A 57,671-nucleotide genomic window follows, 5' to 3' on the forward strand; every position below is an offset into this window, starting at 1 on the left:
GGCGACATGCGGAGCTGAGAGATACTAATCGATCGAGGGCTTAACCAATGGTACTTTTAAGATACGATTCATTCATTCAAGCGTTATCCAGTTTTGAGAGGTCAACGACCTGTCAATTTCATATGTCTAGTGACGATCGCGGAGAGGTCACACCCGTTCCCATGCCGAACACGGAAGTTAAGCTCTCCAGCGCCGATGATAGTTGGGGGATCTCCCCCTGTGAAAGTAGGACGTCGCTGGGCAATCAAAAGAGGTATTCTCATTCGAGAGTATCTCTTTTTTGGTGTTGAATAAAGAAAACGGATTGTAATAGAAGGGAAGTCAGATTGTATGGTACTGCTCGAATTCAATTGGAACAACGGTTGCAGGTGCATGAGAGTGAGTGTGCGGAAAAATGAGAATCGGTCCACTCTAGAGTTAGACACGCCGTCGGGAGTTATGAAACAAATGAGATCGTAACACTCCTCACACTATTAGAGAGTTGAACGTCACGAATCGCAGGTCGAGACGAAGAAAGATATAGAAAATCAAATTGTTCTTTGAAAATTAGACCACTTTTTGAATAGAAAGTGAAAATATGTTTATAAACAAGAGTTATCGGGAAAAAATTGTTGAAAACATCTTAGAAAGGGTGATCGAATGGATCAGTGGTTATCTACAGACACGTGGTTCGGAGATATAATTGCATTAGGTAACGATCTTCTCTGGACATATATTTTAATCGGATTTTTGCTATTATTAGGTTTTTATTTAACATTTAGAACGAAGTTTGTGCAATTCCGTATGTTGCCAGAAATGGTAAGAGAGCTTATAAGTGGCACAGATCGCACGGCTTTTAAGGAAAGAAAAGGTACGTCGCCATTTCAGGCCTTTGCTATTAGTACAGCTGCAAGAGTTGGAACGGGGAATCTTGCCGGAGTGGCATTAGCCATTTCAGTAGGGGGGCCAGGTGCGATTTTCTGGATGTGGATTGTTGCACTTATAGGTGCTGCAACTGGCTTTATTGAGAGCACACTTGCCCAAATATACAAAGTAAAAGATAAAGACGGATTTAGAGGTGGACCTGCTTACTATATGGAGAAGGGTCTAGGGAAACGTTGGATGGGCCTAATCTTTGCGGTTTTGATCGTGCTTTGTTTCGGATTGATTTTTAATGGTGTGCAAACACATACGATTTCAGATGCTTTTGTTGGTGCCTATGATGTAAATCCTGCGCTTGTTGGAGCGATTATTGCAGCGATGATGGCAGTCATTATTTTTGGGGGTATTCGTCGCATTGCCGTCGTTGCAGAAGTCATCGTGCCCATTTTTGCGATTACATATATTGTTGTAGCACTTATTATTATGGTAATAAATATTACAGAAGTACCAGCAGTATTTGCGCTAATATTTAATAATGCTTTTGGTATTCAGGAAATGGTCGGTGGAGGGATTGGAGCAGCGATCATGAACGGGGTTCAACGTGGACTCTTTTCAAATGAAGCAGGGATGGGGAGTGCACCGAACGTTGCTGCTACTGTTTATGTCAATCACCCCGTTAAGCAAGGATTGATACAATCCCTGAGTGTATTAATTGATACACTAATTATTTGTAGTGCAACAGCTTTTATTATCTTGTTAACTGATGTTTACACTGTAGGAGATATGGAAGGGATTCAGTTAACCCAGTCAGCCCTATCTGCACATATGGGCGAGTGGGCGACGATATTTATAACCGTTGCGATCTTCTTCTTCGCATTCAGTTCATTACTTGGAAATTACTATTATGGTCAAGCAAATGTTGAATTCATCTCCGAGAATCCAATATATCTTACCATCTTTAGAGTTGCTTTTCTGATTATGATCATGGTCGGAGCGACAAGTGACCTAGATATTATTTGGGAAATGGCCGATTTGTTTATGGGGTCTATGGCAGTAGTGAACTTAATTGCTGTTGCTTTATTATCGAAAATAGCTTTTAGTGCTTTGAAAGATTATCAGGATCAAGTTAGAAATGGGATCGATCCGGTTTTTTATCGTGATAGTATAAAAGGATTGAAAAATATTGAAAGCTGGAAATCGCGAGATAACAAAGACAACTAATGTGAATTAAAAAACCAAGGAGCTAAGTGATTGCTCCTTGGTTTTTCAAAAGAAAAAATTAGAACCCTTTGGATCAAACCTTTTTTGCTAGCTATTCATCTCGTGATTTTCAAGTTACTTTAAACTTCTCATTTTAGCCAATCCTATTATCGTTAGTTTTTATTATTATCTTTGTCCATTACATTATTAGGTGAAAGTATATTAAAAATCTCTATCCTTAAGTAGGTGGTGAGAGATAATTAGTAAAAGGAGTACGACTTCAGAAGTCACACCTGTCCCTATGGTAAAACTAAGTAAATGAAGACAAGAAAAACTGCTTAGAACGAACACTCATCTTCAATTAAATGAATGAGGAAATGCATTTATATAATTAATAAGACCAAGTTGACGCTAAATATGATAATATTTAGGAGAAATAGGGTGAAAGATAGAGATATTGATCACTAATGTCACCGGAGGGGTTCTATGTCTTTTTTTGAGAACAAGGAAACGATCTCAGTACTGAATGCCATTGGCGAAAATATATTTGTGGCTGATACGAATTTCGATATTATATGGATTAATGATTATACAGAAAAGATGATCGGAAATTTGAGCGAATTTATTCCTGTTCAGTCAAAGGACGATCTCATCGGAAAAAATATGCGTATGTTCCATGAGAATAATGGGGAAAAACAAGCAAGGATATTAACTGAGGGACCCTTTCCCTATGAATCTAAGATTAATTTGTTCGGATGTTATACAGCTAATATTGTTGTGAACCAACTAATCATTGATGAAAAGCTCAAAGGTTATGTTGTCACTTGGAAAGATGTGACTAATTACGAAAAAAGATTGACGACAATTAAAGATGCTTTAGATCAGAGCATGTATGTCACCGTGGTGGATAAAGCGGGGAACATCACATTTGTAAATGATAAATTTTGTGATCTGTCTAAATATAATAAGGATGAATTGATAGGGCAAAGTCATTGTCTTTTGCATCCCGATGCCTATTATCCTGAGAGCTTCTATGAAGACATCATAGAAACGATTAAGAAAGATAGTATGTGGCAAGGAGAAGTGAAGCAAAAAGCAAAGGACGGCACGGAATTTTGGGTAGATATGACGATCATTCCATTTGTAGAAAAAAGCAGCCCTGATTTTTATGCCACGATCCAACAAGACATTACGTATAGAAAAGAGGCAGAAGAATTGCTGCGAAGATCAGAGCAACTTTCTGTATTAGGGGAATTAGCGGCAGGAGTGGCCCACGAAATCCGTAATCCATTGACAGCGATCAAAGGATTTACCCAATTAAGTTCTTCGTCAGACCCTTACAAAAAAATCATGCTTGATGAAATTGAACGAATTAACATGATCGTCAATGAGTTTATGATGTTAGCAAAACCACATGAAGTTGAATATGCACCTAAAAATATAGTCCTAATCATAAAACATGTAATCAGATTTTTAGAGTCAGAATCCAACTTGAAAAATGTATTTTTCCGCTTATTTTCTTCAGAAGAAGTCTTCGTAAATTGTGAAGAGAATCAATTGAAACAAGTTTTTATAAACATTATGAAAAATGCGATCGAGGCTATGCCTAATGGAGGATATGTGGATATTTGCGTAGCTAAGGAAAATGAACAAGTACAAATTTCAATTAAAGATGAAGGAGTCGGATTAGCGGGTTCAGAAATAAAAAAATTAGGTGAACCCTTCTATTCGTTGAAAAAAGATGGAAATGGATTAGGGTTAATGATGAGTTTCAGAATCATTGAGAATCATTATGGTAAATACCAAATCGAGAGTAAAGTTAATGAAGGAACGAAGATAACGATCACCTTCCCAATATATAAAGAAGATTTGTAAGGGGTAGAGCATCTGTTTTATATGCATAGACAATACCTCATAATAGAGGATTTAACATAAATAAAAATACCAGACCTTTATAGGTCTGGTACACAAATGTATGCAATGAAAAGGGGGATAATCACTACATATGAAGAAGTATGCCTGCTTGGCTTACATCTTTACTATACCCTTTAAATGTTAAGGATCTTTAATAGGAATGTTAAGATGACGTTAAAATTGATATGTTAAATGACTTTTTTTCTAATTGCAGAGGATATTTGCTCCACTATGATAACTACAACCAAGATAAGGATTACAATCATTAAGGCTTCATCATACCTTCTTAACGTGAAGGAGGTAGATAATTCCACTCCGATCCCACCGGCTCCAACTAAGCCAAGAACGACGGCTGAACGAATGGATTTCTCAACAGCAAAGAGGCTGGTTGCTACAAATGAAGGAAACCCTAATGGAATAATAGATCCGGATATAACACCGATTTTAGTAGCTCCAGTGGATTCAAGAGCTTGAGAGGGCCCTTTTTGAATTTCTTCGATTCTCTCTGAGAAGAATCTAGCGCAGAAACCAATCGTATCAACAATAATTGTTAAAATACCGGCTAAAGGTCCGAGTCCCACTGAAATGACGAAAATCAACGCCCAAATTAAGTCTGGAATGGTCCGTAATGTAGATACGATCCCTCGAGTTATCACTCTTATGGAGAAATGAGGGGACGTATTCGTTGAGGCCAATAATGCGATAGGAACACTCAATACAACCCCAATGGCTGTTCCTACAAGAGCAATTTGAAACGTTTCATACATGGCATTTGAAATAGCCGTGATTCTACTAGGATCTGGTGGAAAGGCAGAACTTAAGAATCGCAACATATTTGTAATACCTGAGAAAATTCTATCAAACGAGAGTTGGGCATGAGTAACCCCTAATATAAAAAGGGTAACAAAGGCTGTTAATCCAATAATTGTTGTAATTGATGGCCTTTGAAACCTGGCAGGCATATGTTCATAATGTTTTTTCTTATTCATACGATACCACCATGTTTCTCATCGACATTAAAATAAAGCATGTTCAAATCATCTTTGGAAATGTTTTTTTTCGCATCGTCTAAAACCAATTTGCCTTTGTTCAAACCAATTAATCTCTCTCCGAACTCCATGGCAATATCCGTTTGATGAAGGATGCAAAGGACAGTAAGTTTTCTCTCGTCAACAATTTCCCATAGAAGCTCCATGACTTCTCTACCGGCTTTTGGATCAAGGCTTGCAATAGGTTCATCGGCAAGAACTAATTCAGGATCTTGCATAAGCATTCGTGCAATAGCTACTCGTTGTTGCTGACCACCAGATAGTTGATCCGATCGTCGCTTTGCAAGGTGATCCAATCCTACTCGTTTCAAACAGTCCATCGCTTTTTCTCGGTCTTTTTTTGAAGCGAAAGGGGCAGAAACTTTTAAGAAGTTTCTCGATTGCCCCATTGCTCCAAATAATACATTTTGAAAAACAGATAAATTATAGATAAGATGGAAATTTTGAAACACCATGCCTACTTTTTTACGAATAGGACGATATTTACGGTCTGACAAAAAGGTGGTTTCATCCTTACCAATATAAATTTCACCGCTAGAAGTTTTTTCAAATCCTGAGATGCATTTAAACATGGTAGATTTTCCTGAACCGTTATGACCAAGAAGGACAACCCCTTCGCCGGCTTTAATATCAAAACTGACTTCAGAAAGAGCTTCTGTGCCATCTTTGAAAACTTTACTCACTTCGCGCACAGATAATGCATTCATAACAACGTTCCTCCAGTTTAATCGAAATCTAATCCTAACGTTTCATAAGCTCTTCTCATTGGATCATAATCAGAATCTTGTGCTTCTAAAAAGCGAGCTTGAATATACTTATCGTTTTCACCTGTTTCCAGGATGCTACCTAAAATTTGTTCTTGATGATCAATCATTAATGTTTTTACTTCTTCAACGAAATCCTCAGGCAGTTCTGGGCTTGCTAAGAATACATCGTTTGGCAATGGTGGCCCTTCATGGATCAATCTATAATTTCCTTCTCCATCTTCTTCGACCATCTCATGGTAGTCTTTAATTCCTGTAGCTAAAACATCAACTTCGTCGTTTTTGAACGCTTCAATTCGGATACTGTCTAGAAGCTGAATATCAAAGTCCTGGTCCAAATCGTACCCTTCTTCTATTAAAATGGAAGACGGTCCAATATGGCCGCTTGTAGAACCGGCATCTTTCATGGCGATTGACGTACCGACAATGTCATCTAGTGTTTCATACTCACTGTCTTCATGTACGATAAAGGCAGCGTGATATTCGTCGCGTTCAATTCCCACGAAAGGATAAGATTCAGGGACAGTAGAGTTTATTTGAACATATTCAGAGGGACCTGCAAGCATCATATCTACTTGGTCATATTCAAGTGCTGTTGCGCCAATAATTCGGTCAGTTACAGCAAAGAATTCAACCTCGATGTCTAACACATCTTCCAGAGCTTCTTTAAATGGACCAAATTCTCTTTGAAGTTCTTCCATTCCTTCTACACCTGTATCGGCAAAGCGTAACTTGTCAGGCCAATCGTCTCGATCACCGTCTTGTTCTTGATTATCAGAATCATTCTCATCTTCATTTTCAGGTTCCTCAGCGGAAGCCTCTTGAGTATCCTCAGTATTAGATGAGTTACCGTCATTTGTACTTTGAATGGCTTCATCTTCATTTTCTTCTCCACAAGCTGCTAATAAAGTAAAACTTAAAATGACGCCGGTGAATACTTTTTTCATGGTGTTATTCCTCCTGAAATTTTATTGTTGATTACGGTTCACATATTACTGATGAAACATTAAGTACATATAAAGTCCGGTTAAATAAAATGTAAAGGAATATGAATATCGATTAACATATGGAACAATAAGGTGATTAAAATGTAATAAAATACTTACTATGTTCATATATGTATAGATTTGTAGTGAAGGGGCTCTCATAGGAAACGTCTTCTGATAATAGAGAAGGTTTATTTTAATTAACGAACCATTTAAGGTATGATAGATAAATGAAATGTAACGAAAGGTGATGACGTGCTTTGCGATTTCAAACTAAGAATGTTCATTTTACAACTAAGATGGAAGCAGATGAGATGAGTAAAACGAAGCCTATCTATCAAACATCGGCTTTTTCATTTAATGATTTAGAAGACATGGAGAGCTTTTTCGAAGGAAAGAAATCATACTTGTATACTCGAGTAGGAAACCCCAATACAGATGATTTAGGAAAAGGCGTGGCAGATTTAGAAGGGGCTGAAATGGGGGTCGCATCCGCTTCAGGTCTTTCAGCCATCTTGGCAGGTGTGTTGGCTGTTGCGAAGTCAGGAGATCACATCATTGCCACTGAAGATTTATATGGAGGTACATACCAGCTTTTTGCGCACGAGTTAAAGGATTTCGGTATATCTGTTAGTTTCGTCGATTGCTCTAGTCGTGAAGAAATTGAAGATGCCGTTAGAGAGAATACGGTCCTTCTCTATACGGAATCTATTACCAACCCGTTGCTCCGTGTGGAAGACTTAGAAGGTATTGTCAAAATCGCTGCCACGCACGGTTTGAAAACAATGGTAGATAATACTTTTGCCACGCCTTATTTAATCCGGCCTCATGAATCAGGGGCGGATATGGTTGTTCACAGTGCGACCAAATACATCGCAGGTCATAGTGATGTATCTGCGGGAGTCGTAACGGGTAACCAGGAATTGATGATGAAAGCTAAAAGTAAAGTTGCAAATTTAGGGAGTAACCTTGGTCCTTTCGATGGCTGGTTAGGATGCCGTGGTTTGAAAACGTTAAGCTTAAGGATGGAACGGCAGTGTGCCAATGCTGAAAAATTGGCCTCAACTTTAAAAGGACATCCTCTTATTAAAGAAGTGTTTTACCCTGAGAATGCGGCACATGGAGGAAATGGTGCCATTGTCACGATTGATTTAGCAGAAGCAATGGATGTTCATGATTTTTCTCGAAAATTAGACTGGGTTAAGATCGTTCCTACATTAGCTGGAGTAGAGACATCGATTACTTATCCAGTAGGCACCTCTCACCGACCGGTCCCGAAAGAAATGCGTGAAAAATTAGGCGTAACAGATTCAATGATCCGTATTTCTGTAGGAATTGAAGACGCTGAAGATATTATTGAAGTATTCGAAAAAGCTTTAACATAGCCAACGTAAAAAAGGGGGGATTTCCCTCCTTTTTTTGTACGTTGTTTGATATAATGAAGAACGGTTAAAATGAAGAATAGACAAGTGACTCAAGTTAAGAATGAGATCATAGGAGGCAGGTGATTCTTTATGAACAATGAATTTGATTGGATTCAATCGGTCTCTCCTAAAAAACTTCATCAGCCCTCTGTTAAAGTAGGGATAGGAGATGACGCTGCGATATATTCCGTACATTCGGAATTTGATCAAGTGGTTGCAGTGGATACAATGGTAGAAGGTATTCACTTTACAAGGAAGACGATGCCAATCAAGTCCATTGGTTATAAAGCCCTGGCCGTCAATTTAAGTGATTTGGCTGCAATGGGAGCGATTCCTCTTTATTATTTAGTGTCTGTAGCCGTTCCTAAGCAGGGATGGACACAAGAGGAATTATCTAAGATGTACGAAGGAATGGACCAACTTGCGTGCAAATGGCAGGTGGATTTAATCGGTGGAGACACCGTGTCAATACGAGATACCCTTGTATTGACAGTAACAGTCATAGGCAAAGTGAAAAGGGATCGTCATCTTTTACGGTCTCAAGCTGAAGAAGGCGATGTTCTGTTTGTCACAGGAGAGGTTGGGTTGTCTGCATACGCGTTAGAGCATTTACTAAATGATGAATCTCCACGTGTGGACCAGTCTTCTTTTGCTCGTTTTTTAAAAGCACACCAAGAACCAGAACCTCAACTGGAGGCAGGGCAGTTGCTAGCGAAAGGGGACGGAAGAGTGTCATTAAATGATGTAAGCGACGGCTTGGCCCATGAGGCTAAGGAGATTGCTGAAGCAAGTGGCGTTAATATCGTCATTGATTGGGACTCGTTACTCATTCCCCAAGAGTTCAATACACACCCTATAGAAAAACAAGAAGATTGGATGCTGTATGGAGGCGAAGACTTTCAGCTTGTAGGTACAGTGTCCGCTCATTACTGGAATGAACTCGTTCTAAGATTTAAAGAGCACCATCTCCTTTTACATAAAATAGGGAGAGTTGAAAAAGGAGAAGGCACTGTTTTTATGAAACGGCACGGCACTCGATCGATTATTGAGAAGTCGGGGTACCATCATTTTTAATCCAACGAAAGAAAATCTAAGAACTCCGTGAGCGTATGGAGGTCTAAATAATCAGGAGTGGCTTTGTATGAATCAGGAATGGACATTCACTTCACATTCTCCAGACGATACAGCTAACCTTGCTGAAAGGTTAGGAAGACTTGTTAAGCGAGGGAATGTGATTACTCTTGCAGGTGATTTAGGTGCAGGAAAAACAACATTTACAAAAGCGCTAGCCAAATCGGTTGGTGTGACTAGAAACGTAAACAGTCCCACTTTTACGATTATGAAAGAATACGAAGGTTTTTTACCGTTTTATCATATGGATGCGTACCGGATTGAGGATGAGATGGAAGACCTTGGACTTGAAGAGTATTTCGAAGGTAGCGGTGTGACGGTGGTAGAATGGCCGGCGATGATCTTAGACCAGCTCCCTAAAGACCGTCTTGACATTACAATTCAATATACGGGAGAGGAAGAAAGAGTGTTTCTCTTTCACGCCTATGGTGATCATTATCTAAGTTTATGTAAGGAGCTATTTGAAGCATGAATATATTAGCAATTGATACGTCTACGTATGTGATGGGGGTTGCTCTTTTGAAAGAGGGAGTACCTGTTGGAGAGATCGTCACCCATGAAAAAAAGAATCACTCTGTGAGATTAATGGCGGGTATTCGTTCGTTATTTAATGAAGTAGATTTAGAGCCAAAAGATTTGGATCGCATCGTTGTTTCGGAAGGCCCAGGGTCTTACACCGGTGTGCGGATAGGCGTGACAACGGCAAAGACAATGGCGTGGGGCTTAGGGATTCCTGTAGTTGGTGTCTCGAGCATGGAACAGCTTGCTCAAAATGGCCGTCATTTTCCAGGGCTGATCTCCCCATTTTTTGATGCAAGAAGAGGTCAAGTGTTTACAGGTTTATATGAAGACCAGCATGGAACAGTTAGGGAATTGAAAGAGAACCGGATGGCCATCCATACAAATTGGATTGAGGCCTTAAAGGAATTCAGTCAGCCCATCTTGTTCTTAAGTCCCGATATGGAAAAACATGAGCAACTGATTCAGGATGAGTTAGGTGAATTGGCGGTGATCGGTTCACCCATGGAGTGTTTACCTCGACCGACGGAACTTGCTCTGATTGGAATGCAAAAGCCAGTTCAAGGAGATACTCATACATTTTCTCCGAACTACCTACGTTTAGCTGAAGCAGAAGCGAAATGGCTTGAAGCGAACGGTAAAAGGAAAGAGAATGGATAGGTCATATGCGAATGACGAGACAGTATCTAATAGGAGAAGGATGTTGATGGAAGAAGCAGTTGTGAAAATACGACTAATGGAAGTGGACGATCTGGACTCTGTCATAGAGGTTGAACAGGAATGTTTCCCCTCTCCATGGAGTCACTCTGTCTTCTTTAATGAAATAACGAAAAACCAATTTGCTTATTACCTGGTGGCTGAATTAGAAGGAAAGGTCATTGGGTATTGTGGATTATGGGTCATTGTTGATGAAGCTCATATTACGAATATCGCGATCCTTCCTTCCATGCGTCGAAAAGGAATTGGTGATTACTTGTTCCGTGGCGCGATAGATATGTCGAGAACGTTGGGGGCTGTAAAGATGAGTCTTGAAGTGAGGGTGTCCAATACGCCTGCCCAAGCCCTCTATCGAAAGTATGGATTTGAAGATGGTGGCATTCGAAAAAATTATTATACAGACAACCAGGAAGATGCCCTGGTCATGTGGGTGGGATTATCATGAATCAGCAAAATCTAGCAACAATATTAGCGATTGAAACGAGTTGCGACGAGACGTCAGTCTCTGTCGTCAAGAATGGAAGAGAAGTTCTTAGTAACATCGTGTCATCTCAAATTGAGAGCCACAAAAGATTTGGTGGAGTCGTGCCAGAAATTGCTTCCCGCCATCATGTAGAACAAATTACATTCATTATCGAAGAAGCGATGAACGAAGCGAACGTGACGAAAGAAGAAATTGATGCAATTGCAGTAACGGAAGGACCCGGTCTAGTTGGCGCATTGTTAGTCGGAGTGAACGCAGCGAAGGCCCTCGCTTTTGCATGGGATAAGCCTGTAATTGGTGTTCACCATATTGCGGGTCATATATATGCTAATCATATTGTAGATGAATTAACGTTTCCACTATTAACTCTCGTCGTTTCCGGCGGTCATACAGAACTTATATATATGAAGGAACACGGTTCATTTGAAGTCATCGGAGAAACGCGGGACGATGCTGTCGGTGAAGCGTATGATAAAGTAGCGAGAACATTAGGACTTCCATATCCAGGAGGACCAAGAATGGATCTTCTCGCTCAACAAGGAGATCCGGTAATCGATTTTCCACGGGCATGGCTTGAAGCAGACTCTTATGACTTTAGCTTTAGCGGATTAAAATCTTCTGTTATTAACACGTTGCATAACGCGAAACAGCGAGGTGATGAATGGACCAATGAAGAGATTGCAGCTAGTTTTCAAGCTAGTGTCATTGATGTTCTCGTAACGAAAACGATGAAAGCAGCAAAGGACAAAGGAGTGAACCGGCTTTTATTAGCGGGAGGAGTCGCAGCGAACAAAGGATTGCGGCAAGCACTCACAGAGGCAAGCGAAAAAGAGGGGTTGAAGTTAACAATTCCCCCGTTGAAGTTATGCACAGACAATGCGGCTATGATTGGCGCAGCGGGAACATTTTTGTATTGGAGCGGGAAGTATGCTGACGATCGTCTGAATGGTCAAGCAGGATTAATGTTAGATTGAATAATTTATGTATATTACACCGTACCTCTAGTTCAAGGGGACGGTGTTTTATTTAAGTAATCGAGTAATCAGTCCACGAGACATCGACAATAAAGAATAAAATGTGCGCGTTATAACAAATACGAAAGTATGATCGTGTTAATAACACATTATCCACAACCTGTGGATAATGTGGAAAACCTCTATAAACATTGTTAAATATATAAATGAATTGTTAACAATTGATTTGTGGATAAGTGAGAGTGTTTGTTAATAAATAAATGAAACACTGGATTAGCAAGGTTTTACCTGTGGATATACCTGTGGATTGTGTGGATATGTCAGAAAATATGCACGGTTTTGTTAATTGCATACGTTTCCTAAACTTAGTTAGTCACATATTTATGTGAAGAATGTGGATAGTTATTGTTAACTGAAGTGGAAATACTAAGGAATTAGATATATGTATGTAATAACAACTGGTCTATTCGAATAAGCCTATCTGTTATTGGGTGAGCAAGAAGTTATCCACAAATTAATGTAGGAGGTAAAAAGGCTGTCACCAATAGTTTCTCATTTGGTGACAGCCTTTGTCCTACATAAGTGTAATTTGATCTCTTATTTTCTTCCGTTCTCTCGCGTTTTTGTCCTGATCCTGGGGGCGTGCTACGCAGATGCTGGGCGGTTAGCTGCTACCTGTCATGACTCGTCGTGCCCCTCTCATATTTTGATAAAGCATTTTATTAATTGAAGTTTCAGTAGTGAATTGTGGATAACGTTTATTCTTCACCTAACTGTAATTCTTCCCACTCTTCCATTAGGGCGTCCATTTTTGATTTCGTCTTCTCTAAGCGTTCGTTCAGTTCCAAAGACTTCTCGTGATCCTGAAATATTTCTGGATCACATAATTGCTCTTCAATCTCTGTAATCACTGATTCTTCCGTTTCTACCTGCTTTTCTAACTCATCAATGCGACGCTGTCTCTGGCGTTGCTTTTTTTGTTGTTCTTTATTTTGTTGATAATTAGATTTCGTTGTTTTTTCCGTTGAATCAATAGAAGAGCTACCCGTAGCAGCAGCTTTCTCGTCTTCTAATCGCTTGAACTCTGCTTGTTCCTCTTTCTTAGCCACATAATAATCGTAGTCGCCAAGAAAACTTGTCATTGAAGTCGATGACAATTCCACAACTCTAGTAGCCATTCTGTTCACAAAGTAACGGTCATGTGAAACGAACAGAAGTGTACCTGGGTATTCGATGAGCGCGTTTTCTAAAACTTCTTTGCTGTCTAAATCCAAATGGTTTGTCGGCTCATCCAAGATGAGCAAGTTCGCTTTTTGCATCATGAGTTTTGCTAGCGAAAGGCGAGCTTTTTCTCCTCCGCTTAAATCATAAACAGTCTTTAACACATCTTCACCACTAAAGAGGAAGTTACCTAAAACGGTCCGAATGTCTTTTTCGTTTGTTTGCGGATATTCATCCCATAGTTCCTGAAGCACAGTTTTGTTTGATGTAAGCTCTGTTTGCTCTTGATCATAGTAACCGATAGAAACATTGCTACCATATCGAATGTCACCAGCCATCAACTTGATTTTTCCGGCAATTGCTTTGATTAACGTGGATTTACCAATCCCATTAGGACCAATGAGGGCGACGCTTTCTCCTCGAGTCATCTTGAGATCAATGTTCTCAAACAGTTTCTTCTCGCTATATCCGACAGATAGGTCGTTGATCATAAGAACGTCGTTTCCGCTTTGACGATTAATATTGAAGCGGAAATTTGCCGATTGATCTTCAGACTTAGGGCGATCCATAACCGTCATTCGTTCCAGTTGTTTTCTACGGCTTTTCGCTCGATTGCTTGTGGACGCTCTAGCTAAGTTTTTTTGGACGAATTCTTCCAATTTCTTGATTTCTCCTTGCTGTTTCTCGAATTGTTTCATTTCTTGTTCATATCGACGAGCTTTTTCCTCTAAATATTTCGAGTAGTTGCCTGTGAATTTTTCTGTACGGTGAAACGTTAGTTCATAAACATAGTCAACAACGCGATCAAGGAAATACCGGTCATGGGATACAATCAGAATGGCTCCGTCGTAACCTGATAAATACTGCTCTAGCCATGTGAGTGTTTGAATATCCAAGTGGTTTGTCGGTTCGTCTAACACTAATAAATCAGGCTTGGATAACAAGAGTTTTCCTAAAGCCAGTCTTGTTTTTTGTCCACCGCTTAAAGAATGAATGGACGTATTGTAATCGAAATTTGAAAAATTAAGGCCGGATAAAATACTGCGAATATCAGCTTCATATTGGAAGCCGCCTCTGTCTTTGAAGTCTTGCTGAAGCTGATCATATTCCTGCATCACTTTTTCATAATCAGCACGGTCGGGATCACTCATTTTTTCTTCTAGTGAACGAAGGTTCTGTTCCATTTTTCTTAAAGCAGCAAATACAGTCAACATTTCTTCCCAAATGGAGCGACCTGATTCAAGGCCGCTGTTCTGTGCAAGATAGCCGATATTCACATCTTTAGGAATCATTAAATTTCCAGAATCATACGGAAGTTCTCCAGTGATGATTTTAAGAAGGGTTGATTTCCCAGCACCGTTTCGCCCAACTAGCGCAATCCGTTCATTGCTTTTAATTTCCAACTTTACATTTGATAGAATTTCATCTGTTCCGAAAGATTTACATATTTGTCCACACTGTAGTAAGATCATTTTTGGTCATCCTCACAATTAAATTCCGAGCTTTTTCTCAAGGTAAGTGTACATGAGTTGGATCGACCATGGCAACTTAAAAAGACAGCCTGTGAAAAAGTTGATTTAGCGATTGTGAAAATGCATAATGCTGTGGCTGAATATGATTATTAATCACAAGATTGTGCAGATTGTGAAAGAATAGTGTACAATGATAGGAGAAAAAGAGGGGGATGTACATGGATTCATTCACACATTTTAATGAACAAGGCCGGGCGAAAATGGTCGATATTTCACAAAAGGAAGAGACCGTAAGAACGGCAATAGCTAGATCGAGTATTTTTGTGAATAAAGAAATTTATGAAGGCATTCAACAAGGAACGATGAAAAAAGGAGATGTATTAGCTGTTGCCCAAGTTGCTGGAGTGATGGCAGCAAAAAATACCTCACAATGGATTCCCATGTGTCACCCACTATCATTATCAGGTGTGGATATTCACTTTGACTGGAATGTGAAAGAGGATACATATCAATTGAACATCCAAGTAAGCGTCAAAACAAAAGGAAGTACAGGTGTTGAAATGGAAGCGCTCACATCTGCGTCGGCAACAGCGTTAACCATATATGATATGTGTAAAGCTGTCGACAAAGGCATGGTTTTAGGAGAAACGTACTTATATGAGAAGACTGGTGGAAAAAGCGGAGATTATCATAGGTAAGAATGAGGGTAGCCCGAGCATAGATAAATAAAATAAACGTTCGTTTAATAACGATAGGAATGAGATTGGAGGCGAAAGATTCATGGATATTGATCAAACAAAAATCCCGCAAGCAACAGCGAAACGATTGCCATTATATTACCGCTTTTTAGAAGGATTGCAGGCTTCAGGGAAACACCGGGTTTCTTCTTCAGAATTAAGTGAAGCAGTGAAAGTAGATTCTGCCACCATCCGAAGAGATTTTTCGTATTTTGGAGCTCTCGGCAAAAAGGGATATGGCTATAATGTGAACTACTTACTATCCTTTTTCAGAAAAACCTTGGATCAAGATGAGCTGACGAAAGTGACGCTCGTTGGGGTGGGGAATTTAGGAACCGCTTTTTTAAACTATAATTTCAGTAAAAGCAACAACACACGAATTGAAATGGCTTTCGATGTGGACGACAGTAAGGTAGGGAAAGAAATCGGTGATGTACCTATCTATCACTTAAATGATTTCAAAGAAATGATTACTGAGAGTAACGTAGAAGTTGTGATCTTAACGGTTCCCTCTCATGTTGCACAATCCATAGCGGACGATCTGGTTGAAGCGGGAATTAAAGGGATTTTGAATTTCACCCCTGCAAGACTATCCGTGCCAGACGATGTAAGAGTTCATCATATAGATTTATCTGTTGAACTTCAATCATTGATCTATTTCTTGAAACATTATCCGTTGTAAACATTCAATCAGTATATGAGGCAGTCTTTTCGTTTATCGAAAAGGCTGTTTTTTGCGGTCGTTCACTCAGGACTCGTGGTATAGTAGATACATAGAAATCTTTCGGAGAACGAAGAAAAGAGTGCAGGTGAGTCCAATGGCAAAAATCCCTCAAAAATGGCTTGTCGTCATTACCGTGTTGTTAGGGACGTTTACAATTATATTAAATAACAGTATGTTGAATCCCGCCGTCCCTCATCTTATGAATGTATTTGAAGCTGATGCGGTCGCTACAGGCTGGGTGATTACGATCTTCATGGTAACAATGGGGATGATCATGCCGTTGACCGGTTTTTTAGGTGATAAATTTGGCAAGAAGCAATTATACATAGCTGGATTAACATTATTTATTTTGGGATCCATCTTAGGATCGCTTTCTTGGGATTTGTCGTCATTGATCTTTTTCCGTGGCTTACAAGGTGTTGGGGGTGGCGTCATGATGCCGCTCTCGTTAGCCCTTATTTTTGAAGCATTCCCGAAAAAAGAACGAGGACTTGCGACAGGTGTGTGGGGAATTGCAGCGATGATGGCACCTACGATTGGACCGACTCTAGGCGGTGTCATTATTGAGATGGGATCTTGGGAATGGTTGTTTTTATTTAATATTCCTACCGGTGTCCTTGGCCTAGTATTTTCAATAATTTATTTAAAACAAACGGAGAAAGTGCCGAACATCCGGTTTGATCGCTGGGGATTTCTTACGGTTACATTAGGTGTAGGATCCATGTTATATGCTCTAGGGCGTGTATCGGAGCTGGATCATTTGCGTGACTGGACGAACATAAGTTTACTGCTTCTTGGCCTTGTCTCTTTGTTTCTTTTCGTAAGGATCGAGAATCAGGTGTCGCAACCATTATTAGACTTATCCATTTTCAAAATTCCAGCTTATACTTACAGTGTGTGGGTGGCGATGATTAGCTCCATTTCTTTATTTGGCGGGATCTTTCTTCTCCCGTTGTTGATTCAACAAGTCTATGGCTTAGGTGCAATCATGACTGGGCTTACTTTCCTTCCAGCCGCCTTATTAACGGGAATATTTATGACAATCGGTGGGAAACTTCTTGATCGTCAAGGACCAGCTGCGATTGTCACGACGGGGTTGACGATCGTGGCTGTGGGGACCCTATTGCTTGGATTTATCGGGATGGATACAGCCATTTGGGTCATCTTCCTCTTAAATGCCGTTCGGGGGATTGGGATGGGGCTGAGTACCATGCCTGCAACGACGGCCGGCATGAATTCCATTCCAGAAAAATTTGTCTCCAGAGGATCGGCCATGAATAACGTGTTGCGCCAGATGAGTTCGGCGTTAGGAATTGTCTTCGTATCAATCTATTTTGAAGTTCGTCGGGCTCAAGTAATGGCATCAAACGGTCAGTCCATTGAAGAAGCTAGTTTAACGGCGATAACGGAAGGATTTATGATTATTGCCGTGTTAGCCTTTTTGTCGATACCGGCGGGGATTTTACTCGGGAGAGAATATAAAAAGCAAAACGAACGGGAGGCGACGATTGGAGGGGATCAGGACGAAAACGAGAGCAATAAAGAGGGCAAGCAAAGGGACATGAGGGGTCATGCTAGGTAGGTGCTACCGGCGTAGCACCTACGCAGCACGACCCGATGGATCAGGACGAAAACGTGAGAAATCAAGAGAATACATGAGGCCAAAATGGGCCTATACGAATTAAAAGAGCTGTCATCAAAATTTTTGATGACAGCTCTTTTACTTACTTAATATCTTTGTTATTTTTCTTGGCTCTAGCTCTAGCTGCGGTGCCTAAGTGACGAAAGGCGATGAAGTAGTCGATCGCTGCAAAAATCATTAGCACGATCGTGAAGACATCCCAGCCTTCTGACTGTCGGGCAGACTGAATAGCGAAAAACAAAAACAGTGTTCCTAGAAAAAAGTATAAATAACCTGCTACTCGAGGGGATTTAATCATAAGAACAAGCCTCCAATAAATGCTTGAACCGTTTGTTCAAGTTCCTCCATTTGTTCAATAAACTCTTGCAACCGCTCGCCGTAAATTACTTGGACAAGCATAACAAAAGAGTTAATCCCAACATGGGCGATAATCGGTACGATAATTCGTTTCGTTTTCACATAGAGAAAAGCGAAAACAATTCCCATGGCAAGGTATACGAGTAAATGTTCGAAATCCCAGTGGACAATAGCGAAAATCAATCCACTAACAATCGCGGCAATCCAAAAGCCAAAGCGTTTATACAAGCTGCCGAAAATAACCATTCGGAATACAAGCTCTTCCATGATTGGCACGAATACAGCAACGACAATGATCATATAAGGAACCGCTGTGGCCATATCTACGATCACTTCCGTATTCTCTGATCCTGGTTCAATGCCAAGTAAGTAGACTTCGATAATAGAAGCGGCATATTGGGCAGCGAACGCCATGAAGATACCTAATATAGACCAGAGTACCGTTTTTCCTACATCTGCTCTGTCTTCTATAAATTCTCGATCAGGCTTGGTGCGAAGAGCGATCCAAGAGATGATCAAGAAACCTAGCGTAAATGCGATGAAAATCGCCATGCCTTGCAACTCTGCCTCGGTACCGGAAAATCCTGTTTGAAGAAGAATCAGAATAACCGCAAGAGGAGAAACCTGCATGAGAATGAAGGTAATTAATATAAGCCAATATTTTTTAGTCAACGTCATTTCTCCTTCGTACTTGATAATTATATTTGTTCGAGTTGCATGATTCAACTTAGTTATTGTACCATATCTAATCAGGAAAATAGAATGAAGAGCCCTTAGGAAACGTATATTCAAATACTTGATTGACCATGCTAGTGGAGGTGCTCAGCGACACGTTTTAGAATAGGTTGAAATGGGCATCAGGAGGAAGGGAGGGCAAGAAAATCATCGAAATTTGCGATAAAAAAATAGATGAAAATACTTGCATAATTTTTCTCAGTTGATTATTATAGGAATTGTGTTAGCACTCAATGAGTTCGAGTGCTAATAAAACAAAAAATTAAAACATGCACGTCTTTATCGTGCGCAAATATTAAAGGAGGGTGTTTTCTTTGTTAAAACCATTAGGTGATCGCATTGTGATTGAGTTAGTTGAGCAAGAGGAAAAAACAGCGAGTGGAATTGTTCTTCCGGACTCTGCTAAAGAGAAACCTCAAGAAGGTAAAATTATTGCCGTAGGAACTGGACGTGTAACTGATAACGGTGAACGCGTGGCAATGGAAGTGAAAGAAGGAGACTCTGTTATCTTCTCTAAATATTCTGGTACAGAAGTTAAGTATGAAGGCAACGAATATTTAATTTTGCGTGAAAGTGATGTTCTAGCAGTCATTGGCTAGTCCCACATGATTTAATCAATTAAAAAACTGACCGGACGTCCGGTCATTCTTTTTCAACAATACAACGAACTACATATAAATATAGGAGGTTGAAGTTAACATGGCAAAAGATATTAAATTTAGTGAAGATGCTCGTCGTTCAATGATGCGTGGTGTGGATCGTTTAGCTGATACAGTAAAAGTAACACTAGGACCTAAAGGACGAAACGTGGTTCTTGAAAAGAAATTTGGTTCTCCGTTAATTACAAATGACGGTGTAACGATCGCTAAAGAAATTGAATTAGAAGATAACTTCGAAAACATGGGTGCTCAGCTCGTATCTGAAGTTGCGAGCAAAACAAATGACATCGCTGGTGACGGAACAACAACGGCAACTGTTCTAGCTCAAGCGATGATCGCTGAAGGTTTAAAGAACGTGACATCAGGGGCTAACCCAATGGTTATCCGTAAAGGGATTGAAAAAGCGACTCGCGCAGCTGTCGATGAGTTGAAGAAAATTTCTAATCCGATTGAAAGCAAAGAGTCGATCTCACAAGTTGCAGCTATTTCTGCAGCAGACGATGAAGTAGGACAATTGATTGCTGAAGCGATGGAGCGCGTTGGAAACGACGGCGTTATCACTGTTGAAGAATCTAAAGGTTTCGCTACGGAACTTGAAGTAGTAGAAGGTATGCAATTCGATCGCGGATATGCGTCTCCATACATGGTAACGGATTCTGACAAGATGGAAGCAGTTCTTGAAGATCCATATATCTTAATTACAGATAAAAAGATTGGAAACATTCAAGAAGTTCTTCCTGTTCTAGAGCAAGTTGTTCAGCAAAGCCGACCAATCTTGATCATCGCAGAAGATGTTGAAGGTGAAGCTCTTGCAACACTAGTTGTGAACAAACTTCGTGGTACATTTAATGCAGTTGCAGTAAAAGCACCTGGATTTGGTGACCGTCGTAAAGCAATGCTTGAAGACGTAGCTACATTAACTGGCGGTGAAGTCATTACGGAAGACCTTGGTCTAGATCTTAAATCAGCCAACATCACTCAATTAGGCCGCGCGTCTAAAGTAGTCGTGACTAAAGACAACACGACGATCGTTGATGGAAACGGAGATGCAGCTGAAATCTCTAACCGTGTAAACCAAATCAAAGCACAAGTGGAAGAAACAACTTCCGATTTCGATAAAGAAAAGCTTCAAGAGCGTCTTGCTAAATTAGCTGGCGGTGTCGCTGTAGTGAAAGTTGGAGCGGCTACTGAAACAGAAATGAAAGAGCGTAAATTACGAATTGAAGATGCGCTAAACTCCACTCGTGCAGCAGTAGAAGAAGGTATTGTAGCAGGTGGTGGTACAGCATTAATCAACGTATTAAATGCCGTTCGCAACATTGATGTTGTAGGTGATGAAGCGACAGGCGTAAACATCGTTCTTCGTGCCCTCGAAGAGCCAGTTCGTCAAATCGCTCAAAACGCTGGTCTTGAAGGATCTATCATCGTTGAGCGTCTCAAAGGTGAAGAAGTCGGCATTGGTTTCAATGCAGCCACTGGCGAGTATGTCAACATGGTTGAAGCGGGAATCGTTGACCCAACGAAAGTAACTCGTTCAGCCCTTCAAAATGCAGCATCTGTATCTGCTATGTTCTTAACAACAGAAGCAGTCATCGCAGATCACCCAGAACCAGAAGGCGGCTCAGGTGGCGGAATGCCAGACATGGGCGGCATGGGTGGAATGGGTGGAATGGGCGGCATGATGTAATAGCTGCTCAACCCCTTGTTCTATAAGCATTTCTAAGTTAATGGCTTACAGCATGCTAACAGAACGTATATAAAAGAAGCTTCTCATTAGTTTACTAAAACTTTTGAGAGGCTTCTTTTTTTATTTCTTGTGTTACATGGAGGTACATACTTTTGGTAATTTGATCATCCGTATCCTGTCACAAACGTTTTACTTGTATTATAGAAAAATTTAAAAATAAAGGAATTCTCTATATAGATTCAGGTGTCAAATGGCATGGAAAAAGACAAAATTTTTTCTTTGATGAATTCCCCCAGTTTGGGCTGATTGGCAAGTTGCGAAAACGATCTTCAGGCAATAAGTTATTTGTATAGGTTGAAGGGGGTGAGAAGATGGGTAGGAGAATAAAGCATACTTCCCGTGACGTAGAGTGGTTAGCGAAGCTCATGTTGGCGGAAGCGGTTGGTGAAGGAGCTCTAGGAATGAGCATGGTAGGGACGGTTGCAGCCAATCGGGTGGAGGCAGACTGTGCTCCTGACTTCGAAAATTTACGCAATATCAGGCATGTGATTTATCAAACTATCCCTGGTACTGGAATCCCTCAATTCGAGCCCGTATTAAACGGAGCTTTGTATACACAGCGTCCCGACGAAGGTGACCTCCAGAGGGCCAGGGATTTGCTGCAAGGTTATAGGGAGCCTCGGTCCAGAATGAGCTTGTGGTTTTTTAACCCCAGTCCGGGGCAACAATTCCGAGATCCTTGTACTCCTACGATGCCAAGATCCCCCATGACGCAGTTCGAATTTGCACATAGAAATCATTGCTACTATGTCGGTGTACCGGGCTATTGCCCAGAGTTTTATCGCTAAATAAAGATAGGAGCTGATCTTCACGTGACATTTGTAAACTCTAATTATTATCCAGGTTACTATCCCGCTCCCAATATACAGGGTGGGACCGCACAACAAGGTGGCTTTCCAATGAATATGCATTCTGGACCGGCATATTCTACCCCGGTTGTTCCAATAGGGGCGGGGCAGCAATTCACGGGAGGCGTAATGGAAGAATCATTTATCGAAAATATCCTTCGCTTCAACAAAGGTAAGGTTGGTACTTTCTATTTTACTTACCAAGGGAACAGCAGATGGAATGCAATGGTTTACCAGGGGCGCGTGGAAACGGCAGGCCGTGACCATATCATCATCAGCGACCCGGACAGCGGGAAACGTTATCTGCTTATGATGGCAAATCTCGATTGGGTAGAATTCGCGGAACGAATCAACTATCCTCACACTGAAATTAGCCAGGCTGTTCAAGACTCGATGGAGATATCGGATTGAATGATAAGAATGCTAAAAACATGAGGTAATAGATACTCACCCCCTTATTTTCTATAAGCATTTCCAAGTTGTTTACGACAGCCAAAAAAGTACGTATATAAAAGAAGTTTCTCATTAGTTCACCAAATTTTTGAGAAGCTTCTTTTTTAAATTTTTTAATTACATAACGATAGAGGACTCATTTGAAGACGTCATCGGTGCTGTGCCTCCTAAGCGTTCCAGAGCATTAACCTTCTTTCAAGCTAGTAATAAATTTTAGTTCCTTCCGCATCGACGTCGGTTTACAAAAAATAGACACTATGTTAGATTTAAATTATTAAATATATTAAATAAAAATTTAACAAAGTGAATTTCACTACTCAGTTTAAGTAAATGTTATTAAAAAACTACTAATCTTTTAAATGATTTGAATAACTGAAGGTGAGTTTTCGAAGAATGCTATTCAAGTTGTCTAGATCGTAGCATTCAATATCCAAGGAGGTAAAAAAGATGAAAGAAACATACGATATAGTGATTATAGGTGGCGGTAGTGCAGGTTCTGTTCTGGGCAATCGTTTAAGTGCTGATGGGACACGCAATGTTCTTGTGTTAGAGGCTGGGCGAAAAGATTTTTCATGGGACCTATTGATCCAAATGCCGGCAGCTTTGCCGTTCCCTGCAGGAAAATCCTTATACGATTGGAAGTATGCATCTGAACCTGAGCCTTATATGAATGGAAGACGTATCAAGCATGCAAGAGGAAAGGTGCTCGGAGGTTCCAGTTCAATCAATGGAATGATTTTCCAACGAGGTAATCCGATGGACTATGAACGTTGGGGAGCCGATCAAGGCATGGAATCGTGGAACTATGCGCACTGTCTTCCGTATTTCAAACGCCTAGAAACAGCTTTAGCTTCAGAAAAAGATGATGAGTTTCGCGGACACGATGGACCTCTTAAATTGGAACGGGGACCAGCTACGAATCCTCTATTCCAAGCTTTCTTTGACGCAGGTGTGGAGGCTGGTTACTCGCGAACTCCCGATGTAAACGGTTTTCGGCAGGAGGGATTTGGTCCGTTTGATAAGCACGTCTACAAAGGCAGACGTTTGTCAGCTTCACGTGCCTATCTCCATCCGGCTATGAAACGTAAGAACCTTACTGTGAAAACTCGTGCTTTTGTTGCAAGTATCGATTTTGAGGGAACCCGAGCTAAGGGTGTAACATATCAACGAAATGGGAAGACTCATCAAGTTGAGGCAGGTGAAGTCATCCTCTCTGGCGGTGCAATCAATACCCCGCAGCTACTCCAATTGTCAGGTGTAGGTGATGCGAAGCACTTGCGTTCACTTGGTATTGACCCGGTCGTTGATCTTCCTGGTGTTGGTGAAAACCTTCAAGATCATCTTGAAACCTATATCCAATACGCCTGTCCAAAGCCAGTGTCAGAGCAGCCTAACTTAAATAAAGCACGTATGCCTTGGATTGGTTTACAGTGGTTACTGGGACGAAAAGGTCCAGCAGCAACGAACCATTTCGAAGGGGGAGGTTTTGTTCGTTCCAACGAGGACGTCGACTATCCAAATTTAATGTTCCACTTCCTTCCGTTAGCGGTGCGGTACGATGGCCAAAAAGCAGACGCAGCTCACGGATTCCAAGTACACGTGGGACCTATGTATTCTGATGCTAGAGGGTCATTAAAAATTCGTTCGAAAAATCCTAAAGAGCATCCAAGTATGGTCTACAATTATCTTTCGACCGAACAAGACCGTCGTGAGTGGGTTGAAGCGGTACGAATTTCACGTGAAATTATGTCTCAGAAAGCCATTGCTCCTTACAATTCAGGAGAAATTTCACCTGGTCCGGAGGTTCAAACAGATGAAGAGATCTTGGACTGGGTTGCAAAAGATGCTGAGACTGCCCTTCATCCTTCGTGCACAGCTAAAATGGGACCAGCTTCAGACCCGATGGCTGTCGTAGATCCTCAAACGATGAAGGTCCATGGCCTCGACAACTTACGAGTAGTTGATGCCTCTGCCATGCCTTATGTTACTAACGGTAATATTCATGCGCCGGTGTTAATGTTGGCAGAAAAGGCAGCGGACATCATCCTAGGACGTAAACCACTAGAGCCTATTCATGCCGACTTCTACCGTCATGGAGTACATCCAGCTGACGCAGGCACAGTTAAAGGTTAGGTTCCTTTCATAAGAAGGCCTCTTTCAACATGTATTTGCTAATTAAAGCGTACATGATATGAAAGAGTGCCTTCTCTTTTTTTGTTGGAAAAATATTATTGAAAAGTAGTTTATCCAGATCCTTTAACCTATACCGGCTTTCACGCTGTTATGAAGAGAAAAAGGAAAGTGACATACGAAAGGACATTTTGAATATGAAACCACTTCTAAGGAGCCTCTAAATGGCTCTAAATAGGAAAGTGATTAGCAGAAGAGGACCATTTCATTTAATTATAATCAAGCTTTAAACTCAAAAGAAGCTAGACTCTCCGAAATGAGAGACTAGCTTCTTTACCTATGTCTTTATTCTATCCATTCATCAATTAAATCTTGATTCTCTTCAATCCATTTTTTAGCCCCATCAAGAGGTTCTTCTTCACTTTCAACATAGTCGATGAGCTCGCCAATTTGTTGATCGTCCATCTTCCAATTATCGAACCACTCACTCACTTCTGGAAAATCTTCTTCAAATCCAAGTCTTGTAGCATGGTGAATTTTTTCTACATCTCCGAATGTGTTTTGCGGATCATCTAGGAACTTCAAGTCATGTTGAGCGAAGACTCCGTGTGGGCTCCAAAGTGGTGCAACGATTGGTTCTTCATTTTCTATTTTATTTCCGATCTCAGCTAACATCGCTGGTTCAGAGCTTGGCAATAGTTCAAACTCAAGATTATAATCTTCTATTAATTGCTCAGTAACTTCCATTGTACCTGCGCCAGGGTCGAGGCCGATAATTTCTCCTTCAAATAGTTCTTGGTGTTCATTTAAGTCTTCTATACTATTCACTTCTTCTAAATACGATGGCACAACAAGTCCAACTTTTGCATTATCAAACCAAGTAGATTCTGAGAAATGAACAGTATCTTCATATTCTTCTAGATAATTTGCATCTTGGACAGGTAACCAAATTTCTAAACTAACATCGATCTCGCCAGTATTTAGAGCCATCATCGTAGCACCCATGTCCAATAAATTTAACTCCACATCATAACCCTTATCTTCTAAAATGGCTTTCCACATATTCGTTACTGCAATATTTTCGGCCCAAGTAATTTGAGCAATCTCTATTTCCTTATCACTTGTCTCTGCTTGCTCACCGTTTGTTTCCTCGTTATTGCCTCCGCACGCTGTCAGTACAGCAACCATTAGCACTGCAAAGATCAAACTAAGTTCTTTTTTCCATTTCTTCATGTGAAAAACTCCTCTTTGTTTGTATTTAAATTTTTAAAACATTAAATATGTTAAAAAAATATTTAACAATAATTTGAAGCAAATGCCTCTCTTACCCAAGAGTGGATAAGTGGCAAATGCTTATGCTAGGTCGTCGTAGCTATCAAGAAACTACCTATTAGCTTCTATTCAAATGACTCTTGCTGATCTTTCGGTAAAAACTCAAATATCTTTCCATTTCTTATATTTGCAACTAGGGCTTCTAACCAGTGATAGTATGTTTTAGATTCTTCTAATTGATCATAGTAGCCTTTGGCCTCAGCAACAATTTCTGGTGCGCTTTTTGGATCTTCTATGACATCGATAAAACTTTCTTGTGCTTCCTCAATGGCTTCCATGTTCATTTTTACTTCTCTTTCCCACATCTGACAATAGAACACCATAAAGGAACGGAAGAAATTTTTCTCAGCAACATAAGTATGTTTCCTAGAACCGCGTGTATATGTTTTTTTAACCATCTCTATGTCTTGGAGCTTACGGACACTAGTACTCATACTAGGTTTACTCATTTCAAGCTCCGTACGCATTTCATCAAGAGTCATCTGATCTTTAAAGTACATCGTTGCATATAAATTTCCAGCGGCCGGTGTTACGCCGTATAAATCCATCGTCTCTGCAATAGCGCCAATGACTTTATCTTTTGCCTCTTCAATTTTCATTCGGGATTGATCAGCAGATTCACTCATAAAGTCGCTCCTTCTTTATAAAATAATGCATGTTAAATTTTTTAAAAATATTCTTTACAAACTTTATGTTACCGAATTTAGATTAAATGTCAAATCTAAAAAGTAACTTTAACCAGTTGAAATGTCTATTAACTTAGCTATCATCCTCTTTCTAGTTCATTATCATTCTTTCAAAACTTTTTTGTTATCTATATATCTTTGACAGCTTTGAAAAGACATGTTACGATTTGCTGAACGTTAAATAAATTTTTAATAAACTTAATTTATAAAATTGGAGTGAATAGATTTGAGTCTAAAACAACAGCAATACATTAATGGTAAATGGGTAGGAGCGAACTCGGGAAATACGCGTGATATTATTAATCCATTTAATCAAGAAGTCATTGCTACTGTTCCAGAAGGTGACGAATCAGATACAAAAGAAGCCATCGCTGCAGCAAGAGCAGCATTTGATAGTGGAGAATGGTCGTCTACTCCGGCAACAGAGCGAGGGGCTATTGTAAGAACCATTGCTGAATTAATTGAAAGAGATAAAGAGGAACTTGCTAGATTAGAATCATTAGACACCGGTAAAACAGTAGAAGAAAGCCGTGGAGACATGGATGATATCGCTGGAGTGTTCCGGTATTATGCAGAAATTGCAGATAAAAACGGCGGGGAATTGATTGATTCTCCCGTGCCAAACTCTATTAGTAAAGTGGTTCACGAACCAGTTGGGGTTTGTGGGCAAATTACACCGTGGAATTATCCATTACTCCAAGCGTCGTGGAAACTAGCTCCAGCGCTTGTGACTGGGAATACTTTAATCATGAAGCCGAGTGAAATTACGCCACTTACTACTATGAAAGTATTTGAACTAATGGAAGAGGCGGGAGTGCCAGCTGGTGTTGCTAACCTAGTTCTTGGTCCAGGTCACACAGTTGGTGCAGAGTTATCTAGCAATATTGATGTGGATCTTATTTCCTTTACAGGTGGCATTGTGACTGGGAAGAAAATTATGCAAGCGGCAAGCGTGAATGTAAAGAAGCTAGCACTTGAACTTGGCGGAAAAAACCCTAACATCATTTTTGCAGATGCTGATTTTGAGATAGCTGTAGACCAAGCATTAAACGGTGTATTCTTCCACGCAGGGCAAATCTGCTCCGCCGGTACAAGATTGATTGTAGAAGAAAGTATTCACGATGAATTCGTGGACGCACTTGTTGAGCGGGTGAAAAAATTCAAGCTAGGAAACGGATTTGACGAAGATACACAAATGGGTCCACTGATTTCAGCTGAACACCGTGCGAAAGTAGAAGAGTATGTTGAAACAGGTGTGAAAGAAGGAGCCACATTAGCAATTGGTGGTAGCCGTCCAGAAGATCCAGAACTACAAGATGGATTTTTCTACCTGCCTACTATTTTCACAGACTGCACAACAGACATGAGCATTGTTCAAGATGAAGCTTTTGGTCCTGTGATCACGGTTGAGAAATTCCGTGCAGAAGAGGAAGCAGTAAAACTTGCAAATGACTCTATCTACGGACTAGCTGGTGGCGTTTGGACAAATGATATTGCCAAAGCTGAACGTTGTGTAGCAAAGATGCGCATGGGTACAGTTTGGATTAATGAATTCAACCTATACTTCCCACATGCACCATGGGGCGGATTTAAACAGTCTGGTATTGGACGAGAACTAGGTAAACTAGGCATTGAAGAATATACAGAAACAAAGCATATCTTCCAAAACCTTAAACCTGAACCGATCAACTGGTTCTAAGTATCAATCCTAGTTAAAAGCTCTGTATATCATTTTTTGTAAAATGTTATTCGAGATTATAAAGAGGTCTAATATATCTGTAAAAGTGACTTGGATGAACGAATAATAAAAAGATAGAGGCCTTTCATTAAGTTATAGAAACTTAGTGGAGGGCCTTTTGATAGTCTATAAGGATAATTAAAAGGAGAGCCCCCAATTAAGTTGCAGTACTTAATTGGGGGATTTTTTCTTTCCGTTGAAGGTGACCTAATAAAAGGATTCTTAGGAACGCAGATTTTATAAAGCATTTTAAAGGAATGGAGAAAGAGTATGTTTTAAATAAAGGGATATTTGGAATAGAACTGGTAGCGTCACGAATCATTTTAATTAATTTTTCAGTGATATAAATGACAGACAGGAGGTATTGTTGTGAACAAGGAAAGAGAAGATGTAACGAAAGGAAAATTGATAGACTATAAGATCTTTTTGCCCTCTTTATTTGTTATTCTTGGCATTAGTGTGCCATTCTCAATGTATGAGGCACAATCTTTAGAAGTGTTAAACAGAACTTTTGATACGATCGTTGAGGTTTTCAGCTGGGGATATATTTGGTATGCCCTCATTTTGCTCGGGGCAGGGCTGTATTTCTCGTTTTCTAAATATGGAAAGGTTGTTTTAGGTGATCCGACAGAGAAGCCCCGATTTACTTTGTTTGAATACTCTTCCATATTAATAGCCATGGGGCTTGGGTCGACGATTATGCGAACGGGATTAGTAGAATGGTCTTCCGTTGCCCTTGATCCTCCCTTTGGATTAGAAGCCCAGTCCGGAGAAGCGCTGTTAATGGGGAATGCCTATAGTATGTTTCTTTGGAGCTTTCAAACGTTTGCTATCTTTGTCATGGCAGCTCCAGCGATGGCGTATATACTGCATGTGCGCAAGCGACCATTGATGAGAATATCTGAAGCTTGCCGATGTATTTTCGGTGATCGATTTACAGATGGATTAGGCGGGAAATTCCTAGATCTTATATTTCTAGTGAGCATTCTTTCCGGTGCCGCCGTCACATTGGGATTAGGTACGCCAATTGTTACGTATAACTTATCTAAATTATTCTCTATAGAAGTGACTTTTGGATTAACGTTACTTGTCACCGTTATTTGGGTCATGCTCTTCTCTATGAGTGCTTACTTAGGTATTGATAAAGGGATTAAACGATTAAGTACCTTTAACATGTATCTCGCAGGAGGATTTGCTTTATTTGTCATGGTGGCAGGACCTGGCGTCTTTATTCTTGATTATTTTACTGAAAGTGTCAGTTACCTCATAACCAACTATGTTAATATTTCACTTTATACGGGCTCTGTAGATCCTGGAGGTACCACGCATATTCAGAGCCACACCATTTTCTGGTTTGCTTATAATGCGACGTGGGCGATGCTTCATAGTATATTTGCAGCGAAAATCTCTCAAGGAAGAACAATTAAAGAAATGATCTTAACTTATTTATTTGCTCCTACTCTTTTAGCGTGGATCGCCACTGGTGTCCTTGGTGGATTGAGTGTGCACAGGCAGCTTACTGAAGCCGTTCCGGTATTTGATATAGTACAGAACAATGATCAAATGGCATTGGTTCCAGAAATTTTAGCCTCATTGCCTTTATCGACGTTGGCTATTATTGTCTTTTCCATTGTGGCGATGGTTTTCTTAACGACTACGCTTGATTCCACAACTTATACGATTGCTGCTTATACAAGTACGAAAGATATGAGTAAAACGGAACCATCGAGAGTTTTACGAATTGTTATTGCTGCAATTATTGCCGTAGTTGCTTTGGCATTAATGAGAGTTGGTGGCTTAGCACCTCTAGAAGTTGTTTCAGGACTAATGGGTCTGCCGATCATAGTTATTCAATTCTTAACGATCTATGCTGCGAAGAAAATGATCGATCAAGACCAAGCGTGGGTAACCAATGTTAGAAAGTAAATGAAAAGCCCTTCAGTAGATAAAAAGTCTAGTGAAGGGCTTCTTTTTTTTTGTAGCGTAATCATTTTCCTTTCAGGCGAACCTTACTTCATCCCATCCTAAAAATTGACATTTATTTCTGTTTATTGATAAGTTGTGACAATAGTCACTGTAAATATGGTTTTTATTATAATAAAAAGGGTATAAAGTAACAAGATTTACATGAGTATAAGTGAAGTGTAACTTTCAATATAATGTAAAAATAGATCTCGGTACCTAGCAAATATGTGTGATAATGGGGTATGTAATTACTAAATTTTCTATTTACAGGAGGTATAAGGAATTGAAAGAAAAAAAAGTTAAATTAGGCATTGGGATTAGTGCTCTTTTAGTTGTGTTAATTGGAGGAATTTTATTTTATTCATTTATTTCATCGCCTGAAGTGAAATTGGCCAGGGCATTTGAAAGTTTATCTCAAGAAGATCAAGCTCAAGTAACAAGTACAATGGATATGAGTATCGATTTAGATATGAGTGCCAGTGAATTGGGCATGTATGGGGAAGAAGAAATTTTCTTTGATATGATGCAAAGTATGTTAGATAACATCTCAGGAACAAGTACCGTCGTTTGGGATAATGAAAACAAAGTAGTGGAAATGAACGCTACTTACGGTATTTCAGGAGATATCCAGGGGGAAGATATTCATTTACAGGTGCCTTTTTCCTTGTATTTAGATGAAAATGGGGATGAGGTGGCGTTCGATCTTGAACCATATGTAGACTTCACTTCTGAGGCGATCGATGTCATTTCTTATAACGTCTTGCCTAATATACCTGAACTTCAAGAAGATTTGGAGCTTTTGGCAGAAGGAGAAGACGTAGGAGACTTTCTTTCAACTGAGTTGAATCAATTAGTGGTCCCAATTATTGAAGACACTCTCCGGGGTAAGAAGTATTCAGAGCCATTAGACATAGACGAAAACATTTTTCGAGAGGATGAAGATGAGCGTTACTTATTAACGTTCATTCTTGAGAATATGCTTGAATACATGAAAGAACATAATGAAGAAGATATTGTAACGGAAGACGATAATTGGATCACAGTAAGTTTGGAAGAAGAGATGTTTTTTGATTCTTTGCTTTATGCATTAAGAGAAGTAGAAAAAGATGAAGAAGCGAAAAAAACTTTTGAAGAAACTTACGAAGAAGACATCGAAACGACGATTTCAGATTTAGAGGAAGCGAGAGATGATTTAGAGGATGTTTCCCTTTCCCTTACTGCAAGCTTTTTAGTGAAGCAAAACACGATTCACGAAAGCCAGATGGATTTCACTCTCACGTTTGAAGAAGATGGGCAAAACGTGAACGTCGCAGGAACTGTTACAAGTGAATATTCCTACGGAGAGGAAGCTGATTTCTTATTTTATGGCCAAGATCGTGAAGAAATAACGGAAGAAGAGCTTGATCAAATGGGCTATGAGATTGAAATGACTGTAGACAACTACATGATGGAAAATTATCAGTACGAAGATGAATACATGTACGAAGACGAATACGAGGTTGAATTAACAGAAGAAGAACAAGAGTTAATCGAAGCCATTGAAGCAGAAGAAGTGACCCACGACGACTTCGCCTTGACTCCTGAAGAAATGTATTACTGGGTCATTGATCTTGAAATGCAAGGGTTAGTAGAGCAAGGGACATCTGACCTATATATGCCTTCTAATTAGTAGTTAAATAGAAAAGCGGACCTTCCAACATTAGGAGGTTCGTTTTTTCATATTTTAGGAATCGATAGAAACGAAGATATCAGTAATAAATTTATTGAGGAAGCTGGAAAGAGGTCGATAAGTGAATTTATCGGTAATAAATTAATAGAGGAAGCCGAAAAGAGGTCGATAAGTGAATTTATCGGTAGAAAATCAAATGAGGAAGCTAGAAAGAGGTCGATAACCGCGAGTATCGGTAATGATTTGAATAAAGCAAGGCATGAAGAGCCGATAAGTAGTCATGCTAGATCATTTGGAGATCAGCACTTGTAAAAGGGTTTTCAAATGAAAATAAAGCTAAGTTAGGTTATACTCATGTTCTGCGCAAAAGTAAAAGAATAGAAATTCAACTAAAAATGATTAAATTTTCAATCATTTTACTGAGGAGGAGCGGTCATGGAACAAAAGAAGTGGAACATGCCCCATACGTTTATTATCATCTTTTTCGTCGTTGTGCTTGCGGGGATGTTGACGTATATGGTGCCAATGGGGATCTTTGAAACAGAAGAAGTTACATATGAAAGTGGAGGACAAGAACAAACTCGCACCGTATTAATCCCTGAAACATTTGAATACGTGACGAATGATCAAGGAGAACCTGTGCGAGACGGTGTTAGTCTCTTTGAACCTTTTGGAGGAGTTGGTTTCTTAAACTATGCCTTTGAAGGAATGGTTTCAGGAGACAAATGGGGATCGGCGGTTGGAGTGGTAGCGTTCATCTTAATTATTGGTGGTGCGTTCGGGATTATCATGCGCACGAAAGCCATTGATCAAGGCATTCTCTCAATCATTGATAAAACAAAAGGGAGAGAAGCGCTGCTTATTCCGGTCATGTTCTTCTTTTTCTCGCTGGGTGGAGCGGTATTCGGTATGGGTGAAGAAGCGATTGCCTTTGCGATTATCCTCATCCCATTAGTGATTGCATTAGGTTATGACGCGATTACTGGAGTAATGATTACATATGTGGCTACGCAAATAGGCTTCGCTACGTCGTGGATGAACCCGTTCGGTGTAGCCATTGCCCAAGGGGTATCTGACGTTCCGGTTCTTTCAGGAGCCCCCTTTCGGATTGCAATGTGGGCGGTCTTTACTGCAGTAGGGATCGTGTATACGATGTGGTACGCAAACAAAGTACGGAAAGACCCAAGTGCTTCTTATTCAATGAAGGCAAATGAATTTTTCAAAAAACATAATCAAACACAAGATTTTAACAAAAAGTTTACTTTAGGAGACACTCTTGTGGTTCTCACCCTTGCATTAGGGATTGTTTGGATCATTTGGGGTGTGGTTCAAGACGCCTACTTTATTCCGGAAATTGCTACTCAATTTTTTACGATCGGACTAGTTGCCGGGATTATTGGTGTTATCTTTAAATTGAATGATATGAGAGTAAACGATATCGCAGAGAGTTTCTCTGAAGGAGCTCAGCAACTTTTGCCGGCGGCTCTTGTAGTCGGGATGGCTAAAGGAATCGTGATCATTTTAGGTGGAGATGCAGCAGATGAAGCATCTGTCTTGAATACAATCTTATTTCATGCAGGCGGATTAATTGATCATTTACCTGAAGTGATCTCAGCGAGCTTTATCTTAGTATTTCAGTCAGTCATCAACTTTTTTGTTGTATCAGGATCAGGACAAGCAGCATTAACGATGCCTCTCATCGCACCTTTGTCTGACATTGCTGGAGTTTCTAGACAAATAGCCGTGTTGGGCTTCCAACTTGGTGATGGCTTAACGAATATTATCGTGCCTACATCAGCTGCGTTAATGGGCACATTGGGTGCAGCCCGAGTAGAGTGGGGGACTTGGTTCCGGTTTATATTTAAATTTCAATTACTTATGTTTGGACTAGCTCTTGCTTTCGTCATTCTAGCAGTACTTATAAACTTTTCATAACTTCAAGGTAATATTGACTCAAATACCTACCAATATCAGGTCTAGGTTACGCCGTGAAGGGGGGATAAACGTTACGTCATGTATATTGATGAACCTGTGAAATTCATGAGAAAAGAACGGGACCTTACATTAATCGAAATGAACCCTAAGCAGTACTTAGTCATCGCATGTGATTCTGACGGTGGGATTGGTAATAAACTTCAAGACACTGTTAATGTTTCTGAGGAGACCATCGCTCAATTTGCTGTCCGCGTTCCTTTATTTGAAATAATTGCATGCGGTGCAAAGCCTTTTATGGTCATTGACTGCCTATCGGTTGAAATGGATCCTACTGGTAAAAAGATCCTCAGTGAAATAAAACGATATGTCCGTGAGGCAGGAATCACTGAGGACGTGCAATTTAACGGGAGTACAGAAGAGAACGTGCCGACTGTGCAAACAGGAATTGGGATAACTGTACTTGGCATGGTTGATAAGCAGCATCTATCTATTGGTTCTTCTCAATTGGGTGATGAAGTACTCTGTATTGGAAACCCAAAGAGTGGACCCGAACATGACATTTATACGGGTGATCCCGAAATCGTTTCTTTGAAAGACTTGCTAAAGTTAAGAAAGAACCATCGCGTTCGAGATATTTTACCAGCAGGATCAAAGGGAGTTCGATACGAAGCTGAACAAATATCTCAAAGCACAGAATTGGATTTTGTACAGAATAGAGAGACCAGTATAGATTTCATGCAATCTGCTGGACCTTCCACTTGTGTACTTGTTACTACGAGTAAAAAGAGTATTAAAGAGATTACAGAGCAAGTTCAAGCGCCAGTCCATAGAATCGGTGAGCTTTTAAAAAGGTCATAAAATTTTTATAGATAGTAAAGAAACGGACTTCAATTGAAGTTCGTTTTTTTATCTTTTATGAAGCGACAGATTATCGAGTTTTGGATAAGTAGCTAGCCGAGAAAGATCATAGAGCCAGCTACAAAAAAAGTAAAAAAGATAAAATTTTATAATTTTTCGCATGACTTTCAAAAAAGTCCAAACACGCTTGAACTTATGAACATAAGCTGAAGTGTAAGATAAAAGTAAAATAGGAAAGGTGGGATTGTTCATGTACCATCAAGGTTGCTATGATCCATGCGGATACAACTACGGTGTTGCTGGAGTTCAAACGAAACCTGGCAATGGTTTTGCGTTGATTGTCGTGTTATTTATCCTTTTAGTTATCATCGGCGCATCATTCAAGAAGCACTGTTAATTGTTAAGGAGAAGTGAACGTCTTTTTGTACTTTTATCAGAAAGTACAAACGATTACAAACTGAAGTCGTTTCATGTTAAATAAATCAAGGGGGGTGACTTGATATGTCCTATACTCATGAATCTGGGTTTGCTCTGTTAGTGGTGTTGTTTATCTTGTTAGTCATTATCGGAGCATCATATTGCGGTTACGGCTATTAATAGAGAACAGAGTGCCTGCTTCAGGCATTCTTTTTCTTTTGAGCTGAATTACCACCAAAACAAGTTATGGGTTTAAGAGGGGAGACTTCGTGAACACCTTCGAATAAATAATAGGTTTGACGATGTTCTCATTTTCTCATTGCTAAAAAAAGAACGTCCCATTTATGTATATCCAAGAAGCCTTTTACAAGTTTTCCATGCTTGTGTGAGGCTTCTTGAATTTAGTTATAAAAGTGTTGAGCCACAGCTTTCCCGACGTGCATTCCCGAAAGAATGGCACTTTCTACCCGAGTACGTCCGCTAGAGTCGTCTTTAGTTAAGAAGCTATCTCCTGCTATGAAAATAGGTAGATTGTCAACTTGTAAAAATGGCTCTCTATGAACTTGGGTTGCTTCAGCAAACCGCCACCGTTTAAGTTGAGAACGAGCAATCTGGTCAACAGAGAGCACTTCGGCGTGAAGAATATCAACGATTTGAGCTAATACGTCTTCATCCTTTTCTTCAAATCGTGCAGAACTCCAATCTCCGGTCATGTAGACAGACAGAATGGACGTAGGTGAGATGCCTTTTTGATCGTTAGCGACAATTTTATCAACCCCATGAGGTAAGCCGCTGGATATAATCCCCTCTTTTCCAATAGATATCGATTCATTTAATGTTAATAGACCAACAAAGCATGGTTTAAACTGTAAAGATTCCAATGCACTTTTTGTATGACTTGGTAGGCTGATCGACGAATCATGAAGCAATTGCAAAGCTTGTGGAACGGGAGCGGTGACGATTACAGCATCACTGCTGAATTCTTTGTCGTTCTGTGTGGTGAGAGAGACGGTTGAGCCGGATCGATTTATTCGTAACACTTTTTCTTCAAGTTCTAGTGGGAGGCCCTCAGCTAGTTTTTTCACGAGGGAATTCATTCCCTCAGTTCCTCGATACCTAGGATAATCCTCACCAAACCACCGTTCAACCCATTTGTTCTCAAGCCATTCTTCCGTGAGTTGTTGTAATTCAGTGGATCTTACAGTGAAGAATTGTGCTCCGTGGTCGGCACGTCCGTTTTCGATTCGCCTTGTTGCCATTCGTCCCCCGACACTTCTTGATTTTTCGATAATCGTGGGGTCGTGTCCTAATTCCCGTAACGTTCTTGCGGCAAAAATTCCAGATAAACCTCCGCCAATAATGGATATATTCATGGTCATTTAATCCCCTCTCATGAGAAAACGTTCGTCTAATGTGGTTTACTATGAATCTATGACGCTCCAAATGATTAACTACTCCATTGTTTTCACTTCTCGCCCTGACAAGTGGGACAATAATAGCATCGCCGGCTGCCCGCTTGAAATTTAACGATTGAGGTTGAACATTGATGACAAGGTTCTCCTTCCCGATTAAACACCCAGTGACGGTATTGCTTTCTCGTCTTCCCCGCTAATTTCAACTTTTCTGCTACTTTTAAATCGGTAGTGATCCCGTTATGCAGGTAAGATTGCCACATGAGATCAATTGTGGCTTTAGCGGCTTGAGCAAGCTGGTCAGGGCGACAATCGACTGGACGGGCAGTAGGAGGGATTTGAGCTACGTACATAATTTCACTGCGCAAGTAATTTCCAATTCCCGCGACAAACGATTGGTCTAAAAGTAAAGAAGTCCATTTCCTTTTATGAAAAGGTTTACTAGAGAACCGATGGATGAGATCATCTGCCTGAATGTTTTCACTCAAGATGTCCGGGCCGATCTTCGATATAAAAAGATGGTTTGGGACTTCTTCATCAAGTAGAACGTCGATGTCCGATGCACTGTATAGTAATGCTGACTTTTTTTCATTATGAATGGCAAGACGAAGCTGGCGGTTTGTGTTTGGATAATTGTAAGCATTTCGAATCATCCACTTGCCGTAAAGTTGATTATGAGAATAGATAGTCCATCCATGATCAAAGCGAATCAACATCGCTTTTCCTTTCGTATCCACTCTTTCTACCTTTGCACCTCGTAATTGATCTTCATACCCTTGTAAACTCTCGAACGCAAAAGAAATATCAAGCACGGGTTGGTCTTTAATTGCTTTTTCTACTTGGTCTGCGGCTTTTCGAATCTCAGGTCCCTCAGGCATTAATGATGTTCCTTTCCTCAAACGTAGTGAATTAATGTCGTTATGTATGATTGTAAATTATACTTTCTGCCAGTTTGTAAAACAAATAAATAGAATGGCCGGAATAGTAAAAGACTTGAATAATCTTACAATTGCGATTATACTAAATGTACATACCGACCGGTTAGTTTGTAAGATGTGAGAAGTTCAGATAAATGGAAAGGTGGAGAACAGAGTGAAGTTCGATTACTCAGAAAAAGTGAAAGCATTGCAAGGGCAGCTTACCGACTTCATGGAATCCGTCGTTTACCCGAATGAACGAACGTATGAGGAGTATGTAGATAATCAGCAAGATCCTTGGTCCTCAGTGCCTCCAATAATGGAAGAAATGAAAACAAAAGCGAAACAAGCAGAACTTTGGAATTTATTTTTACCTGAGGAAGGGAGGAAACTCACAAACGTTGAGTACGCCCCTCTGTGTGAAATCATGGGGCGGTCTGTGATTGGACCTGAAGTGTTCAATTGCAATGCGCCCGATACAGGCAATATGGAAGTCCTCGTGCGTTACGGTTCAGAAGAACAAAAAAGTCAATGGCTTGATCCCCTTCTTAATGGAGAAATTCGTTCATGTTTTGCTATGACTGAACCAGACGTTGCTTCTTCCGATGCCACAAACATTGAAGCAAAGATTGAAAGAGATGGCGACGAATATGTGATTAGCGGAAAGAAGTGGTGGTCCTCAGGCGGCGGAGATCCGCGCTGTAAATTCGCTATTTTCATGGGCAAAACAGATCCAGATGCTCATCGCTATGAGCAACAATCGATGATTATCGTCCCTATGGATGCTCCAGGAGTAAAGATCAAACGAAAACTTTCAGTGTTTGGCTATACCCATGCTCCTCATGGACATGCGGAGATTGAATTTGATCATGTTCGCGTTCCTGTATCCAATATCTTATGGGGGGAAGGTAAAGGGTTCGCCATTGCTCAAGGGCGTCTTGGGCCTGGACGAATACACCACTGTATGAGGTTGATAGGCTCAGCAGAGCGTGCTTTGGAGGAAATGTGTAAGCGGGTAAAGGAGCGCGTAGCTTTTCAAAGACCCTTGGCAGATCAAGGTGTGATTCAAGCATGGATTGCAGATTCCAGGATAGATATTGAACAGGCTCGTCTCCTGACGCTAAAAGCAGCTTACATGATGGATACAGTGGGTAACAAAGAGGCAAAAAAAGAAATTGCGATGATTAAAGTAGTCGCTCCTAGTATGGCTTTACGTGTGATTGATCGGGCGATTCAAGCTTTTGGCGGAGCAGGGGTAAGTGAAGATTTTCCTATGGCAAATCATTGGGCACAAGCAAGAACTCTGAGAATTGCCGATGGCCCTGACGAAGTCCATCGGCGGGCTGTGGCTAAACAGGAGTTACTAGATTACTAATCATATTTTAAGGGCGGAGGGAAATAGATGCACATACAAGAGTTATTTGACTTAACAAATAAAACAGCAATTATTACAGGGGGCGGAAGAGGCCTTGGAGAACAAATGGCTAAAGCATTTGCCGAAGCAGGTGCGAATGTCGTCCTTTGTTCTAGAAAACTGGAAGCCTGCCAAGCAGTGAGTAAAGAGTTAGAAAGTCTAGGAGTGAAAACATTAGCATTAAAATGTGACATCACAGACCCAGATGATATTCAACACGTAGTTGATAAAACGATTGAAAGGTTTGGAAGCATTGATGTGCTTGTGAATAATAGTGGCGCCACATGGGGGACTCCGGCGGTTGATATGCCACTAGAAGCCTGGAAAAAAGTGATAGACGTGAATGTGACAGGAACTTTTTTAATGTCTCAAGCTGTAGGGAAAGTCATGATGAGTCAGAAGTCAGGGAAAATCATTAATATAGCGTCGGTCGCAGGCCTTGGCGGAACGGATCCTAAGGTGATGGACACGATCGGATACAATACGAGTAAAGGGGCAGTGATCACGTTAACAAAAGATTTAGCCGTAAAATGGGGTGAATACAATATTAATGTGAACGCCCTTGCACCGGGATTTTTCCCAACAAAAATGTCGAAAGGTGTGTTAGAGCATGGAGGAGAGTCTATCCTTGAACGAACGCCTTTAGGACGTTTCGGAAATGAAGATGATCTAAAAGGAGCAGCTCTTTTTCTAGCTTCGCGAGCCGCTGATTTCACAACGGGAAATGTGTTAGTTGTTGATGGTGGAACCCATGCCCTCGTTTAGGAAAGTACTAGAATCTCCCTTTACAAAATATTTTATGAGCAGTCATTCTAAAGTGAGGTGAAAGGAACATGCGTCTCAATGAAAAAGTAGCAGTTATTACGGGTGGTGGGAGTGGTATTGGTCGAGCGACCTCGATACGTTTTGCCGCTGAAGGATCTGTCGTTGTTGTTTCAGATATTCATAGACATTCAGGTGAAGAGACAGTCGATTTGATTAAAGAAGCGGGTGGCAGGGCTCGATTCATTCAAGCAGATGTTTCTTCAGAACAAGACATGAACGAACTCATCTCTGAAACAGAGAAAAGATACGAACGGATAGACATTTTGTTTAATAATGCAGGTGTTCCTAATGAAGAGGTGAAATTGCCAGATCTCTCTTTAGAAGAGTGGGACCGTGTGATGAATATTAACTTGAAAGGCGTCTTTTTAGGGATGAAGTTTGCCTTGCCTATAATGGAAAAACAGGGAAGCGGTTCTATTATTAATACATCCAGTTATCTAGGTGTGAAAGGGAGAAAATACATGGCAGCCTATAATGCTTCAAAAGGCGGTGTCATTACGTTAACGAAGAATGCCGCATTGGAGTATGGTCCAAAACAGATTCGCGTGAATGCCATCGCACCTGGTGTAATTGATACGGCCATCGTCGATAAATGGAAAGAGAATGAAGCGAAATGGGAAATTATTACGAGAGCCAATGCCCTTAAAAGGTTAGGAAAACCAGAAGAGGTAGCGAATGCAGTTGTGTTTCTAGCATCTGATGAAGCTTCTTACATTACAGGAACTACGTTAATGATTGATGGGGGGGCTTTAACTCTATAAAATTTCTCATGAAGGAAGGCGCTATGCCGCATATGATGGACAAAGTTGAACGATCTGATGTATATAGCCAAGGCATTGCGTGACTTATGCTATACTATGTGGAAAATAGTTGATTAGAAAGAGGGACCCTAGCTGTGAAAGAAAAAATCTTAGAGAAAAGTATCGTTTTATTTGAAAAGAAGGGCTTTAGTGAGACATCAATTCAAGATGTTGTTGATGCCTTAGGTGTAACGAAAGGAACATTCTACTATTATTTTAAAAGCAAAGAAGAATTATTAATGGAAATTCATTTACGATATATCACTGCCGTAGTTGAGAAACAAAAGGCAATTATTGAGGATGACAGTAAAGACAGCAAAACGAAATTGTTTGATGTCGTGTATATGCTTTTAAACAGTATTGAAAAACAAGGGACCAGTGCTCGCGTCTTTTTCAGAGAGATGAGAAACTTGAGCGATGATCACTTGTCTGAAATTATTCCACAACGAGATCAATTTTTTAATCAACTTCTAAGTTTGATTTGTGAAGGAATAGAAAAGGGAGAATTCAGGAGCGATCTTCCCCCAGAAATCATAACCTTCGCTGTATTAGGTGCATGTAATTGGAGTTATCAATGGTTTAATCCTAATGGACCTCTTCCAGATGTGAAGGTAGCAGAAATTTACTTGGACATCTTCTTGAATGGGATAAGTGACAATTAAATGCGAAGGACTTTGTTCAAGTTATTGCTATGGCAATGGGAATCGATAAAGATTCCTTGCGCCACAAACATACCAACCGGTCGGTTAGTGTCGTGTTTTGTTGAAACGAGTAGAAAAATAGAAAGAGGGATGAAAAATTGAAAACAGCAGAAGTAAATAATATATGTGTAGTAGGCGCAGGATCCATGGGGCATCAAATTGGCATGTTATGTGCCCTAGGAGGGTACGAGACAACGATTCAAGATGTAAATGAAGACGCTTTGGGAAAAGCGAAAGAAGCGTTGGAATTTCAAATGGACAAGTGGGTATCGAAAGGGAAAATCTCATCAGAACAACGAATTGAGGCTTTCTCAAGGCTGTTGTTTACGACTAGTTTAGAAGAAGCGGCTCAAGAAACAGACTTTGTTATTGAAGCGATTGTCGAGAAGCTGGAAGTAAAGCGGCAAGTCTTTTCAGAGCTTGATAGATTGGCCCCTCCTCACACAATTTTAGCTACGAACAGCTCGACCATCGTCAGCTCTTTATTAGCAGAAGCAACGAATAGACCTGATAAGGTTTGTAACATGCACTTCTTCTTCCCACCATTGGTGATGGACTGTGTAGAGGTTGTCAAAGGTGAACACACCTCTGATGAAACGGTCAAAGTCACGATGGAGATCTGTGAAAAAATCAATCGAACCGCAGTACTGCTCCAAAAAGAGATTTCCGGTTTTATCGCAAACAGAATCCTCGGGGCTTTAACTACGGAGGCGGTCAAGCTATATGAAGAGGGATATGCAGATTTTGAAGACATTGACTTGATCTGTACGAAAGCATTAAAGCATCCCATCGGCCCCTTTGGATTGATGGACCTTTCAGGAATTGATGTAGCCTACTTCGTTCATGAACAACGCTATGCTGAAACAGGGGATCCAAACGATAAACCACCGAAATCTATTGAAGAAAAAGTTCAAGCTGGCACCCTTGGACGAAAGACAGGTAGAGGTTGGTACAACTATTCAACACAAAAGGCTTAATAATCAGTCAGAATATACTTGAAGAGGTGAATGGATATGTATGAATTTTTGCATCTAGAAAAGAAGGACGGAGTGGCTACATTAACGATTGACCGCCCTCCATTAAATGTATTAAGTAAACAAGTGTTTCGTGAGATAAAAGAAGCGTTCGAAACATTAGCAGAGGATTCGGAGGTTGTAGTAACAGTCCTTAGGACGGCTGGGGACAAAGCTTTTGTGGCCGGAGCAGATATTAAAGAATTTCCCGAAATGATAGGAAATAAAGAAGCAAAGACGTCTATTATGGCAGGGCACGATGTATTGAACGTCATTGATTCCTTCCCTAAACCGACCATTGTTGTTCTTGACGGGTTAACGCTTGGTGGAGGCTGTGAATTGGCTTTAGCTTTTGATATACGTATTGCCGAAGAGCATGTGCAAATTGGTTTGCCAGAAATTAAATTAGGGATTTTCCCAGGTGGCGGGGGCACACAGAGGTTGTCTAGACTGGTTGGAGAAGCGAAGGCAAAGGAACTAATGTATACAGGTGAAACCATTTCTGCTTTAGAAGCAAAAGAAATCGGCTTAGTCAATCACGTAACCAATACAGGAGCAGGCATGACTAAAGCGATCAATATGGCGGAAACCATCAGCAATTATTCTCTTCAATCCTTATCTCGAATAAAGAAAGCGGTGGATGTAGGTGGAGAAATGAATCTAAAAGATGGGATTGATTTTGAAGCTGATTTATTTGCTGAAGTCTTTCAAACAGAAGATGTAAAAGAAGGCGTACATGCATTTATAGAAAAACGAAAACCTACTTTTAAGCATAAATAGACTGATAGACATGATGGCTGTTCGTCGTCAACGAACAGAAGAGCATCTAGAGTCCGAACGTCGCCAACCGCGAAAGTTGCCGACGAACAGCAAAGTTGAGTTAAGAAACTTCCGCAATCTGATTCTGATTACCAAGGAGTGAGTAGTTCCTATGAAAGATACGATTCCCGTTCGTCGAGGAGAAGAGCTAGATACCTATACACTCGAGAAGTATCTTCGACAGCATCTTAACGAATTACCAGATAATGATTTAACGATTGAACAATTTTCATCTGGAGCCTCAAACCTCACGTACCAACTAACTATAGGGAACTGGCAAGGGGTACTAAGAAGACCCCCACTCGGTCCAGTAGCACCGAAAGCCCATGATATGCAGCGGGAATATACCATTCTTAAAGAGCTTCACCCTGTTTTTCCTGCTGCTCCTCAACCCTTTTTATATTGTGATGACGAGAGCGTGATCGACAGTCCTTTTTTCATCATGGAAAGAAGAAATGGCATTGTGCTGAATACGGAGTTCCCGAAAAGCATAGAGCCCTCGCAGCAACTATGCCGAAAGATTTCTGAACAAATGGTCGATACGCTCGTCAAACTTCATCAAGTGGATTACAAAAAAACAGCCCTTGCTCAGATGACCAAGCCTGAGGGATTTATGGAGCGTCAAGTAGATGGTTGGATCACTCGGTACGAACGGGCTAAAACAGATGAAGTCACAGGCGTGGAAGAGTTAAAAAAGTGGATGAGGTCAAACATCCCCATGTCTCAAGATGCTACAGTGATCCATTATGATTTCAAATTGAACAACACAATGTTTTCTGAAGATTTATCTCAGATCGTCGGACTTTTCGATTGGGAAATGACGACCGTAGGTGACCCGATGGCAGATCTTGGCGCAGCAATGAGTTACTGGGTTGTGGAAGATGATCCGGATGTCCTTAAATATGCGATGGGAAAGCCCCCGGTCACAGTGCTTCCAGGTTTTATGACGAGAGAAGAGTTTGTAAAATCCTATGCCGAAAAAAGTGGACGTGATGTTTCTCAATTTCATTTTTATTTAGCATTTGCTTACTTTAAATTAGCCGTGATTTGTCAGCAGATTTACTATCGGTGGAAGAAGGGCCAAACAACAGATGAGCGCTTTGCCAAACTGAATCAGTTTGTACAAATTCTTATTCAACAAGCTTTGAATTGCATACCAGAAATCCACTTTTCTGAAAGGAGCGTAAAGAATGAGTAAACAGGAAACTAAATTGAACATCAGCGGAGGTAGTTTTTTATTATCTTCAATCAGTGAAAGAGAAATCTTTACTCCAGAAGATTTTAATGAAGAACACAAGATGATCGCTCAGACAGCAAAGCAATTTGTGGAGAGAGAAGTGGAACCACATCGTCATGCTATTGAAGAGCAACACTTTGATCGTGTCGTGGATATCCTTCATAAAGCAGGGGACGTAGGATTGCTTGGTCACAGCATATCGAGTAAACATGGCGGACTGGGGCTTGATAAAGTCAGTAAAGGAATCGTCGGGGAGGCACTTGGAAAAACCGGTGGATATGGCGTCGCTCACTCTAATCATACGTGCATCGCAACTCTGCCTATTACCTACTTTGGATCGGAAGAACAAAAGAAAAAGTATTTACCTAAACTTGCTTCTGGCGAATATATAGGAGCTTATTGCTTAACTGAACCTTCAGCAGGCTCTGATGCACTAGCAGCTAAAACAACCGCGCAGCTTAACGAGGCAGGAACACATTATGTACTAAATGGAACGAAACTTTATATAACGAATGCGATCTTCTCAAACACTTTTATCGTTTATGCCAAGGTCGATAGAGAGAAATTCACCGCCTTCATCGTAGAAAGAGATTATCCAGGACTGTCGTTAGGTAGTGAAGAGAAAAAGATGGGCATCAAAGGGTCGTCCACTCGCTCTGTCATTCTAGAAGATTGTCTTGTACCTGTAGAAAATGTCCTAGGTGAAGTAGGACGAGGTCATGTAATTGCTCTTAATGTGCTCAATCTCGGAAGATTTAATCTTGGCTCTGCATGCATGGGGGCGGCAAAGTATGCATTAGAACTTGCCCTCTCATTTACAAATGAGCGAAAACAATTTAACAATAGGATTGCTGATTTTGGTGCAACGAAAGAAAAAATCGCTACCATGGCTGCAAGAATCTATAGTGCTGAATCTCTTCAATATCGAACAGCCGGATTATTAGAGGATGCCTTGGCAGATTTATATGAAGAGCAAGATCAGAAGCTCATCGGGAAACGGATGATGGAATATGTGACCGAATGTGCCATTTGTAAAGTGTATAGTTCAGAAACGTTGGACTACGTGGTTGATGAAGCTCTCCAGTTGCATGGAGGAAGCGGATTTATTAGCGAGAACCGAATTGAGCAAATGTATCGTGATTCCAGAATTAACCGTATATTCGAAGGGACAAATGAAATTAATCGACTGATCATCCCTCGTCTATTGTTTAAAAAAGCAGCTTTGGGAGAGATTCCGATACAGGATCTTATTCAGGAAGCGAAAGGTAGTCTTGGGCAGAATGGAAATGACGTGGAAGGGCCACTGAAAGAGGAAAAACAAACAGTAGCTACAATGAGACGTATTTTCCTCATTTTAGCTGGTGTGACTTACGAAACTTTAGGCGACCAGTTAGAACAAGAACAAGAAACGATCATGAAGTTGTCTGAGATTGCGATACTTTTGTATGCTACAGAGTCAGCTGTTTATCGTTCAGCCAAGGCAATAGCCAATAATGGAGAAGATAAGGAACAATTAAAACAGCTTCTAGCGTTCACGGTTGTAGATCAAGCAAACATGGAAGTAGAGATGTTGGCAAGACAACTCCTTTCAGGCATTTTATCAGGAGCGGAACGAGAGAAACTTACTCAATTAATTACAACAGAAACAAGAAAATACAAAGCAGAAGGAAGCGTAGCCATAAATCGTGAAATCGCTGCCTTTCTAAATGAAGCTCAAAAATATACGTGTTAAGAAAACCATATAAAGTAAACAAAATTCTTCGAAAAAAAGAAAGGGGAATTCCTATGAAAGCTATCCAAATGAGAGAATTCGGCGGACCAGAGGTTTTAGAGAAAGTAGAGTTGGACAAGCCATCACCGAAAGGGCAAGAGGTGCTGATAGAAATAAAGGCGATTGGTGTTAACTACGCCGATACGGCGAGAAGGCAGGGGGAGTATGTTGTTCCGACCCCTCTACCTTATGTCCCAGGCTCTGAAGTAGCCGGAATTGTCACAGAAGTAGGAGACGAAGTTACCGACATTCAACCAGGAGATAAAGTGGTGACCTTGATAGGGTCAGACAACGCAACAGGGTATGCAGAATATACCATTGCGGAGGCGAGATCATTAATTCCTCTTCCGGAAGGTGTTGATTTTAACCATGCCGTTGCTCTTCCACTACAAGGTTTAAGCGCTTACCACGTGTTGAAAACGATGGGACGACTTGAAGAAGGCGAAACGGTTCTTATTCACGCCGCTGCCGGTGGGGTTGGAACGATTGCTGTCCAATTAGCCAAGCTGTTTGGTGCAGGAAAAGTTATCGCCACTGCAAGCACGGAAGAAAAATTACAGGTAGCAAAAGAGCTTGGGGCAGATGAATGTATCAATTACTCAGAAGAAGGTTGGGAAGATCAAGTGTTAAAAGCAACCGATGGGAAAGGTGTCGATGTGGCGTTGGAAATGGCAGGAGGAGAGATCTTCAATAAAACGCTCTCTTGTTTGGCACCATTCGGAAGACTTGTCATTTATGGAGTAGCGAGTGGGGAACAACCGAAACTTTATCCATCAAGTTTAATGGGGAAAAACCATTCCGTCATCGGCTTCTTCTTACCGCAGATCATGAGAAAACCGAAGTTGTTCAAATCTAGTCTCTCTGAATTGTTATCTTATACTGAAAAAGGGCAGTTGAAACTTATTATTGGCGGTGTTTATCCCCTAGACGAAGCCTCCAATGTTCATAGGCTTCTTCAGGGAAGAAAGACGAAAGGGAAGCTCATTTTAACTCCATAATGAGAGGATGATGATTTACTAAGTGTACACCGGAAACATGTCCTCAAAAAAATCTAAAAGGTGGTAGATCATGATGATGAAAGGGAACTTGCTTATTTCCTCGATGATTGAAAGAGCTGAACGATTTTTTCCGAAAAAAGAAGTCATTTCCAGAACCTCTTCAGGGATTCACCGGTTTACTTACAAAGACATTGGCAAACGTACCCGGCAATTGGCAAGTAGATTAAAGGAATTTGGGATTGAGAGAGGAGATCGAGTGGGGACATTGGCTTGGAATCACCATCGCCATTTAGAACTGTATTTTGCTGTTCCAAGCATCGGATCAGTGCTTCACACCATTAATATCCGACTCTCACCAGAGCACATCATTTACATTATTAATCATGCGGAAGATGAACTGATCTTTGTAGACGAAGATGTTTTTCCTTTAATTGAAGCGGTTCATGACAAATTAAAGACGGTGAAAGCTTATGTGGTGATGACCGATAACGAGCTGCCAGATACGAAGGTTAATCATGTTTATTCTTATGAAGAATGGATAGCCGCCGGGGATGAGGCATTTCAGTACCCTCAGGATATTGAGGAAACAGATGCAGCGGGAATGTGCTTTACTTCAGCTACTACCGGTAATCCGAAAGGGGTGGTGTACACCCATCGCTCCACCGTTCTTCACAGTATGGGGCTCGCCTTCGCTGACACGGTAGCCGCATCTGAATCTGACATAGTGATGCCCGTTGTCCCAATGTTCCATGTGAATGCTTGGGGGATGCCTTACGTGGCAACGTGGCTAGGTGCCAATCAAGTGATGCCAGGACCTCGGTTCACTCCTGAAGTATTAGCTCAGTTGATTCAAGATGAGAAAGTAACGATGACCGCTGGTGTACCGACGATTTGGCTTGGCTTACTTAAGGAGCTTGAGACAAACGACTACGTGACCGATAGTCTGCGGGCTGTCGTTTGTGGCGGATCTGCTGCGCCTTTAAGCATGATTAAGACATTTGAGAAAAAATACAATGTTCCTTTCCTCCATGCATATGGCATGACGGAAACCAGTCCTTTAGCAACAGTTTCAAGGTTAAAGAGTTATCAAGAAGATCTGTCTGAAGAAGACCGTTTCGATATTCGTGCAAAACAAGGATTGCTTGTTCCGGGATTAGATATGAAAGTCATGAGCGGACAAGGAGAAGTGAAATGGGACGGAGAGGAAATGGGCGAGTTATTGTTAAGAGGACCTTGGATCGCTGATGATTATTTCAAGGATGAACGAGGAGAAGAGACGTTTATTGATGGGTGGTTGCACACAGGAGACGTGTGCACAGTCGATGAAGAAGGTGTAATCAAAATTGTTGACCGTACAAAAGATTTAATCAAAAGCGGTGGAGAATGGATATCCTCAGTGGATTTAGAAAATGCGTTAATGGCACACGAAGCTGTCTTTGAAGCGTCCGTTGTTTCAATACCAGATCCAGAATGGCAAGAAAGGCCAGTGGCTTGTGTTGTAACAAAAGAAGGACATGAAGACTTGTCGAAAGACGAAATTTTGGAATTTTTAAAGCCCCAGTTTGCCAAATGGTGGCTACCGGACGACGTGATCTTCATGGAAGAGATACCGAAAACTTCCGTAGGGAAATTTTTAAAGCGTAGCCTCCGCGATAAAGTGAAAGAGCATTATGAGCTAGCGTAATCTTTAATTGAAGACGATTCATGTATATTTTAAAGGTGGGATGGAGTACAACTGATCAGTCTCTACCTAGCAAGAGACTGTTTTCCCACTAGTTATCTTGGTTTTTTTATTGTCTGATCTAGAGGGGCGTGCTGCGTAGCACTTACGCAGCACGCCCCCATTTTCTTTTGTTTGTTACAATTCCTCTGCTACTTTCCAATCCATCTGCCTTGCTGCGTTGATGTTCACTCAAAACGTCCCTTTTTTAATGTTGTCTTCTAAATAGAGCAAGATCTTTGAACGTGGGTTTTAAAGCTTCATATACATTTCGATAAACGGGGTAAAGTTTCTGATAGATCTCATGGTTATTGACAGTAGGGTAGACAACCGACTTCATCGGGATATGGTGCTTAATCGAAGAATAATCTTTTACTTTATCCACTGCCAGTAGACTGATCCAAGCTGCCCCCCAGGCAGAACTTTGGTGTGATTTAGGGAGATGAACCTCTTGACCGAAAATATCCGATAACATCTTCACCCAAAATTCAGATCTTGCGAACCCTCCACTTGCATAGAGGGTAGTGGTTTTACCTGCTAGGCGGTCCAATGCTTCGCTTACATTAAATAGACTGAATAACACTCCTTCTAAACCAGCGCGGAGTAAATGTTGCTTTTGATGATCCATGGCTAATCCGATATAAGCTCCTCTGGCGTTTGCATCCCAATGAGGAGCGCGCTCTCCGTTTAAATAAGGAAGGAATAAAAGCCCGTCGGACCCAGGAAGAACCTCTTCAGCCGCCCGGAGAAGGAGGGAGTAGGCATCTTCTCCAGAAAGGAAGGCTTCTTCTACTTCTTTCTGACCAAGTACTTCTTTTAACCATTGCAGCACGACACCACCATTGTTAGTAGGGCCGCCTAAAATCCATAAATGATCGGTAAAGGCATAACAGAAAACTTGCTGTTGTTCATCGGTCTTTGGTTGGTTAGCCATCTGTCTAATGGCTCCGCTTGTTCCAATTGTAATGGCGGTATCCCCTGGATCGATGGCTCCAATCCCTAAGTTTGCTAAGGGTCCATCACTTCCACCTGCTGCAAAAGGTAAATCTCTTGGAACCTTAAGTTTGGTTGCGACGTCTTCACAAAGTCCTTGGAAGATGTAGGTTGGTGACACTGGTATTGAGAGTTGATTCGCTTGTATTCCAGCTAGTTTTAGTGCCTGATCGTTCCACTGTCGCTTCCGAATATCAAACAATCCAGTAGCGGAGGCGATAGAATAATCTACTGCGTCTATACCAAACCACCTTGAAGTTATAAATTCTTTAATAGAGAGAAACTTGGATGCTCTCTGATAAGGTTGATATTTTGTTTCGTTCATCCAAATGAGTTTTAAAAGAGGGGACATAGGATGAATCGGGGTGCCAGATTGCAAGTAAATCGTAGTTCCTATAGCTGAATTTTTTAATTTAGATGCTTGGTCCACACTTCTTCCGTCTGCCCATGTCAAAGAGGGAGAAAGGGGATTATTCTTTTCATCAACGCAAATGAGAGAATGCATCGCCGATGAAAGTCCTACCGAAATGATCTCCTCTCCTTTAATCCCCTTTTTATCTAAAGAATGCCTGAATGCTGTGATCACTGCCTCTTCAATGATGAGCGGATCTTGTTCAGCCCAAGAGGGTTGTGCATGAAAGACAGGATAGCTTTGTTCATCCTCCGCAACGACAGTACCATTTTCAAGAAAAACCACGGACTTAGCACTAGTTGTCCCGATATCCAGTCCAATTACATATTGTTTAAGCATAACTTAAAACCTCTCCCTATGAAGTGATGAACTACATTCGTTTGCTAGAAATAGCTTTTCGCATCTTTTTGACGGATTGTTGCATAAGTTCTTTGCGACCAATACTTACGTTCACATAAAGGGCATCAATGATACTTAATTGAGCAAGTCGAGATGATAACGCTTCGGATCGATAGTCCGTTTCTTGAGATACCGTATATAAGGGGACATCTACTCTATCACTAAGTGGTGACTTTGCTAGAGTAGTAATACCAATCGTTTTGACGTTTTGTTCTTTGGCAACTTCATGAGCTTGAAGAATATCTCGATTTGTTCCGGAATGAGAAATGAGAATCACTGCATCACTTTCTGTCAACTGCGATGCCGACATGACTTGAAAGTGAGAATCACTATAAGCAATTGTTGGGATGCCTGTACGCATAAACTTATGATGAGCATCCATAGCAATGACACCAGATCCCCCATTTCCATAGAATTCTATACGTTTCGCTTTTAATAATATTTGGACAGCTTGCTTAAAATTTTCGCTGTCTATAACAGATAAAGTGTCTTCTAACGTACGAATATTAGATTTAAAAACTTTTTCAGCTATTTGTTTTTCATCGTCACCTTCTTGAATCGTTTCATGAATGTCCTTCACTCCAGTAACCAATTCGGAGGCTAAGGCTATCTTCATTGCCTGATATCCTTTGAAACCAATTCTCTTGCAAAAACGAAAAACTGTTGCTTCTGCAACATGAAGGTTTTCAGCGACTTGGCTAATCGTGGAGTGAATAATTTTTTCAGGGTGCTCTAAAATATAATCGGCTATTTTCTTTTCTTTTTCACGAAAAGAACTATACGAAGCTTTGATTCGGTGTTTACAATGACCATTTTCAACATTGGGCATAGTAAAATCCCCCTTTATTGTAAGTTTGCAGAATTATAAGAAAGCTGTAGATGCGATAGAATCAACATTATTTAACTTATCCTTTTTCCATTATAATTGAAAACGGTTAATAAAAAAATATTTTTTCTTAAAAAGGTGTTGTAAAAGAAATATTTTATCTTATAATGAACCTATGAAGAAAATTAATTTCACGAAACGTTCACAAGTAAGAATGTTGAAAGGAGTGCGGAAATGAAAATAGGAATGATAGGTTTAGGGAAAATGGGTTATAACTTAGCGTTAAACCTTCTTGATCATAAGCATCAAGTTGTAGCTAATGATGTAAATAGAGAACAAGTAGATGCGCTTCAGAATGATGGGGCAACTCCGGCTTATTCTATTGAGGAAGTCGTCAATCAATTAGAGAAACCGAGAACAATTTGGTTAATGGTTCCTGCTGGAGAAATTACAGAGAAACTAGTTGAAACACTTTATCATTTATTAGATGAAGACGATGTGGTCATTGACGGGGGTAATTCTAATTACAAAGATTCCCTTCGTAGAGCAGAATTATTTAAGGAAAAGAATATTCACTTTGTCGATGTAGGAACAAGTGGAGGAGTTGATGGAGCAAGAGAAGGAGCTTGCATGATGGTTGGAGGATCGAAAGAAGTCATCCAACGAGTAGACCCTATCTTTAAAGATACAACAATTGAGAACGGTTACCTCCATGCTGGTGAAGCGGGCAGTGGGCATTTCTTGAAAATGATCCATAATGGCATTGAATACGGTATGATGCAATCTATTGCAGAAGGCTTTGAAATTTTAGAAAAGAGTCCGTTTGATTACGATTATGAACGAGTTGCTAAGGTCTGGAACCATGGTTCCGTGATTCGTTCTTGGTTAATGGAACTTACACAAAACGCCTTTTCGAAAGATCCCGAACTTGATGGAATTAAAGGGGTTATGAATTCATCAGGTGAAGGAAAGTGGACAGTGGAAACAGCATTAGATTTCCAAGCACCGGCGCCAGTCATTGCTTTATCATTGATGATGCGTTATCGCTCATTAGAAGACGATACTTTCACTGGAAAGGTTGTGGCTGCTCTTCGGAATGAATTTGGTGGTCATGAAGTTGTTAAGAAGTAAATGCCCATCACATTTCATGATGGGAATAAAGGCAAATCAGGGGCTCGAAGTGAATGATTAAGGGAAAGAAACACCTTCTTTCCCTTATCAATAAATTAATAGGGGGATATACCGTGAATAAAAAACTTTTGGTAATGGTTGTTGGGATGTTAATGATGTTGTTGGTCGTTGCTTGCGGAGATAATAATAACGGTGGAAATGAATTAAATAACAATGGCGCTAATGACGTGGAAACAAATGAAGACAATGGTGCTGAAGAAGAAGTAGAAATTGATGAAGAAGCAGCTGGAGATGCAGAATTTACAATCCGCGCTGGAATTGGTTTAAACAGTGAACACCCTCAGTACAAAGGTTTAGAGAAATTTAAAGAACTAGTTGAAGAAGAAACAGATGGTGCCATTTATGTTGAAACATATCATAGTGGACAGCTAGGCGACGATCGGTCTATGATGGAAGCGCTTCAACTAGGCTCACAAGAAGTGACAGTTCCATCAACAGCACCTATCGCTAATTTCATTAACGAATTTTCCATCTTTGATTTTCCTTTCTTATTCCCTAACAGTGAAGTAGCTGATGAAGTGCTTGATGGTGAAGTAGGGCAAAAATTCTTAGATATGCTTGATGATCAAAATCTTAAGGGGTTGGCTTATTGGGAAAATGGTTTTCGAGATTTAACAAATAGCGAACAAGAAGTCGCGTCCGTAGAAGATTTTGAAGGATTAACAATTCGTACAATGGAAAATGATCTGCATTTAGATGCGTTCCGTGCAATGGGTGCAAATCCAACACCAATGGCATTTACTGAGTTATTCACAGCCTTGCAGCAAGGCACTGTAGATGGACAGGAAAACCCGTTTGCAACCATTTATCTTGAAGGCTTCTATGAAGTGCAAGATTACGTTTCAGACACGCATCACATTTACAGTCCATTCGTATTCATGATGAGTAAACCATTCTATGATAGTTTACCTGAAGATTATCAAACGGTTGTCGATGAGGCAGCTCTTGAAGCAGGAGAGTACCAGCGTGAGTTAAACCGTGAAGCGAACGATCAATATTTAGAGAATCTTATTGAAGAAGGTATGACATTTACTGAAATCACAGATGAAGCTCGTGAAGAAATGCGTGAAGCGATTGAACCTGTGCTTGAAGAATATGCTCAACAAATTGATCAAGATTTAGTAGATGAAGTATACCAAGCGATTGAAGACGCTGAGTAATAGTGTGTATTTACTGAGAGGCTTGCATTGACAAGCCTCTCCTTCAAAAAAGGTGAATCATTATATATTTGCCTTTTTTGAAGGAGAGCGTCAGTAAATAAACGTATATAATAGATTTCTAGATGGAACAAGAAAAGAAAGTGAGGGGTACCATGAAAGTCATACATTGGATAGATGAACATTTTGAAGAGGTTTTTTTAATATTTTTTTCCGTAATAATGGTTGTAGCTATTGCTCTGCAAGTATTTATGCGTCATGTCATGAACTCTTCTCTTTCTTGGTCAGAAGAGCTTGCGAGATATTGTTTTATCTGGCTCGTTTATATTGGGATTAGTTATGGAGTGAAAAAACAACGACATATTAAAGTCGATGTCATGCTTCTTTTGTTAAAAGATAAAGGGAAAATTATATTGAATATTATTTCAAATGTCATTTTCTTGAGCTTTGCTATCTTTGTTGTCGTATATGGGTATGATATTTCTCGCCAGTTGTTAGGTTGGGGACAAACATCACCAGCTCTTCATATACCTATGGGATTTGTTTATTTGGCTACACCTGTAGGGATGGCGTTAACTTCCATACGAATTATTCAACAAATGATTAAGCAATTCAAAGCTTTGTTAGGGAAAGAAGAATTTCAAGTAAAAACAGAAAAAGAAGCGATTCTTGAAAATAAAGAGATTCAAGATCAAATGGACTCAGCTAAAAATAAAATGGATTAAGATAGGAGGGAATATGACATGACGGCAATCGTACTATTTGCAAGTTTTGCAATCTTCTTGATACTAAGTGTCCCCATAGGGATTGCCTTAGGATTGGCTTCATTAGTAACCATTCTATACTCAGGATCATTGCCATTGGAGTTTCTAGCTCAAGGCTTGGTCACCTCTGTCGATTCTTTTCCTTTAATGGCTGTTCCATTTTTTATCCTTGCCGGGGAGATTATGAGCAAGGGTGGAATCTCAGACAGGTTATTTAATGTGGCGAATAAAATCGTGGGGAACAGAACAGGCGGTTTTGCCATAGCAACAATCGTAACATGTATGTTTTTTGCGGCAGTATCCGGTTCAGCACCGGCAACGGTGGCTGCGATAGGTGGGATTATGATCCCTGCCATGGTCAGAATGGGTTATGATAAACGATTTGCGACAGCAACGGTAGCTGCAGCAGGTTCTTTAGGCGTAATTATCCCGCCAAGTATCCCAATGGTTATTTATGGGGTTGTAGGTCCTGGAGCTACCATTGGTGACATGTTTATAGCAGGTATTATTCCTGGTATTTTTGTAGGGTTAGGGTTAATGGTGTATGCTTACTTCTATTCTAAAAAGATGGGCTATAAAGGCTCAGGAGAAAAATTCTCTGTTAAAGCCCTACTGATAGCAATATGGGATGCTAAGTGGGCGTTACTTGTACCGGTGATAATATTAGGTGGTATTTATGGAGGAATCTTTACTCCAACGGAAGCATCCGTAATTGCCGTCGTATACGGATTACTTGCGGGTTTAGTATTATATCGTGAATTAAAAATTAAAGATTTGCCGAAAGTTATTGGGGATGCTGCACTTACTACGGCGACAATACTTATTATTGTAGGGACTGCTACTGCCTTTGGACGTTTGTTAACGGTAGAACAAATTCCAAATCAAGTAGCAGAAGCGATGCTAAGTATTTCAGAAAATCCGATTATTATTATCTTGCTTATTACGCTTTTACTTTTAATCGTAGGTTGTTTTATGGATACATTAGCAGCAATCATTATTTTAACTCCGATTTTATTACCGATTGCTGTCAATATTGGATATGATCCTGTGCACTTTGGTATTATCATGATCGTGAATTTGGCTATTGGTTTTATCACACCGCCTCTTGGTGTCAATCTCTTTGTTGCGTCGGGAATATCAGGATTGTCTATCGAATCTATTTCAAGAGCAATCATTCCATTCTTTATTGCTATGCTGGTGACGCTGCTAGTTATTGTGTTTATTCCTCAGATTTCGATGATGTTTTTAGGTTTCAGCTTGTGGTTCGGTTAATGTAATCTTTTTATGCGATGACTGTTGAACTAATAACATGAGCATTTGACACTATTGTAATCCCCCCTTTGATAAGGTGTTTAATATGTTTTCTCTTAAATAAGAGGAGGCATGTTAGACACCATTTTTATAAATCAAGGAATAGAGCATCACCATCTTATTAGAAAGGTGTGAATATCATGGATCAATGTAAGAAGAAAATTATTATTCATGTAGATGAAACTCAGACAATTACAGAGCTAAGCGGTAAATTACAACAGTACCAATCGGATATTTATTTGCAAAAAGTTGCCCGGGGCAACGTATTAGAAGTGAATGTGAAAAGTTTTCTGGGGTTGGTTACATTGCATTTAGAGAATGGTGATACGATTTTCGTTCGAGCAGTCGGTGACGATTGTGAACAAGCTTTAGAGGCTGTTGTAGAATTTCTAACTTGATGTAAAATGAACGAATGATAAAATAATGAGAAAGTATTTGGGCTCGGAATAACTGAAAGGGGCAGAAGTTGTGATTAAATTGAACTGGATTCACCATCTCCACGGCTTATTATTTGTCCTGTTGTTTATTTCCGGGTTATCTCTATATTTCTCAACAACAAGAACATGGTTTAATGAACTTCAATTCCCCCTCGTTTCCTTTCATTTATGGGTGTCCCTCTTCTATGGAATTATAATTGTATTCAGTTTAAGGCTTGTCTTTCAATACATGGCGAAAAAACCATACATTAAATTTTTTAATGTGTGGTTAAACATATCTTTTATCGTCATCTGGATCTTGTCAGGACTAATTATGTATTTTCAGGGCTACCTCCCCACGACTATAGGTAACGGAGCAGTAACGATCCATGGCTGGTTCACCTTTTTATTTATTCCGTGGGTTTTAATCCATAGCGCGGGCCACCTGATAAAAATCAAAATTCCTTGGCCACCATGGTGGAGGGGGAAAGCTATGCTTCCTTCAACCGTATCTGAAAACCGCCTAGAGCGAAGAGATTTTATCAGATTCACATTATTAGGTGTGTTGTTTTTATTTATTGGGTCTGGAATTAAGTGGATACAACCGATTTTAAATGTGGCAGGAGATGAGAATAAAAGAAGAGGATATTTTCGAATATATAATGTGACAAGTGATTACCCTCGGTATGAAGATTCTTCTTGGAGTTTCACAGTAGACGGTGAAGTAGATGAATCCCTCACGTTAACGATGAATGATTTACTTCGTCTTCCTGTTATTTCAATCGTCGATGATTTTCATTGTGTCACAGGGTGGAGCGTAAGAAATGTTGAAATGAAAGGGGTATTGGTGAAAGATCTTTTCGAAAAACACAACCTTACTCCGAGGACGGCATTTGCTACGGCTTACTCTGGTGACCAAGTATATTATGATTCTTTTACATTACCTCAGCTGATTGACGAAGGTGCCATGCTTGTTTTTGAGTTTGACGGACAAGAGTTAGTGAACCCTCAAGGGTATCCTTGCCGACTATTTCACCCAGGGATGTATGGATATAAATCTGTAAAATGGATTGAACGGCTTGAATTTACAACTGAAAGACGAAGAGGCTACTGGCAAGTGATGGGAGATTATGATCTTGATGGCTACCTTTAGACCGATAAAAAAATGGCTTGTTCCACTTCTAGCAATCATAGGGGGATTCAGTATAGGGTTTGCGTTATTTCCTA

Annotated in this window: 52 protein-coding genes and 1 rRNA gene (1 of these 53 running past the window's edge); 41 read left to right on the forward strand and 12 right to left on the reverse strand. The window is 40.4% G+C overall.

Features of this window, described 5'->3' with window-relative positions; translation table 11 throughout:
• Nucleotides 1–125 precede the first annotated feature (125 nt).
• From rrf to CR194_RS15030, 3 genes are all read left to right on the forward strand, one after another.
• Nucleotides 126–242: ribosomal RNA gene (gene rrf / locus CR194_RS15020) — 5S ribosomal RNA — on the forward strand.
• A gap of 397 nt (nt 243–639) precedes the next feature.
• A complete protein-coding gene (locus CR194_RS15025) occupies nt 640–2,082 on the forward strand; it encodes an alanine/glycine:cation symporter family protein (protein WP_110610530.1) in 1,443 nt (480 codons plus the stop codon).
• 465 nt (nt 2,083–2,547) lie between these two features.
• A complete protein-coding gene (locus tag CR194_RS15030) occupies nt 2,548–3,936 on the forward strand; it encodes a PAS domain-containing sensor histidine kinase (protein WP_110610531.1) in 1,389 nt (462 codons plus the stop codon).
• A gap of 227 nt (nt 3,937–4,163) precedes the next feature.
• On the opposite strand, the gene phnE is transcribed toward CR194_RS15030, so the two are convergent.
• Genes phnE through CR194_RS15045 form a run of 3 tightly spaced genes read right to left on the reverse strand, consistent with a single transcriptional unit; the run spans nt 4,164 to nt 6,735 of the window.
• Nucleotides 4,164–4,964, reverse strand: coding sequence for a phosphonate ABC transporter, permease protein PhnE (gene phnE / locus CR194_RS15035; RefSeq protein ID WP_233254385.1), 801 nt, complete (start codon nt 4,962–4,964; stop codon nt 4,164–4,166).
• A complete protein-coding gene (gene phnC, locus CR194_RS15040) occupies nt 4,961–5,731 on the reverse strand; it encodes a phosphonate ABC transporter ATP-binding protein (protein ID WP_110610532.1) in 771 nt (256 codons plus the stop codon). Before phnC ends, phnE begins: the two co-directional genes overlap by 4 nt.
• A 17-nt stretch (nt 5,732–5,748) precedes the next feature.
• Complete coding sequence (locus CR194_RS15045; protein ID WP_110610533.1) at nt 5,749–6,735, reverse strand: phosphate/phosphite/phosphonate ABC transporter substrate-binding protein; 987 nt, start codon at nt 6,733–6,735, stop codon at nt 5,749–5,751.
• Between the two features lie 299 nt (nt 6,736–7,034).
• Here CR194_RS15045 and CR194_RS15050 point away from each other — a divergent pair, with 299 nt between their 5' ends.
• From CR194_RS15050 to tsaD, 6 genes are all read left to right on the forward strand, one after another.
• Nucleotides 7,035–8,159 carry a trans-sulfuration enzyme family protein gene (locus CR194_RS15050; protein ID WP_110610534.1) on the forward strand — a complete coding sequence of 375 codons (1,125 nt, stop codon included), beginning with the start codon at nt 7,035–7,037 and terminating at the stop codon, nt 8,157–8,159.
• 129 nt (nt 8,160–8,288) lie between these two features.
• Nucleotides 8,289–9,272 carry a thiamine-phosphate kinase gene (gene thiL / locus CR194_RS15055; RefSeq protein WP_110610535.1) on the forward strand — a complete coding sequence of 328 codons (984 nt, stop codon included), beginning with the start codon at nt 8,289–8,291 and terminating at the stop codon, nt 9,270–9,272.
• A gap of 67 nt (nt 9,273–9,339) precedes the next feature.
• Nucleotides 9,340–9,801 carry a tRNA (adenosine(37)-N6)-threonylcarbamoyltransferase complex ATPase subunit type 1 TsaE gene (tsaE, locus tag CR194_RS15060; protein ID WP_110610536.1) on the forward strand — a complete coding sequence of 154 codons (462 nt, stop codon included), beginning with the start codon at nt 9,340–9,342 and terminating at the stop codon, nt 9,799–9,801.
• Nucleotides 9,798–10,508, forward strand: coding sequence for a tRNA (adenosine(37)-N6)-threonylcarbamoyltransferase complex dimerization subunit type 1 TsaB (tsaB, locus tag CR194_RS15065; protein ID WP_110610537.1), 711 nt, complete (start codon nt 9,798–9,800; stop codon nt 10,506–10,508). Before tsaE ends, tsaB begins: the two co-directional genes overlap by 4 nt.
• 46 nt (nt 10,509–10,554) lie before the next feature.
• A complete protein-coding gene (rimI, locus tag CR194_RS15070; RefSeq protein ID WP_110610538.1) occupies nt 10,555–11,010 on the forward strand; it encodes a ribosomal protein S18-alanine N-acetyltransferase in 456 nt (151 codons plus the stop codon).
• Nucleotides 11,007–12,023 carry a tRNA (adenosine(37)-N6)-threonylcarbamoyltransferase complex transferase subunit TsaD gene (gene tsaD / locus CR194_RS15075; RefSeq protein ID WP_110610539.1) on the forward strand — a complete coding sequence of 339 codons (1,017 nt, stop codon included), beginning with the start codon at nt 11,007–11,009 and terminating at the stop codon, nt 12,021–12,023. Before rimI ends, tsaD begins: the two co-directional genes overlap by 4 nt.
• 758 nt (nt 12,024–12,781) lie before the next feature.
• On the opposite strand, the gene CR194_RS15080 is transcribed toward tsaD, so the two are convergent.
• Nucleotides 12,782–14,716, reverse strand: coding sequence for an ABC-F family ATP-binding cassette domain-containing protein (locus CR194_RS15080; protein WP_110610540.1), 1,935 nt, complete (start codon nt 14,714–14,716; stop codon nt 12,782–12,784).
• Between the two features lie 218 nt (nt 14,717–14,934).
• On the opposite strand from CR194_RS15080, the gene moaC reads away from it, so the two are divergent.
• The 3 genes from moaC to CR194_RS15095 all read left to right on the forward strand — a co-directional run bounded on the left by moaC (nt 14,935) and on the right by CR194_RS15095 (nt 17,759).
• Nucleotides 14,935–15,414 carry a cyclic pyranopterin monophosphate synthase MoaC gene (gene moaC / locus CR194_RS15085; protein WP_110610541.1) on the forward strand — a complete coding sequence of 160 codons (480 nt, stop codon included), beginning with the start codon at nt 14,935–14,937 and terminating at the stop codon, nt 15,412–15,414.
• Nucleotides 15,415–15,496: 82 nt separating this feature from the next.
• Nucleotides 15,497–16,135, forward strand: coding sequence for a redox-sensing transcriptional repressor Rex (locus CR194_RS15090; protein WP_110610542.1), 639 nt, complete (start codon nt 15,497–15,499; stop codon nt 16,133–16,135).
• A 136-nt stretch (nt 16,136–16,271) separates the two neighbouring features.
• Nucleotides 16,272–17,759, forward strand: coding sequence for an MDR family MFS transporter (locus tag CR194_RS15095; protein ID WP_110610543.1), 1,488 nt, complete (start codon nt 16,272–16,274; stop codon nt 17,757–17,759).
• 142 nt (nt 17,760–17,901) lie between these two features.
• Here the strand turns inward: CR194_RS15095 and CR194_RS15100 are convergent, their stop codons facing one another.
• Both CR194_RS15100 and CR194_RS15105 read right to left on the reverse strand, forming a co-directional pair.
• Nucleotides 17,902–18,117, reverse strand: a complete 216-nt coding sequence (locus CR194_RS15100; RefSeq protein ID WP_110610544.1) for a YdiK family protein — start codon at nt 18,115–18,117, stop codon at nt 17,902–17,904.
• Entirely contained in the window at nt 18,114–18,848 is a 735-nt protein-coding gene (locus CR194_RS15105) for a CPBP family intramembrane glutamic endopeptidase (RefSeq protein WP_110610545.1), read from the reverse strand. Before CR194_RS15105 ends, CR194_RS15100 begins: the two co-directional genes overlap by 4 nt.
• A 377-nt stretch (nt 18,849–19,225) precedes the next feature.
• On the opposite strand from CR194_RS15105, the gene groES reads away from it, so the two are divergent.
• The 5 genes from groES to betA all read left to right on the forward strand — a co-directional run bounded on the left by groES (nt 19,226) and on the right by betA (nt 24,751).
• Complete coding sequence (gene groES, locus CR194_RS15110) at nt 19,226–19,510, forward strand: co-chaperone GroES (protein WP_110610546.1); 285 nt, start codon at nt 19,226–19,228, stop codon at nt 19,508–19,510.
• 100 nt (nt 19,511–19,610) lie between these two features.
• Nucleotides 19,611–21,257 carry a chaperonin GroEL gene (gene groL / locus CR194_RS15115; RefSeq protein WP_110610548.1) on the forward strand — a complete coding sequence of 549 codons (1,647 nt, stop codon included), beginning with the start codon at nt 19,611–19,613 and terminating at the stop codon, nt 21,255–21,257.
• Nucleotides 21,258–21,628: 371 nt separating this feature from the next.
• The gene (locus CR194_RS15120) at nt 21,629–22,105 is read left to right on the forward strand and encodes a cell wall hydrolase (protein ID WP_110610550.1); all 477 of its coding nucleotides are present in this window, start codon (nt 21,629–21,631) and stop codon (nt 22,103–22,105) included.
• Between the two features lie 111 nt (nt 22,106–22,216).
• Nucleotides 22,217–22,576, forward strand: coding sequence for a spore coat protein GerQ (gene gerQ, locus CR194_RS15125; protein WP_110610552.1), 360 nt, complete (start codon nt 22,217–22,219; stop codon nt 22,574–22,576).
• A 489-nt stretch (nt 22,577–23,065) separates the two neighbouring features.
• On the forward strand, nt 23,066–24,751 hold the full coding sequence (gene betA, locus CR194_RS15130; RefSeq protein ID WP_110610554.1) for a choline dehydrogenase: 1,686 nt from the start codon (nt 23,066–23,068) through the stop codon (nt 24,749–24,751).
• A 342-nt stretch (nt 24,752–25,093) separates the two neighbouring features.
• Here the strand turns inward: betA and CR194_RS15135 are convergent, their stop codons facing one another.
• Nucleotides 25,094–25,981: a glycine betaine ABC transporter substrate-binding protein gene (locus CR194_RS15135; RefSeq protein WP_110610556.1), complete on the reverse strand. Its 888-nt coding sequence runs from the start codon at nt 25,979–25,981 to the stop codon at nt 25,094–25,096.
• A 164-nt stretch (nt 25,982–26,145) separates the two neighbouring features.
• The gene (gene cudC / locus CR194_RS15140; protein WP_110610558.1) at nt 26,146–26,706 is read right to left on the reverse strand and encodes a choline uptake/conversion transcriptional regulator CudC; all 561 of its coding nucleotides are present in this window, start codon (nt 26,704–26,706) and stop codon (nt 26,146–26,148) included.
• A 286-nt stretch (nt 26,707–26,992) separates the two neighbouring features.
• Here cudC and betB point away from each other — a divergent pair, with 286 nt between their 5' ends.
• The 7 genes from betB (at nt 26,993) to CR194_RS15175 (ending at nt 35,528) form a co-directional block, all read left to right on the forward strand.
• Nucleotides 26,993–28,465 (forward strand): betaine-aldehyde dehydrogenase, encoded by a 1,473-nt coding sequence (gene betB, locus CR194_RS15145; protein WP_110610559.1) that lies wholly within the window; start codon nt 26,993–26,995, stop codon nt 28,463–28,465.
• A gap of 408 nt (nt 28,466–28,873) precedes the next feature.
• Nucleotides 28,874–30,430, forward strand: coding sequence for a BCCT family transporter (locus CR194_RS15150; protein ID WP_233254386.1), 1,557 nt, complete (start codon nt 28,874–28,876; stop codon nt 30,428–30,430).
• Between the two features lie 322 nt (nt 30,431–30,752).
• Nucleotides 30,753–32,138, forward strand: coding sequence for a hypothetical protein (locus CR194_RS15155; RefSeq protein WP_110610561.1), 1,386 nt, complete (start codon nt 30,753–30,755; stop codon nt 32,136–32,138).
• Between the two features lie 435 nt (nt 32,139–32,573).
• Nucleotides 32,574–34,073: a putative basic amino acid antiporter YfcC gene (gene yfcC / locus CR194_RS15160; RefSeq protein ID WP_110610563.1), complete on the forward strand. Its 1,500-nt coding sequence runs from the start codon at nt 32,574–32,576 to the stop codon at nt 34,071–34,073.
• A 78-nt stretch (nt 34,074–34,151) separates the two neighbouring features.
• The gene (locus CR194_RS15165) at nt 34,152–34,931 is read left to right on the forward strand and encodes an AIR synthase related protein (RefSeq protein WP_110610565.1); all 780 of its coding nucleotides are present in this window, start codon (nt 34,152–34,154) and stop codon (nt 34,929–34,931) included.
• A 250-nt stretch (nt 34,932–35,181) separates the two neighbouring features.
• Complete coding sequence (locus tag CR194_RS15170) at nt 35,182–35,328, forward strand: YjcZ family sporulation protein (RefSeq protein ID WP_110610567.1); 147 nt, start codon at nt 35,182–35,184, stop codon at nt 35,326–35,328.
• 104 nt (nt 35,329–35,432) lie between these two features.
• Nucleotides 35,433–35,528, forward strand: coding sequence for a YjcZ family sporulation protein (locus CR194_RS15175; RefSeq protein ID WP_110610569.1), 96 nt, complete (start codon nt 35,433–35,435; stop codon nt 35,526–35,528).
• A gap of 221 nt (nt 35,529–35,749) precedes the next feature.
• On the opposite strand, the gene CR194_RS15180 is transcribed toward CR194_RS15175, so the two are convergent.
• Together CR194_RS15180 and nei are read right to left on the reverse strand one after the other, a co-directional pair.
• A complete protein-coding gene (locus CR194_RS15180) occupies nt 35,750–36,727 on the reverse strand; it encodes an NAD(P)/FAD-dependent oxidoreductase (RefSeq protein WP_110610570.1) in 978 nt (325 codons plus the stop codon).
• A gap of 86 nt (nt 36,728–36,813) precedes the next feature.
• Nucleotides 36,814–37,638 (reverse strand): endonuclease VIII, encoded by an 825-nt coding sequence (gene nei / locus CR194_RS15185; RefSeq protein WP_110610572.1) that lies wholly within the window; start codon nt 37,636–37,638, stop codon nt 36,814–36,816.
• Between the two features lie 214 nt (nt 37,639–37,852).
• Here nei and CR194_RS15190 point away from each other — a divergent pair, with 214 nt between their 5' ends.
• The 10 genes from CR194_RS15190 (at nt 37,853) to CR194_RS15235 (ending at nt 48,939) form a co-directional block, all read left to right on the forward strand.
• Nucleotides 37,853–39,052 (forward strand): acyl-CoA dehydrogenase family protein, encoded by a 1,200-nt coding sequence (locus CR194_RS15190; RefSeq protein ID WP_110610574.1) that lies wholly within the window; start codon nt 37,853–37,855, stop codon nt 39,050–39,052.
• 27 nt (nt 39,053–39,079) lie between these two features.
• Entirely contained in the window at nt 39,080–39,856 is a 777-nt protein-coding gene (locus tag CR194_RS15195) for an SDR family oxidoreductase (protein ID WP_110610576.1), read from the forward strand.
• Between the two features lie 68 nt (nt 39,857–39,924).
• Nucleotides 39,925–40,677: an SDR family NAD(P)-dependent oxidoreductase gene (locus CR194_RS15200; RefSeq protein WP_110610578.1), complete on the forward strand. Its 753-nt coding sequence runs from the start codon at nt 39,925–39,927 to the stop codon at nt 40,675–40,677.
• A 134-nt stretch (nt 40,678–40,811) separates the two neighbouring features.
• Nucleotides 40,812–41,378, forward strand: a complete 567-nt coding sequence (locus CR194_RS15205) for a TetR/AcrR family transcriptional regulator (protein WP_110610580.1) — start codon at nt 40,812–40,814, stop codon at nt 41,376–41,378.
• Between the two features lie 137 nt (nt 41,379–41,515).
• On the forward strand, nt 41,516–42,394 hold the full coding sequence (locus CR194_RS15210; RefSeq protein ID WP_110610582.1) for a 3-hydroxyacyl-CoA dehydrogenase family protein: 879 nt from the start codon (nt 41,516–41,518) through the stop codon (nt 42,392–42,394).
• Nucleotides 42,395–42,424: 30 nt separating this feature from the next.
• Nucleotides 42,425–43,210, forward strand: coding sequence for an enoyl-CoA hydratase/isomerase family protein (locus tag CR194_RS15215; protein ID WP_110610584.1), 786 nt, complete (start codon nt 42,425–42,427; stop codon nt 43,208–43,210).
• 151 nt (nt 43,211–43,361) lie between these two features.
• On the forward strand, nt 43,362–44,447 hold the full coding sequence (locus CR194_RS15220) for a phosphotransferase family protein (protein WP_110610586.1): 1,086 nt from the start codon (nt 43,362–43,364) through the stop codon (nt 44,445–44,447).
• A complete protein-coding gene (locus tag CR194_RS15225) occupies nt 44,440–46,218 on the forward strand; it encodes an acyl-CoA dehydrogenase family protein (RefSeq protein WP_110610588.1) in 1,779 nt (592 codons plus the stop codon). Before CR194_RS15220 ends, CR194_RS15225 begins: the two co-directional genes overlap by 8 nt.
• Nucleotides 46,219–46,271: 53 nt before the next feature.
• The gene (locus tag CR194_RS15230) at nt 46,272–47,255 is read left to right on the forward strand and encodes a quinone oxidoreductase family protein (protein ID WP_110610590.1); all 984 of its coding nucleotides are present in this window, start codon (nt 46,272–46,274) and stop codon (nt 47,253–47,255) included.
• A 73-nt stretch (nt 47,256–47,328) separates the two neighbouring features.
• On the forward strand, nt 47,329–48,939 hold the full coding sequence (locus CR194_RS15235; RefSeq protein ID WP_110611100.1) for a long-chain fatty acid--CoA ligase: 1,611 nt from the start codon (nt 47,329–47,331) through the stop codon (nt 48,937–48,939).
• Between the two features lie 244 nt (nt 48,940–49,183).
• Here the strand turns inward: CR194_RS15235 and CR194_RS15240 are convergent, their stop codons facing one another.
• A complete protein-coding gene (locus CR194_RS15240) occupies nt 49,184–50,719 on the reverse strand; it encodes a gluconokinase (RefSeq protein WP_110610592.1) in 1,536 nt (511 codons plus the stop codon).
• Between the two features lie 31 nt (nt 50,720–50,750).
• Nucleotides 50,751–51,608: a MurR/RpiR family transcriptional regulator gene (locus CR194_RS15245; RefSeq protein WP_110610594.1), complete on the reverse strand. Its 858-nt coding sequence runs from the start codon at nt 51,606–51,608 to the stop codon at nt 50,751–50,753.
• 231 nt (nt 51,609–51,839) lie between these two features.
• On the opposite strand from CR194_RS15245, the gene gnd reads away from it, so the two are divergent.
• The 7 genes from gnd to CR194_RS15280 form a co-directional block, all read left to right on the forward strand.
• Entirely contained in the window at nt 51,840–52,736 is an 897-nt protein-coding gene (gene gnd, locus CR194_RS15250) for a phosphogluconate dehydrogenase (NAD(+)-dependent, decarboxylating) (protein WP_110610596.1), read from the forward strand.
• A 113-nt stretch (nt 52,737–52,849) separates the two neighbouring features.
• On the forward strand, nt 52,850–53,956 hold the full coding sequence (locus tag CR194_RS15255) for a TRAP transporter substrate-binding protein (protein WP_233254387.1): 1,107 nt from the start codon (nt 52,850–52,852) through the stop codon (nt 53,954–53,956).
• A gap of 152 nt (nt 53,957–54,108) precedes the next feature.
• On the forward strand, nt 54,109–54,678 hold the full coding sequence (locus tag CR194_RS15260) for a TRAP transporter small permease (protein ID WP_110610598.1): 570 nt from the start codon (nt 54,109–54,111) through the stop codon (nt 54,676–54,678).
• A gap of 18 nt (nt 54,679–54,696) precedes the next feature.
• The gene (locus tag CR194_RS15265) at nt 54,697–55,989 is read left to right on the forward strand and encodes a TRAP transporter large permease (protein ID WP_110610600.1); all 1,293 of its coding nucleotides are present in this window, start codon (nt 54,697–54,699) and stop codon (nt 55,987–55,989) included.
• Between the two features lie 179 nt (nt 55,990–56,168).
• A complete protein-coding gene (locus CR194_RS15270; protein WP_110610603.1) occupies nt 56,169–56,426 on the forward strand; it encodes an HPr family phosphocarrier protein in 258 nt (85 codons plus the stop codon).
• Nucleotides 56,427–56,496: 70 nt separating this feature from the next.
• Nucleotides 56,497–57,597, forward strand: a complete 1,101-nt coding sequence (locus CR194_RS15275) for a molybdopterin-dependent oxidoreductase (protein WP_110610605.1) — start codon at nt 56,497–56,499, stop codon at nt 57,595–57,597.
• Nucleotides 57,584–57,671: the beginning of a hypothetical protein gene (locus tag CR194_RS15280; RefSeq protein WP_110610607.1), read on the forward strand. The gene runs 626 nt beyond the window's last position; 88 of the gene's 714 nt are visible here — the first part of the coding sequence; it begins with the start codon at nt 57,584–57,586; the stop codon falls past the right edge of the window. Before CR194_RS15275 ends, CR194_RS15280 begins: the two co-directional genes overlap by 14 nt.

Origin of the sequence: Salipaludibacillus keqinensis (genome assembly GCF_003226325.1) — a bacterium.
Taxonomy (GTDB): domain Bacteria; phylum Bacillota; class Bacilli; order Bacillales; family Salisediminibacteriaceae; genus Salipaludibacillus; species Salipaludibacillus keqinensis.

Excerpts from the sequence above, each read along its gene's own strand:
- gnd (WP_110610596.1), top strand. The coding sequence starts at position 51,840 with ATGAAAATAGGAATGATAGGTTTAGGGAAAATGGGTTATAACTTAGCG.
- tsaB (WP_110610537.1), top strand. The coding sequence starts at position 9,798 with ATGAATATATTAGCAATTGATACGTCTACGTATGTGATGGGGGTTGCT.
- CR194_RS15135 (WP_110610556.1), bottom strand. The coding sequence starts at position 25,981 with ATGAAGAAATGGAAAAAAGAACTTAGTTTGATCTTTGCAGTGCTAATG.
- thiL (WP_110610535.1), top strand. The coding sequence starts at position 8,289 with ATGAACAATGAATTTGATTGGATTCAATCGGTCTCTCCTAAAAAACTT.
- CR194_RS15100 (WP_110610544.1), bottom strand. The coding sequence starts at position 18,117 with ATGATTAAATCCCCTCGAGTAGCAGGTTATTTATACTTTTTTCTAGGA.
- CR194_RS15240 (WP_110610592.1), bottom strand. The coding sequence starts at position 50,719 with ATGCTTAAACAATATGTAATTGGACTGGATATCGGGACAACTAGTGCT.
- phnC (WP_110610532.1), bottom strand. The coding sequence starts at position 5,731 with ATGAATGCATTATCTGTGCGCGAAGTGAGTAAAGTTTTCAAAGATGGC.
- cudC (WP_110610558.1), bottom strand. The coding sequence starts at position 26,706 with ATGAGTGAATCTGCTGATCAATCCCGAATGAAAATTGAAGAGGCAAAA.
- CR194_RS15265 (WP_110610600.1), top strand. The coding sequence starts at position 54,697 with ATGACGGCAATCGTACTATTTGCAAGTTTTGCAATCTTCTTGATACTA.
- CR194_RS15260 (WP_110610598.1), top strand. The coding sequence starts at position 54,109 with ATGAAAGTCATACATTGGATAGATGAACATTTTGAAGAGGTTTTTTTA.
- phnE (WP_233254385.1), bottom strand. The coding sequence starts at position 4,964 with ATGAATAAGAAAAAACATTATGAACATATGCCTGCCAGGTTTCAAAGG.
- CR194_RS15270 (WP_110610603.1), top strand. The coding sequence starts at position 56,169 with ATGGATCAATGTAAGAAGAAAATTATTATTCATGTAGATGAAACTCAG.
- CR194_RS15095 (WP_110610543.1), top strand. The coding sequence starts at position 16,272 with ATGGCAAAAATCCCTCAAAAATGGCTTGTCGTCATTACCGTGTTGTTA.
- CR194_RS15090 (WP_110610542.1), top strand. The coding sequence starts at position 15,497 with ATGGATATTGATCAAACAAAAATCCCGCAAGCAACAGCGAAACGATTG.
- CR194_RS15200 (WP_110610578.1), top strand. The coding sequence starts at position 39,925 with ATGCGTCTCAATGAAAAAGTAGCAGTTATTACGGGTGGTGGGAGTGGT.
- CR194_RS15225 (WP_110610588.1), top strand. The coding sequence starts at position 44,440 with ATGAGTAAACAGGAAACTAAATTGAACATCAGCGGAGGTAGTTTTTTA.
- CR194_RS15175 (WP_110610569.1), top strand. The coding sequence starts at position 35,433 with ATGTCCTATACTCATGAATCTGGGTTTGCTCTGTTAGTGGTGTTGTTT.
- CR194_RS15170 (WP_110610567.1), top strand. The coding sequence starts at position 35,182 with ATGTACCATCAAGGTTGCTATGATCCATGCGGATACAACTACGGTGTT.
- CR194_RS15245 (WP_110610594.1), bottom strand. The coding sequence starts at position 51,608 with ATGCCCAATGTTGAAAATGGTCATTGTAAACACCGAATCAAAGCTTCG.
- CR194_RS15080 (WP_110610540.1), bottom strand. The coding sequence starts at position 14,716 with ATGATCTTACTACAGTGTGGACAAATATGTAAATCTTTCGGAACAGAT.
- nei (WP_110610572.1), bottom strand. The coding sequence starts at position 37,638 with ATGCCTGAGGGACCTGAGATTCGAAAAGCCGCAGACCAAGTAGAAAAA.
- rimI (WP_110610538.1), top strand. The coding sequence starts at position 10,555 with ATGGAAGAAGCAGTTGTGAAAATACGACTAATGGAAGTGGACGATCTG.
- CR194_RS15030 (WP_110610531.1), top strand. The coding sequence starts at position 2,548 with ATGTCTTTTTTTGAGAACAAGGAAACGATCTCAGTACTGAATGCCATT.
- tsaD (WP_110610539.1), top strand. The coding sequence starts at position 11,007 with ATGAATCAGCAAAATCTAGCAACAATATTAGCGATTGAAACGAGTTGC.
- CR194_RS15235 (WP_110611100.1), top strand. The coding sequence starts at position 47,329 with ATGATGAAAGGGAACTTGCTTATTTCCTCGATGATTGAAAGAGCTGAA.
- gerQ (WP_110610552.1), top strand. The coding sequence starts at position 22,217 with ATGAATATGCATTCTGGACCGGCATATTCTACCCCGGTTGTTCCAATA.
- CR194_RS15220 (WP_110610586.1), top strand. The coding sequence starts at position 43,362 with ATGAAAGATACGATTCCCGTTCGTCGAGGAGAAGAGCTAGATACCTAT.
- CR194_RS15215 (WP_110610584.1), top strand. The coding sequence starts at position 42,425 with ATGGATATGTATGAATTTTTGCATCTAGAAAAGAAGGACGGAGTGGCT.
- yfcC (WP_110610563.1), top strand. The coding sequence starts at position 32,574 with ATGGAACAAAAGAAGTGGAACATGCCCCATACGTTTATTATCATCTTT.
- moaC (WP_110610541.1), top strand. The coding sequence starts at position 14,935 with ATGGATTCATTCACACATTTTAATGAACAAGGCCGGGCGAAAATGGTC.
- groL (WP_110610548.1), top strand. The coding sequence starts at position 19,611 with ATGGCAAAAGATATTAAATTTAGTGAAGATGCTCGTCGTTCAATGATG.
- CR194_RS15025 (WP_110610530.1), top strand. The coding sequence starts at position 640 with ATGGATCAGTGGTTATCTACAGACACGTGGTTCGGAGATATAATTGCA.
- CR194_RS15120 (WP_110610550.1), top strand. The coding sequence starts at position 21,629 with ATGGGTAGGAGAATAAAGCATACTTCCCGTGACGTAGAGTGGTTAGCG.
- CR194_RS15165 (WP_110610565.1), top strand. The coding sequence starts at position 34,152 with ATGTATATTGATGAACCTGTGAAATTCATGAGAAAAGAACGGGACCTT.
- CR194_RS15230 (WP_110610590.1), top strand. The coding sequence starts at position 46,272 with ATGAAAGCTATCCAAATGAGAGAATTCGGCGGACCAGAGGTTTTAGAG.
- CR194_RS15195 (WP_110610576.1), top strand. The coding sequence starts at position 39,080 with ATGCACATACAAGAGTTATTTGACTTAACAAATAAAACAGCAATTATT.
- betA (WP_110610554.1), top strand. The coding sequence starts at position 23,066 with ATGAAAGAAACATACGATATAGTGATTATAGGTGGCGGTAGTGCAGGT.
- CR194_RS15180 (WP_110610570.1), bottom strand. The coding sequence starts at position 36,727 with ATGACCATGAATATATCCATTATTGGCGGAGGTTTATCTGGAATTTTT.
- tsaE (WP_110610536.1), top strand. The coding sequence starts at position 9,340 with ATGAATCAGGAATGGACATTCACTTCACATTCTCCAGACGATACAGCT.
- CR194_RS15045 (WP_110610533.1), bottom strand. The coding sequence starts at position 6,735 with ATGAAAAAAGTATTCACCGGCGTCATTTTAAGTTTTACTTTATTAGCA.